The organism is Dysgonomonas sp. GY75, assembly GCF_015234155.1.
Lineage (GTDB): Bacteria > Bacteroidota > Bacteroidia > Bacteroidales > Dysgonomonadaceae > Dysgonomonas > Dysgonomonas gadei.
On the sequence record NZ_JADCLQ010000036.1, the window covers coordinates 173,014 to 230,684 of the forward strand.

A 57,671-nucleotide genomic window follows, 5' to 3' on the forward strand; every position below is an offset into this window, starting at 1 on the left:
TTACCTGGATTAGACCACTCATCTTCACCCGGCAAGAATGGATCTTCCCAAGAACTCGATTTGGCCAAAAAGCCCCGTGCCGGTGCTGCCAAAGCCGAAGTTTGAGTCTCACTGGCTATAGATCTCTTCTCTTTTTTTAGATATGAAGTTGAAGGTAAATCATTTGTTATAACCGGAGCATCAAGTATCTCCTCTGCCTGGATGGATACTGAAGTAATCGTTAAACAAAAGAATAACGTCAAAAACATTAATATTCGTAGTTTCGTTTTCATCTATCTTTATTTTACGTGCGTCGTGTCTGTGTAATTAACTTAGCTTACGTCGTTGTATATTTTAGTTCTGTAAATTCACAAATTTAACTGTATGATTTCTTTTACCTGTAATTTTTACAATGTATGTCCCAATATTCAGTGGTTTTACATATGACCACGGTTGCTGTAATTCTGTAATCTTTGTGCGTCCCATCAGACGTCCTTGCATATCGTAGATAACAACATCACTATTCACATCATCTTCAATTAAACCGGATATGTATAAAGTTGATGAATTATAATAGCAAGATATTGCCTTTTGTTCATTATCAATAACAGAGCCTCCGGCATCATAGAAGCGAAGAATAAAACGATTATCATTTACTTCACTTGTAGAATTCGATGCAGCCTCTGATACAAATGTATATTCAGTTTCAGGTGTAATCTTCACAGCCTTATTATCTAAATACCGATCAACAAGCCATACACCAGGAACAGATTCGATGTTTTCCAGCCCATAAAACTTTAGGGTCATCTCCTGGGTTGAAGACGGCGGCATAAAATACAGAGCTAATTCTTTCGTCTGCGTAGGAATAGCATTTCCTAAGAGATTTTCCTGATCACTGGATTTTGTGTAAACGATTGCTTTGCTTTGCTCAAATGAAGTCTTGGTCGGCTTACCGTTTACTTCATCCACATATGTTTCAAATGCTTCGGATATACCCTTCCTTGTATCATACGCATCCTCTTTATACTGAATCTTAGCATTATCGTTAAATATCACGGTTGCTCTGTCAGCTACACCATTATTACTCTTAGCCTCTACAATAAACCAGTCTTTCATCACAGAAGAATTGTCACTACTAACCGATGCCTTAGTCGCCTCCGCGCTCTTAGTAAAACGGGTCAACCCAAAAACCTGCAATTCCGGATCAAGTTTGATGGTTATAGGCTTGCTCGCCTGCAAACAAAACATTTGCATAGGAGAAATCACATGCTGCAATGGATTAATAATAGGTGCTGCTACTTCAGCTCTTCCATCCTGAACTCCATATACAGCCGATGTACCGTCACGGCTAACAAAATCATAGGTTGTCTTGTAATTGTAGATATTTTTGATAGGATCATATTTAACCAAAGCCTGATTTATCATCCAATATTTAGCCCTTACATCTGCTGTTGGAGAAACAGAAGATATTATCACCTTATTAGATTGGTCGGGGGAGAATAAGGTGGATCGAAATCCGTTCGCAATAGTTGAAGCCTCTGTAAGCTCAGCATAAGTAGTTCCATCACTTTCAGGATTGGCATTAAAGCCTAGCAGGGGGTTCAAACTTATCGGAGCCATAAAAGGATTACCCAAAAAGTTCAACCCTTGCTCCAAATCCACTTCTACAGCTCCGGTATTAAACTTTTCCTGTGTCATTAATTCGTATCTGGATCTGTCTTTACCACCTTCTATATATGTACCACCCAATCCAGCCACTGGATAAACTGTTCCAGTAGGATAAGCCTTACCCGTAGCAAACTGAACTGCATCATATAAAAAACGGCTAAAGCCTTCCATACTTTCACCAATAGCAGCATTATCATAGAAGATACGACGGTTAAAAGTATATCCGCCTCTGGCACGGTTGTCGCTTTTTACATTCCAATGACTCCACCTGTCATTAATATTATCCGGCCCCGCAGTATGGTTTGCATGTGAAACTTCCATACTAATAAAATACCCGCGTCCGGCTTTCATTCTAAAGAGTGGATCAACAATCGGCCCTTCCCAAGAAGTAATACTACTCCCGCTCGGCTTAGTCAATGTATGGTAGAACATATAATCGGCACCTAATTGTTCGAACGGAGGAGTAAATCCAGTCAGCCTATTCCAACCTGCTCCCCCATTGGGATTGGAAGTGCCTGTCCTGAGTGCCGTTCCATCGGGAGTAGTAGGAACAACAGGTCGTGGTCTATTTGGTATCCCGCTGTCTTCAAAAGCACCATCATCTTCACCACCGCCATATTTATACAATTTCAAATCCACCTCGCTATAGGTTGCTAAAGCTACCGGATCTGAAGCTGTCGTTGAGTAAACATTTTTAACTCTGGCAAAACCGGTATTTACTAATAACGGTTCAGTAACCCCATCCGCATTTACAGCCAAACGATTATTTCCGTTTGCACGGATGTAATCTACAGAAATTGCGGCCGAAACATTAACCAACAGGTTATTATTTGTTTTTTTCTCAATACTAATCGTAGGAAAATCGATCCATTTATTTTTTTTCTGATTCTTCGTATAACTGTCCGCACTCGATAACAATGATATAGCCGATCCGTCACTCTTAGTCCCATATATATGTTGCTGAGCAGTACCGATAAAAGCAATAACACCGTCTTTTTCATCATTATTCGCCTTGCCGACAAAAAGCTGTGGAGAATCTTCCGTATTATCATCAGGGTCTTTTGCGTTTATAAAATTTCCGGTTATTTCCGTACGTCCTTTCTGCATAATCGCCGCACCTGTGGCAAATTTAGCTGAACCGCTGATATATAATGTTGTTGACGGACCGTCACCTTTTTCCGCAGGATTTCCGATATCTTTATATTTGACATACGTTTTACCTTTGGAGTAAAATATCACATCAGATTGCCCTTTAAGGAATAAAGGCAGAAGAAGTAATACGACTAATACTAATCGAAGTTTCATTATTGTAGTTTTATTAAAGTCAGTCAAAATCAAAATGTTATCCTAAAAACACCATAAGGAAGACAAGTTTATAAAGTTTCATGTATCTTCAAAATTCCCTACAAAGATAATTTTTTTTTCTTATTAATGAACATTTTAGGTCATTTTTTAGTTAAAAATAACATGTTCTCTATTACATACAAGAATATACGCCAATCAACTGGTATACAATCACAAATGACGCCCCCTCAATAAATCATTTACAGTTTTTACTGGATTAAATGTCTCAATAGGAACTTCCACAAATATTGTATTCCAGTCAGACATAGCTCCATTCCATAATCCGGGCAGCTCCAAAGCCTTTAATTCCTTACCATTTTTTGATTTGACAGATATAAACCCTGTGTTGTAATCCACATAATCTTTCAGATTGAAATGATATCCTCTGTAATCTTTTACACTACATACAATATCTACAGGATTAAAGTGTGTACCACTTTTGAACATCTCTTTTTTTGCCTCATCAGACATATCTATCTGCGAACTTTCCAGAATCTGAGGAGAAACCGTTTTATCTGAATTCACCGCCAGAAACGGCCCTCCGCCGGGTTCCCCAACATTCCTTACCATACCGCAAACACGACATGGCCTGTCAAGTTTACGTTTTAGATAAAGAACAAGCTCTGCATCTTCCAAAAATTTCGTTTCCGGATTCTTCACATTCAGCACACTCTGCACAAAATACAAAATTTTCAACAATTCGTCATGAGTATATTTTCCACTATCTAAAAGCTTCAGATAATCGAAAACTTCCCCCTGAGTTTCCACCAGCACACCTGCCAGTATCTTTTTATATTTAGTTTCAATTTCTTTGTATTTATCGGGGACTGTATTATCTATATTTTTCACAAATATAATATCTGCATCCAAATCGTTCAGATTCTCAATCAATGCCCCATGTCCTCCGGGTCTGAATACAATTTTATCATTATCCCTGAATGGCTCATTATTAGCATCCACAGCAACAGTATCAGTACTGGATTTCTGCTCACTAAAACTTATACTGTAGTTCACGGATAATTCTTTTTCAGCTTTTTCTTTTTCCGGACCTATCAGCTTTTCAAATAAGCTTCGATGCTCAGGAGATACTGTAAAATGAAGATTTATCTCCCCTTTGTCATTCCGGGCGTACAGATAACCTTCCTGTAAATGTTCTTCGACCGGAGTCCGGGAAAAACCATCGTAGCGGTGAAACCGAAGTAATCCTTTAGGCAAACTTCCATAATTAAGGCCTTCTGTTTTCAGCAGATTCTTCACAATGGGTTTATAGTCGCCATCGGCCAACAAAGTATTGATATCTTTACCTTCATTTTTGATACAAGCCGCATCCAACTCTTCATAGAAAGCGAACTTTTCAAGTCCTTCAAAAAAAGCTTTTTCAAATGCAGATGTGGGTATGTTGTAAGGTGCATCCAGAAACTCAAACAAATCCTTAAACATTCTGCTGGCAGCACCTGAGGCCGGGACAAACTTCATTATTTTACGACCCGAAGATGCATATTTACTCCATGCATCCAAATATTTTTGTTCCTCGCCGGCAGTAACCACCATTATTCCTTTTTCTACCGAAGCAGGAGCTGATATTTCCAAGAATGGAAATCCTTTTTTGAAACTGTCGATTTGTTGTTGAAATCCTTCCGGGGAAATACCTTTTTCCTCAAGGTAAAGTTTATCTGATTCTGTGATCATAGCCTTACGTTATACATCTATATTATTAAAGTCCAACTGCAAAACTAACAAAAATATCGCAAAGTTACCCCAACTGTTTAAAAAATTCCCATATAACAATACCCGCTGCAACGGAAACATTCAATGAATGTTTTGTTCCATACTGAGGAATTTCGATACAGCAATCACATAAATCCACAACCTCCTGCCGGACGCCTTTCACTTCGTTCCCTAAAACGACAGCATATCCTTTTGCCTTATCCACCACCAGTTCATCGAGCATAATACTGCGCTCAGCCTGCTCTATAGCACAAATAGTAAAGCCTCTGTCTTTCAATCCCCTGAGAGCGTCTCTTGTATCTTCATAATACACCCAATCTACAGAATTTTCAGCTCCCAAAGCTGTTTTGTGTATCTCTGCATTCGGCGGACAAGCTGTTATCCCGCATAGATAAACAGATTCTATCAAAAATGCATCTGAAGTACGAAAAACCGATCCTATATTATTCAGACTCCTTACATTATCTAAAATAACAACCAGCGGAGTTTTTTCCGCGTCCTTAAATTCGTCTATCGAAATCCTGTTAAGTTCCGTTATTTTTTTAACCCTCATAGCTCCTAATCAATCAGAATAACACTTGCATAATCCAACTGCGCTCCAATAGGCGGATTGCGTTTTGATAGTTTAAGCTCGATACTTTCTATTTGAGTATATTTATTCTTTAGACGATCGATTATACGTTTCGCTGCATGCTCCAATAATTTTGACGGTATCATCATCTCTATTTTAACATCCTCATAAACATCTGCATAGCTTATAGTATCATTCAGATCGTCTGACACAGACGCTTCCCCGAGGTCTACTTCAATCTTCAGATTAATGACATAAACATTCCCGACCACCCTCTCCTGATCAAAAACGCCATGATTGGCATAAAAGGTCAGGTTTTCTAATAATATAAAACTTTTCACAATTATGTTGTATTTTGATTATTCGACAAGCAAAGATAGGTAAAAAGATGCATTTCTAATGATTTACCGGTCATACAGGAAACATGTTATAAACTATTAAAACCATTGCTATTTTTGATGAAGATACTTATAGTTCTGATGATTTTTAACTAAGTTTGTTTTCTAATAAACCCGAACAAATTAGTAGCATGGCAAAAATCAAAGAGGTTATAACAACAGCCAACACTCACAACATCCTCGCCTCAGGTACGCAAATAACAGGCGACATCAGTGCTGAAGAAGATTTTCGGATAGATGGCACAATAGAAGGAAATGTAAATTGTAAAGGAAAAATTATAGTAGGAAACAACAGTAAAATTACGGGCGACATAAACTGTTCCAACATAGAAGTATGGGGAACCGTAAACGGAGATATCTCATGTGTCGAAAATGTTATACTCAGAGCGTCCTCGTTCCTGAAAGGGAATATAAAAATGGCAACAATAGAAATCGAACCCGGTGCTAAATTTGATGGCAGCTGTTCGATGTATAAAGGATAATAATATTTATACAAATATAAATTATACAATATATGAGTAATACAATTCATAAAAGACTGAATTCTTTACGCAAATTCATGGAAGAGAAAGGATTACATGCCTTTATTATTCCCAGTACAGACTCTCACCTGAGCGAATACCCTGCGTCACACTGGGCTTCAAGGGAATGGATAAGCGGCTTTACCGGATCGGCCGGAACAGTAGTTGTAACCCGCGAAAAAGCCGGACTATGGACAGATTCACGCTACTTCCTTCAGGCGGCAAGCGAACTGAATGGTACGGGGATAGACCTCTTCAAAGATGGTTTGCCTCAGACTCCCGCCATTGATGAATGGCTGGCCTCTGAATTAGGAAAAGGTGACTATATAGGTATAGATGGTAACGTATATGCCGCTAAAGAAGCATTCAGCCTGACACATAAACTGAATATGAAAGGATTGCATCTGATTAGCGACTATGATCCGTTCGATACCATTTGGCACTACAGGCCTGAAATCCCAAAGAATCCGTTCTTCGTACTACCTGAAAAATATACGGGAGAACCGGCACGCAAAAAAATAGCACGCATATGCGACTCTGTTGAAAAAAACGGGGCCGAATCGTTACTTGTAGCTTCATTGGATACCATTGCATGGATATTCAACATCAGAGGAAATGATGTAAAATGCAATCCGGTGACCGTAAGTTATGCCTATATTTCACGCAATGAAACAGTACTGTTTATCGATCCGAAAAAACTTTCCGATGAAACGACAAGTTATCTGAAAACAGAGGGAGTAACAATTGCCGAATACTCCAAAGTATATGATTATGTATCAAAAATAAAAACATCCGTTTGCCTCGACAGCAGCAAAATAACTTTCAGCTTATATAATACAATCCCAACAGAGAACAGGGTTGTAGATATTCCATCTCCGGCCGATTTGATGAAAAGCATAAAAAACGAAGCCGAAATACAAGGGTTCAACAACGCGATGGAACGCGATGGAGTAGCCTTGGTACGTTTCTTTATGTGGCTCGAAAAAGCTGTACCGGAAGGTGGCGTTACAGAAATTATGATCCCTGAAAAACTGGTAGAATACAGAAGTCAGCAAGATAACTTTGTAGGGGAAAGTTTTGACACCATCTCAGGTTACGGCCCTAATGGAGCCATCGTGCATTACCATGTATCACCTGAAAGTTCGGTTGAAATCAAACCTGAAGGTTTCCTGCTGGTAGATTCCGGCGCGCAATACTTTGACGGCACTACCGACATCACCCGTACTGTAGCTGTAGGTCCGCTTACTGAGCAAATGAAAAAAGATTATACAATGGTTTTAAAGGGACATATCAGCCTTGCCACTGCCATTTATCCGCAGGGAACACGTGGCAGCCAACTGGACATCCTTGCACGTAAATCCATGTGGGACAACGGCATAAATTATTTGCACGGAACAGGGCATGGCATCGGGCATTTCCTCAATGTACATGAAGGCCCGCAAAGCATCCGTATGAATGAGAATCCTACAACACTACAGATCGGCATGGTTACATCCAATGAACCGGGACTATACAGAGCCGGGAAATATGGTATCCGCACAGAAAACCTTATACTTACACAGCATGAGACAACTACAGAATTCGGAGATTTTTATTCATTCAAAACCCTTACTCTTTGCCCGATAGATACAACACCGGTAGTGAAAGAAATGCTGACTAAAGAAGAAATTATATGGCTCAACGAATACCACAAATTTGTATATGATCGCCTCTCCCCTCTGCTAACTGAGGAAGAAAAAGGCTGGTTAAAAGAAAAAACGGATGAAATATAGTATACTAATTCTTATAAGCCTCCTCTTTGTATTTAAAGCGGAGGCTCAAAACAACACAGACAAAGACGAAGCAAGCTTTCACCTTGATGCAAACATTCCATCTCAAAAAAATAATATGCTATACCTGGGCTACTATTGGAAAGGTACCACCTACGCACGTGATTCGGTACAACTCTCCGGCGAAGGAAAAGTCAGAATCAGCATTCCGGAAGGATTAACTCCGGGACAATATTTCATTTTCATAAAACCTGACTTTCGCATAGACCTCCTTCTCGATAAAGGCGAAGATGATATACATCTATATATAAATGAAGAGGATTTTGCAAAAAGTACTATAACGGGCAGCCATAGCACCAAACTATTGTGGGCATATCTGGATAACATCCAAAAAAGGGATACAGAACGACGTAAATTGGAAAAACAACTTGAAGACTCATCCATTACCACTCAAAAAAGAAAGAATCTGGGTGAGGAAATTCAAAAACTAGATGAAAATACTCAGGCTTATATACAGAAGACAATAGAAGATAATAAAGATAACTGGTTCGGAGTTTTCCTGAAAGGGATGGAGTCTGTTACATTACCTTATAAACAGCCAAAAGACGGGAAAGAATTCCAAGAAAACAGAGAATATGGCAAACGGCATTTCTTTGATAATATAGACCTCACCGATCCCCGCCTATGGTCGACCAACTATATGAACAGCTACATAGATACTTATCTGCAACATTGGGTAGATCAGGTACCCGATTCGGTAGCCAGTGCTGCGAGCAGGCTTGTAGCCAAAACAAAAGGAAATGAATTTTGTTTTAAAGAGATGCTGTCGAAACTAACAAACGAATCACTAAAGAGCCTGAGAATGGGTGATGAAAATATCTGGGCACGTCTGGCTGAAGATTATATTTTCGACAAAGATATAGCATGGATCGATAGCACCCAGAATTCGGAATTACGGAGACAATACGAGTTGATTAAAAACAACCGTATCGGGATGAAAGCTCATAATCTGACCTTGCAAACCCTTGAAGGCGATACTATCAATACAAACGATATTGATACGGAATATTTGCTCTTATATTTTTATAGTCCAAGTTGTGGGCATTGCCAAACGGCCACACCCGAGCTTCACGACAAACTGTATGCAAAGTATAAAGATAGAGGGCTTAAGGTAGTAACGATCAATTTGAGCAACGAGAAACAAGAGTGGGAAAGATTTGTAAAAAGCAAAAACATAGGCGATTGGATAAATTGCGCCGATCCTGAATATAAATCCCAATATTGGATGTATTATGATACATCAGGTATTCCTGCTATCTTCGTTCTGAATAAAAACAAAACAATTATAGCAAAAAAAGTAGACGAACAAAATCTGGAAAAACTTTTCGATTATTATATAAATAACAATGGCATTAATTAAAGAAGTTAGAGGGTTTACACCCGAAATAGGAAAAAACACATATCTGGCCGAGAATGCAACAATCATCGGCGATGTGGTTATAGGAAATGATTGCAGTATCTGGTTCAGCACCGTACTGCGTGGCGATGTGAATTCTATCCGCATAGGAAACCGTGTAAATATCCAGGATGGCAGTGTACTGCATACATTATATCAAAAGTCGGTAGTAGAGATTGGCGATGATGTTTCTGTAGGACACAATGTAGTCATACATGGGGCTAAAATAGAAAATGGGGCATTAATTGGTATGGGAGCCATCGTTCTCGACCATGCTGTTATCGGCGAGGGAGCCATTATAGCGGCAGGCTCTGTTGTACTTAGCGGTACACAGGTAGAACCGGGTAGTATTTATGCCGGCGTACCTGCCAAATTTGTAAAAAAAGTAGATCCCGAGCAAGCTAAGGAGATGAATCAGAAGATTGCAAAGAATTACCTGATGTATTCGGGCTGGTTCAAAGAAGAAGAGTAACTTGGAAAGAATATCGGTAAGGGAAATAAAAAAAGAGGAGCTCTTTGTTCTTGAAAGTATGCTGTATGAAGCAATTTATCAGGACGAAGGCTCTGCGCCTCTACCATACGATATAATCAAGAGTCCGGAAATAGACGCTTATATACACGATTTTGGTAAACTGAAAGATGATTACTGTCTGGTAGCAGTACTCAACGACAAGATAATAGGTGCAGTATGGATACGCATTCTGGCAGGAGAAGTAAAAGGCTTTGGAAATATAGATAATGAAACTCCTGAATTTGCAATCTCATTACTCAAAGAATACCGGAATCAGGGCTACGGCACATTATTAATGTCAAGGATGATAGAACACCTCCGCAAAGAAGGCTATAAACAAACATCCCTGAGTGTAGATAAGAATAATTATGCTGTGAGAATGTATCAGAAACTGGGATTTGGAATTATACAGGACAGGGAACATGATTATTTGATGGTATTGGATATCAAGAAAAAACACCAAATAATAAGTCCTGCCAAATACAATAAACAGTTGGGCATATTAATGATTGTATTCAATTCCTGTTGGCTGTATCTTGCTGTAAGCAGATTATACTCCCAACACTTCGGTGGAATACTATACTTCTTTATGTATCCCGATTGGTTTCTTGTCCTTGAAAGTATTTGTAATATAATTGGTATTTTATTAGGAGTAGCTATTATATACAAAAGACTGAAATTCAGACATGGGTTACTGATAAATGCAACAATATTCTCCATTTGTATGTTTATTGGAATATATATTACATTGTAAAAAGCGCCATTATGAAAAAAGATGTTCTGAAAAAAATAATCGCTAAGCCCGGAGAAAAACATAAAGTCTCCGATTACCAAACAGGCTACACTGCCGGATTAAATAAAGACGAAGCAGAAAGACTACTGACTGAAAACACGGAAAAACTGGCAAAGCTCCAGGATAAACTCTATGCTCAGGATCGCTATTCCGTCCTTGTTATTTTTCAGGCAATGGATGCCGCCGGAAAAGACGGTACGGTAAAACACGTCATGTCGGGTATTAATCCGCAGGGATGCCAGGTATATTCTTTCAAACAACCATCGGCCGAAGAACTCGACCACGATTATCTGTGGAGAATCTATAAATGTTTGCCTGAGCGTGGAAGGATAGGTATATTCAATCGTTCACACTATGAAGACGTCTTGGTTGCCAAAGTGCACCCGTCAATAGTACTGAACGGGAAACTACCTAAAATCAACAAAATAGAAGATATTGACGATAAGTTCTGGAAAAAGCGTTACAGGCAAATCAATGACCTTGAACGCCACCTGACCGAAAACGGAACCATAATACTAAAATTCTTCCTCAACGTATCACACGAAGAGCAAGAAAAGCGTTTTCTGGCAAGGCTTGACGATGAATCAAAAAACTGGAAATTCTCTGCATCGGATCTCAAAGAACGCGAACACTGGGACGATTATATGAAAGCATATTCCGATATGCTTACCCATACATCTACCGAAGATGCCCCATGGTATGTAATCCCGGCCGATAACAAATGGTTTATGCGATATGCGGTAGGAGAAATTATCTGTGACAGGATCAACGATCTCAAATTACATTATCCTGTATTAACAGAGACTGCTAAACAAGAATTAGAAGCTGCAAAAAGAATTCTGGCACCCCAAAACACTGACGTGGAAAAGTCCAAAACTTCGCCGAGAACCCCAAAGGCTGCGAAAATAAAAACAATAAAAGATAAGCAAGCCGCCAAATCTGACAGAAAAATAAGAAAGTCGTAAAGGAACAGAATATAGAATTCAGAAAATAAGAAAAACGCATTAAAGACCATCTTTTATGCGTTTTTATATTATAAAATCATGGGTGTATAATCACAGCCATTTCTTCTTCTTAAAATAAATCAGAATAACAGCCACAGCGAATATCATCAGCCCGATTGAGAATGCATACCCGAATTCCCAGCTCAGTTCCGGCATATCGCCAAAGTTCATCCCGTATATACTGGCAATAAGCGTAGGCGGCATAAATATAACGGAAATCACGGTAAACATCTTGATAATCTTGTTCTGCTCGATGTTAACAAACCCGAGGAAAGTATCCTGTAAATAATCCAGACGGTCGAAACTGAAACGGATATGTTCGAGCAGGGAATTTATATCTTTAATAAGAATGGTAATCCTGCCATGCAGTTCCTTTGGCATCAGTTCACTTTTCAACATACTGGATACAGCACGCTGTTTGTCTATAATATTCTCACGCAGCATCATTGTCTTTTCCTGAAGGTTCTTGATCTCCATCAAAAGCTCTTCATCGGCTTCCTGAATACTGATACTATTACTGAGGGTTGTGATCTCCTGTGTCATATCCTCCACCATATCTGCGTCTATCTCTACCCGTGTCTCCAGTATGGCCACAAATACATGATAACCTGTCGGATAAGTCTTCGGATTGGCCGATATTTTCTTTATTGTTTCATGGAAAGAAGTCAGGTCTTCGCCACGTACCGTTATCAGTATATTATTTTTTAGAATAAACGAAACAGGTTCCCGTTCAAAATTGCTCAACAGGAAGTTAGAATTGACTACCAAGGAGTCTGCTGTCTCCATATAACGGGACGACATCTCGATTTCGACCATTTCTTCCTCTTCCTGTATATAGATTTTCAGGTAGTCTTCCAGTTCGTTCTCTATTTCTTCATCTACATTGTTCAGGTCGATCCAAAGGAAGTTTTTAATGGGTGTAGTCTTCAGGAATTCAATGCTACGGCTCATTCTTATAGCATTGTCTTTATGGTAAAATAATTTTACTTCCGACATGAGCGCTTTCTTTTAAAGGGTGTGTACTCTATTTCCTCTCGTCTTGTCTCCCGGGCAGAAAAGCGGCAACAATATTTGTCAGCTTTTCGAAATCTGCAACCGAGAGCCTTTCGGGTCGCTCATTGAAAATCGGATCTGTATAAGCATCACAATCTTTTCCGAGCAATGGCTTCATTGAGTTCCTCAATGTTTTACGACGTTGATTAAATCCTGTTTTCACAACTGTTTTGAATAATTTTTCATCACAGTCCAAACTCTGGCGTTTATTCCTGACAAGTTTTACCACCGCCGACTTCACCTTCGGAGGAGGGTCGAACACCTTCTCACTGACCGTGAAAAGATATTCAATATCGTACCATGCCTGAAGCAGTACACTTAATATACCGTATGTCTTCCCGCCGGGTTTGGCGGCAATACGTTCGGCGACTTCTTTCTGAAGCATTCCCGAACAACATGGTATATGGTTTTTATAATCGAGTACTTTAAAAAATATCTGGGAAGAAATGTTATATGGATAGTTACCAATTACACAAAACTGGTTATCGTATATTTTTAACAAGTCCAGTTTAAGAAAATCATCTTCAATAATATGTCCTCGTAAGGCCGGATAGTGCTCGTTAAGGTATGGGACCGAATCGCGATCCAGTTCCACTACAGTAAGCTCCCTTTTCTTTTCTATCAGAAATTGGGTAAGCACTCCCATTCCCGGACCCACTTCGATAACAGGCACATCAGGAAAATCGTCCAATGTATCTGCAATACGACGGGCGATATCCAAATCCTTCAAAAAGTGCTGTCCTAAGAATTTCTTTGCTTTAACTACTGCCATGCTTAACAATTATGATTATCTTTGCAGGCGCAAAGGTAGTGTTTTATTACTAAAAATTTGCTTATAAGTAAAAGAAGGTGTCTTATGCAACATTATTTTAATTATAACTTACTATTGTTGTTTTAGATATGAAAGTAATAGATAGGTCTGCGACCTTATTTCTACTATTGTATAAAGATAATACAATTTTACAATACGAATGGAAGAATCGACAGAAGTAACGACCCCTAAGAAAAAATCATTACTCAATACTTTCGTAAAGATAGTACTGCCTTTACTGCTGGGCATTGCCATCGTTTATTACCTTATCAGTAAAATAGACCCTGCCGAATTGTGGATTGTCCTCAAAAATGCCAATTGGCTAATTCTTCTGTCCTCTCTTATATTTGGTTTATCAGGTAATATAATAAGAGGCTACCGCTGGGAATTATTTATTCAGCCACTTGGATATACACCCAAATTATCAACCCTTATATACGCTATTCTCGGAGGATATGCCGTAAACTTCGCTATACCCAGAGCCGGGGAAATCTGGAAATGCGGTATGGTGGCTAAAGAAGAAAAGATTCCGTTCACTAAGCTATTCGGAACCATGATACTCGACCGTATATTCGATATGATAACAGTTATTGTCATTTGCCTTGCTGCATTCCTGATAAACATGCAGTTTTTTATCACTCAACTGGAACAAAGCAAATCGACTCTCGACATCATTCTGATGATTATAAAATCACCTGTTCTATATATAGCACTTGTTGCGGCGGTTATAACAACATATATAGTATTCAAGTTCTTCAAAGAAAATATAATTGTTAAGAAGGTTAAAAGTTTTCTTTCCAACATGGCCAATGATATGAAAACGATCTGGCAGATGAAGACCAAAGGACGTCTGCTGATATGCTCTATTGCCATCTGGACCTCTTATTTCTTCTACTTTTATATTACGTTTTACGCCTTTGACTTTACTGCAAACCTGGGTGTCACAGCCGGACTGATAACATTTGCTTTGAGCAGCCTCAGCATGGTCATACCGTCTAATGGAGGATTGGGTCCATGGCAGATAGCGGTTGTTGCAGGTCTGATGCTATATGGAGTCAGCGAATTAAATGCCACCGCCTTCGCCACCGGCGTCTTTGCCCTGCAATCCATTATATGGGTAATCCTATGCGGATTATTCGGAATAGCCGCTTTGGCTTTGAAGAAACAGAAATAGAATATAATTAAAAAACAGAAAACCTATGCTTGCCATTCTTCTTTGCTGGTTGTGTATTTCAGTAACATTTCTTTCTTTAGGTGATTTTTTTATTCTCGTCTACAACAAAATCTGCAATAAAAACGAAAAATATTCGATTACCGATACACTCTTTTTAGGAATGGCTTTTATAACCATCCCCCTATCCGTATCTTCTTTCTGGCTTCCTGCAAACCATTACATCCTGCTTTCTTTATTCATCTTCAGTATTTTGTATTGGGGGATAAGACATAAACATTTTATGTATTGTATAAGAAGAATAAGGAAGCACATCAGCAGTCTTTTCATATACCAATCAGTGGTTATAGTATTAGCAATGCTCTCCATAGCATTTTTTGCTGTTTGGCTGGGCGAACAGTGGATGTCTTATGATACATTCTACTATCATCAGGCGGCAATCAGGTGGAATGAAGAATACGCCATAGTTCCGGGTTTGGGAAATGTGGAAGAACGTTTCGGCTTTAATTCCAACTATATGCTGATCTCTGCAGTCTATACCCTTCGTTTTATTTTCGGAGAACCTATATACGGCTTTCAATCATTTATGTGCGCGGCGGTTATGGCATGGATACTGATAGAGACATTCAAATCCGGCTTTGAAATAAAAAGGGTTATTATTTTACTTTTATATACAGCATTTATCCTTATCGACAGGCACACTCTAAGTGTTACTTCTACAGACATAATACCCAACCTGACCATTATCTATCTGGCTATAAAGACGGTACTATATCCTCATTTAGTAAAAAGAAAACTGTTATTTTATGCAGCAGTCCCTGTCGCACTAATTACATTCAAACTATCGGGCGCACTGATCGCATTATCCACCATCATTATATTTTTCGCCCTTTTAAAGCATAAAAATTACAGGACTGCGACCTTTGTATTTTCAATTGCCTTTATTATTATGGGGTTATGGCTTACCAGAAATGTTATCATCTCAGGCTACCTTGTCCATCCGTTATATCAGATAGATCTGTTCTCTTTTGACTGGAAAGTTCCGGCCGATATACTTATAAAGGAAACGAATCATATTTCAGGCCATGCCCGAAACGATTATATGAATCAGATTGTTGAAGATTTTTCAGCTTTCAGAACGTGGAAAGAATACTCCTGGCATATACCCTTATTTGCACTCAGCCTGGCATCCATAATATTTATCTCTTCTAAAATTATAAAAAAACGCAAGGAATTAAATCCTGTCTATATTTACATGTCATGCATATTAGCTGTCAATATCATTTATTGGCTCTTAACAGCACCTTCGATCCGCTTTGGATACGGATATGTATTCTCCCTGTTTTTTCTGGCTGTAATACTTTTATTCTTCCAAAAGAAACAGGACAATACAAAATTAAATACTTTGCTGTTGGCTGTTGAATCTAAAAGCGGAAAAAGATACACGTCTTTCAATCTATGCAAATATGTATCCATCTTTTTGTTCGGGTTCATATTTATACATTCCTATAAACATGTATCCGATTACAGACCATTCTTGCGCAAATATTGCGATTATAGTAAATCTCAATCCAACATGAGAGTATTTTATGCCCCATATTCGACTAATCATCAAATCACAGAAACAAGTAAGAGGATGAATATAAGCGACATACCATTCGAGCCATACAAAATAAACAATAATATAACTATATATATTGCGACTGAAGAAAGAGGATTTATATACGATATAGTACCTGCAACAAGTAATGTGGAACGAGGCGCCCAAAACTATCACAACCTTGAAGCCCGAGGTACTTCCATACAAGACGGATTCAGATCGAAAGCAAGAAAAACAGAATAACTGTTATTACGTCAATCAATCTTTAATAGCCAGGTGTTACTTTATTTGTACAATTTTATCTATATAACTAGAGCCGGGAGCCTTTGGTTGTCAGCTTGTAGTTCTTTGAAGTATTGATTGTCGAATTTGAGAATTAGCATATTAGCAAATGAATGAAAAGGTGTTACCTTTGTTACCTTTTCAAAGTAGTAAGTTTTAAGTAATGAGTAATAAGTACTAAGTTGAAAGTTATATGAGATACGAGTAGACAAGGTACAAGTAGAAGTGTTGTTCACTGATGACTGTTCTCTGACGAGATGCTTCACTCTGTTCAGCATGACAAGCTAATTATTAATTTTTCATTATTCATTCTTAATTGCTTTCCCTGTTACCTTTGTTACCTTTTTTATAATGACGGACAATATTATAATCCCAGCAGATCGCATTATATATAATAAGAGGAACGACAAAACAGATTGTAAGTAATGCATCCGGAAATAATCTAAAAATATCTGTTATGCTGATTATCCGCACTGATATTTTCCTATCTTTGTTACTATTCGTAAATTTTAAAACATAATCGTATGTCGAAAGAAATACTTAAACTAAAACCGCAACAATTGTGGAAGCACTTCTACGATTTGACTCAAATCCCCCGCCCTACAGGGCAGATGAAAGAGGTTACTAAATTTGTCATCGACTTTGGTAAATCGCTCGGGCTGGACGTTAAGCAAGACAAGACAGGTAATATATTGATTACCAAACCTGCAACAAAAGGTATGGAAAAAGCCCCTGTGGTAATCCTCCAATCCCATCTGGACATGGTTCCTCAGAAAAATTCTGATGTAAAACATGATTTCACTAAAGACCCTATAGAAACTGTAATAGACGGAAACAAAGTAAAAGCCAAGTCAACCACTTTAGGTTCTGACAACGGTATAGGGGCGGCTGCTATGATGGCTGTACTGGAAGACAAAAAACTAAAGCATGGAAAAATCGAGGCTTTATTTACTGTCGACGAAGAAGTAGGCATGGTAGGTGCTATAGGTTTGAAGAAAGGGTTTCTTTCAGGTAGCATCTTACTAAACCTAGACACAGAAGAAATAGGAGAACTGTGTGTTGGTTGTGCCGGAGGTGCAGATGTGAATGCAGACTGGGAATTCAAAGATGCAAAAGTACCGAAAGGTGATATAGCCTATAGAATCACATTAAAAGGACTCAGAGGAGGTCACTCCGGAACGGAAATACATCTGGGCAGAGCCAACGCCAACAAACTTATGTTCTACTTCCTGAAAGAAGCCGTGAGCAGTTATGAAGTACGTCTTTCGGCAATTGATGGAGGTTCGTTGCGTAATGCGATCCCTCGCGAAGCCGTTGCCATAGTGACACTTCCCGAAGAGGACGAAAAAGACTTCCTGAAGCTTGTGAAATCGTATGAAAAGATATTCAAGGAAGAGTACAAGGCCGTAGAGCAAAACTTATCCTTCAAAGCAGCCAAAGCAGACTTACCCAAGACGCTCATACCTGAAGAAATACAGGATAGCTTGATTAATGCTGTAGTTGGTTGTCAAAATGGTGTAATCAGTATGCTTACCGATTTTGAAGGCATCGTGGAAACGTCTACCAATCTTGCATCCATCAAATCCGGACCGGGACATATTGCAGCAAAGATGCTAGCCCGCAGTTCTTCGGAAACCCGCAAAGATGAGATTTGCTCAAGCCTGGAAAGCGTATTTGCTCTTGCAGGTGCGAAAGTTTCCATCGAAAACGGTTATCCGGGATGGCAGCCTAATGCTCAATCGGATACACTGAATATGATGGCTAAACTATACGAAACCATGTATAAGGACAAAGCGCATGTAGTGGTTGTACACGCCGGACTGGAATGTGGTATCATCCTGGGTAGCACTCCGGGACTGGACATCGTATCCTTTGGGCCTACAATTCTGAACGCCCACTCTCCTGACGAGTTTGTAGAAATAGATACAGTGTCTAAATTCTACGATTATCTGGTAAAAACACTGGAGAATATTAAATAGAATAATCATATATAAAAAAAGGCGAATATCTACAGATTTCGCCTTTTTATACTCTTGCCGACCCGGGCTTTATTCCGGCTTCGTCCTGTACTTGGCCAATATAGCAAGAACATCATCGTTTAATTCTCCAAAAATAGAAACGCCGCATGCTCCATTTTCCAGTGCATATTTTATCCCTTCTTCCAGTTCGCTGTTATTTTTGAAATCCGGTAAAAACAAGCCTGCATACAGAGGGAAACGCCCGTCGATACCGCGTATGCCCTGTTTCGTAGCATCCCCTATCCATGGCACTTCTTCTTTATAAAACCCATGATAGATCATCGGATAAACCGCATCCAGAGGCCAATTCGTCCAGTCCTGACGGACAAGGCGCTTTGCGACATCAGGAGTAGGAAAAACAGCTGCGGTAAGCGGTTTGTTATATGCTTTAGCGACGTCTCCTATCTTATTAACAATGCCTGTGACCGCGTCATACCTGAAAGTACGCCACGAAAGGCTTTCCTGCGGGTATTGAATGCTATCCAGGTCTTTGTGGTACTCTTCTTTAAACTTCGCCTTACATAAACTGCAATAACAGTAATCGTATTCCGGCAGTTCCTCCGTTTGCACAATTCCATAGACCTGCCATAAATTAACAGCCAGTACCACATCACTGAATCGGACATAATCCATATGGATGCCATCCACATAATCCTTCGCTAATGCATTTTTCACATCAGCCACCAGAAAATCAGCCACCTCGGGGCGAGAAGGACACATCCACCGGTAATAATCCACATATGGCGGATGGTCGGCACAGGATTCTCCCTTTCTGTTTACAGCCGCCCATTCAGGATGTGATTTCAGGGCATCGCTCCTATTCATTATCCACATCCACCGGTGCGCTTCGAGACCTTGTTTTTTTGCCACACGGTAATGCTTCTCGCTATCGGCTTCAAAGAATATGCCTGCGATTCCGGCGTCATGGTATTTCTTATACTTCACCGCTAATTCTTCCTCTGTATCTTTCTCCTGAGGATTGATCCACACCCAGTGTTTATAGGTAGAATCACATTTTACCCTTTCCTTTTTCGATGAGTCGCAACTTAAGAAAAAAGACAAGAGGCACAGGAGCGCGAACAAATATGCTACAGGTTGGCTTCTCATTTATACTTCTGTTTTAGTTTATACATTAAAAAGGCTTATATCATAGAAAGCATTATTTAAGCAACTTACGTAATTCCTCAACTCCCTCCGATGCTCCTTTCTTTATAAAATGAATATCTTGCTGATATACCTTTACTTCATTCGGGTCTATCAGATAAACGGGAGTGTCGCGGCGAATATAATTCAACAATCCGGCAGCAGGATACACATTCAGAGAAGTACCTATTACCACGAGGACATCGGCAGTTTGGACTACTTCTATGGCTTTTTCTATCATTGGTACAGCCTCTCCGAACCAGACAATATGTGGCCGGAGCTGTGAACCTTTCTCACATTTATCGCCCACTTTAATCTCTGCGTTTTCGGGAGTAAGGGTATAGATAATAGAAGGATCGGCCGTAGAGCGTACCTTATCCAGTTCGCCATGCAGATGTATCACATTGGTACTGCCCGCCCGTTCATGAAGACTATCCACATTTTGAGTGATTATCGACACTTTATACTCTTTTTCCATTTCGGCCAGACCTATATGCCCCTTATTGGGCTTAGCTTCAAAAGCCGCTTTCCGCCTTGCATTATAGAAATCAAGAACAAGTTGCGGGTTACGCCTGAATCCTTCCGGAGTAGCTACATCTTCTATCGAATGCTGCTCCCACAATCCTCCGGAATCCCTGAATGTGGAAATACCACTCTCTGCACTCATTCCGGCACCTGATAAAACAACAATATGCTTCATAAATATTAAAAAAATGTAAGTATAACATACAAATATAGTTTTTTCGCCTATAAACTTTATCAATGTATCGTGAAAAGAATTACTTTTGTTGGCAAATAAAAAATAAACAATTAATATTTGTTATCAGATATCTATCATTCTGATTTACAATATTAATTAAAAATAAAAATACATATGGATAAAATCAGTTACGCTCTGGGATTAAGTATTGGTAATAACTTCTTAAGTTCCGGTATCAAAAAAGTAGATTTTGAAGCTTTCTTGAAAGGAATGCAGGATGTAATAAACGAAGCTCCGCTTGCCATGTCATATGATGAAGCAAAGGAAGTAATGAACGATTATTTCACCAAACTGCAGGGAGAAAGACTTGAAGTAAACCTAAAAGCCGGAGAAGAGTTTTTAGCAATCAACAAAAACAGACCGGGTGTTGTAACTCTGCCAAGTGGTCTTCAATACGAAATACTGAACGAAGGAAACGGCCCTAAACCAAAAGCAACAGACCAGGTAAAGTGCCACTATCACGGGACACTTATCGATGGTACTGTATTCGATAGTTCGGTAGAACGCGGACAACCTGCCACATTCGGTGTGAATCAGGTGATTCCAGGTTGGGTAGAAGCCCTTCAATTAATGCCCGTAGGTTCAAAATGGAAACTATTCATTCCATCTAACCTTGCTTATGGAAAAGCAGGAGCAGGACAATCTATCGAACCTAACTCTACCCTGATATTTGAAGTAGAAATTTTAGATATTGTTTAATAATAATTATTTAGTTAAAACATGAAAAAAATTCAAGTTGTTGCCCTTGGTGCTTTCGTAGCCGTAGGAGCGTTGTTTACATCTTGTGGAGGAAGCGTTTCGTCAGATGCTTCATTGAAAACCGAAAACGATACTATTTCTTATGCTTTTGGAGCAAGCCTTTATGACCAAGGTCTTTCTATGCACTTACAACAGTTAGGTGTGGTTAGCGATACTACTGGTCTGAGTGCTTTTTACAAAAGACAAATTGAAGCAGAGCAAGATTCTTTCAAAAAAGATTCATTACAAAAAGTAATGAAACACAAGCTTGACTCTACTCTAAAAGTAAACGAAAGAAATATAGCAGAATTCCTGAAAGGGCTGAAAGAAAGCATCGATGCTCCTGATTCTAAATCTGCATATTATGCCGGTATTTCTGTAGGAGGACAAATCTCGAAACAAATGTTCCCTAATTTGATCAATCAAATGTACGGACCGGACTCGAAAGAAAAAATCAATTCCAGCGCTTTCATAGCTGCGATGGCTACTGCAATGAAAAAAGGTAAATTTGCCGTAAACGATCCGGCTTCTCTTTTTCAGGTAAAAATGCAGGAAGTACAGGCCAAAGCTCAGGCTAGACAAGAAGAAGAGTTGAAGAAACAATATACTCCTCAGATAGAAGCAGGTCAAAAGTTCCTTGACGAAAACAAAGCTAAAGAAGGTGTTGTTACTCTTCCTGACGGACTTCAATACAAAATAGTAAAAGAAGGTACAGGCGCAAAACCAACAGCTACTGATGTAGTAAAAGTACACTATCACGGTACTCTTCTCGATGGCACTGTATTTGACAGTTCTGTAGACAGAAAAGAACCGGCTACATTTAATGTAAGCGCTGTTATCAAAGGATGGACCGAAGTACTTCAATTGATGCCTGTAGGATCTAAATGGACTGTTTATGTCCCTTATGACCTGGCTTATGGCGCACAGGACAGAGGAACTATCAAACCTTTCTCTACTTTGATCTTCGATATCGAATTATTGGATATTGAAAAGAAATAAGTCAAAAAGTAAGATTTAGATACTATTTTGGTACATCCAATGTAAATTTTCGAGCAAAAAGCCTTGTTTTTATAAAAAATATCCTATATTTGGATTAAAATAACGATAAAACGCTCATATTATGCAGAAAATTGACAAACTTGATAAGAAGATACTGGAGATTATATCTCAGAATGCGAGGATTCCATTCAAAGATGTTGCTCTTGAGTGTGGTGTCTCCCGTGCTGCCATTCATCAGCGTGTACAACGCATGATCGAGATGGATGTGATAGTAGGTTCCGGTTATTTTGTAAATCCAAAAGTATTGGGATATAATACATGTACATATATCGGGGTAAAACTGGAAAGAGGCTCCATGTACAAGACTGTGATCCCTGAACTGGACAAGATTCCTGAAATCGTCGAATCCCATTTCACGACAGGACCATACACTATCCTTATCAAATTGTATGCCCGCGATAACGAGCATCTGATGGATTTGTTGAATAATAAGATACAGGACATACCTGGTGTTGTAGCTACCGAGACTATGATTTCTCTTAGTCAGGGAGTTAAGCGTCAGATACCAATATCTAAATCGGAATAAGATATAACTCATTCTTAATATAAAAGGATAGTCATTTTTGGCTATCCTTTTTCTTTACGGATATCTTTACTTATAATAACATAAATATGTAATGTAAAAGGAGCAAAACCCGTAATTTTTTAATATTTTTGCATCACGTTCAATATGGAATAGGTCTATGACCTTACTTAATTTGTTTACATGGAGAAAAAAAGCTTTGTTTCGAAACTTCTGACCAACATTTACGTTAAGAATATATTGTTGATGATTGCCGCCGGATTCGTACTGGTAATTATCGTATTATTCTTTTTGAGCATATATACCAAACACGACGAATCCGTTGTTGTGCCTGCAGTAAAAGGCTTACAAGTAGAAGATGCGGAAGGAATACTCAAAGCTGCAAACCTTCAATATGAAGTTGTGGATTCTATTTTTACAACAGGAGGTGTTCCCGGAGCCATTACAGAACAAACACCCAAAGAGCAATCGAAAGTAAAAGAAGGACGTACTATCTTCCTTACCATTCAGGCCAAAGGAATTCAGATGGTGGCTATACCCGAACTAAAAGATTATTCGCGTCGTCAGGCTGAAGCCCAACTAAATTCGCTCGGATTTGACAAGATTATCATAGATGAAGTCCCGTCGGCATATGCCGGCATCGTCATCTCAGTTTCATATAAAGGACAAACACTGTCTCCAAATCAAAAGATACCGAAAGGCTCTACACTGAGAATGACTGTGGGCGCCGGAGGAGAGGTTTTCGAAGACAGCATTCCCGATGCGGATACTAATATAGATGAATCTTTCTTTCAATAATGATGAACGATTCTTTTGACAACATAGAAGACCTTCCGGAAGATGAATTAACCGAAGGACAGGAAGATTCGGGCCTATACGAACATTACCGGTTTGTAGCCGACAAGGGACAGGGTATGATACGCATCGACAAATATCTGGCAATGCATATCGTGGGTGTATCCCGCAACAGAATACAGCAAGCTGCAGAAGCAAATTGTATTCTGGTAAACGATAATCCTGTAAAATCAAACTATAAGATAAAACCGCTCGACGTTATATCCGTAGTGATGAACCGTCCGCCACGCGAACTGGAAATTATCCCGGAAGATATACCACTGGATGTAGTTTATGAAGATGATGACCTGATGGTTATAAATAAACCGCCGGGACTGGTCGTACACCCGGGATTCGGGAATTATCAGGGAACCCTTGTAAATGCTGTAGCTTACCTACTGAAAGACACTCCCGAATATGACGCCAATGACCCACGTTTGGGGATTGTCCACCGCATCGACAAAGACACCTCAGGACTGATTGTAGTGGCAAAAAATGCTTATGCGAAAGCACATCTATCCGCTCAGTTTTTCAACAAAACCACAAAGCGCCAATATGTAGCGCTCGTTTGGGGTGCGATCGAAGAGGATGAAGGACGTATAGAAGGCAATATTGGCCGCGATCTGAAAGACCGTATGTTAATGACCGTTTTCAAAGACGGGGAACACGGTAAATCCGCTGTTACACACTACAAGGTACTTGAACGCCTTGGTTATGTAACATTGGTACAATGCCGTCTAGAAACAGGACGCACTCATCAGATACGTGTGCATATGAAATACATAGGCCATACTTTGTTCAACGACGAACGGTACGGAGGCAACGAGGTACTGAAAGGAACTCATTTTGCAAAATACAAGCAGTTCGTTCAGAATTGCTTCAATATATGTCCGCGCCAAGCGCTACATGCGCAAACACTGGGTTTCATACAACCACGTACAGGAAAAGAACTTATGTTCGAAGCACCTATACCGGATGATATGAGCCAACTGCTCGAAAAATGGCGGGGATACATAGCCAACAGGGAAATATAAGAAGGAACTGAAAAGGATTTATAAACATAACTATCAGTTATTGTTTTACATATAAAAGTAATAAATAGGTCTGTGACCTTAATCATCAAGTTTAATTGACCAATGAAACGAAACATCGCCATAGTATGGGGAGGATATTCTTCCGAAATAGTAGTATCGGAAAAAAGTATGTCCGGCGTTTATTCCTTTTTGGATAAAGAAAAATACAATATTCACAAAGTTAGAATCGTTAGAGAAAGCTGGACTGTCGATGCAGATGGTGTGACATATCCTGTCGATAAAAATGATTTCAGCTTTACATATCCGGAAAAGGGCGTGAATATAAAATTTGACTTCGCTTTCATTATTATACATGGTACACCGGGCGAAGATGGCCGCTTGCAAGGCTACTTCGATATGCTCAATATCCCCTATTCTACGTGCGGCATGATGGCTTCTTCTCTGACCATGAACAAATTTGTCTGCAATAATTTTCTTAAAAACTTTGGGATAAGAGTAGCAGATTCGTTATATTTGAATAAAGATACGAGATGCAGCATAGATGACATCGCTGCAAAACTGGGATTTCCTATGTTTGTAAAGCCAAACACAGGAGGTTCGAGTTTTGCTACAACGAAAGTGAAATCGATAGAACAACTGCAAAAAGCTATAGACATTGCATTCGGCGAAACACCCGAAGTAATTATCGAGAGCTTTATCAGTGGACAGGAAGTCACCTGCGGCTGTTATAAAATAAAGGGTAAAGAAGTGGTCTTTCCTATTACTGAGGTAGTCACTCCTAATGAGTTTTTTAACTATGAAGCTAAATATGAGGGTCAGGTAGAGGAAATTACTCCTGCCCGTATACCGGACGAAATGACAAACGAGATACAGCGATTAACTCGCAGAATATATGATATGGTAGGAGCCAAAGGTATTATCAGGGTAGATTTTATCATCTCCGACAATATGCCGTACTTACTGGAAGTAAATACCGTTCCCGGCATGACACAGACCAGTTTTATTCCTCAGCAGGTAGCTGCAGCAGGATTAAATATAACTGATGTGCTGACGGAAATTATAGAAAACGAATTTAACGCGAATTGAATTTTAGGTCACAGACCTTTTTATCGCTTTGTTAAGTATAAATACAATGAGCAGTTATAACTATAGAATATATCATTAATACTTACGATTACCTACGGTTATGAGTAATAAATTTGACGACATAGCACCTCTATACGACCATGAGGTGGAACAAGCCATTCAGGATATACTGGTAGATCCCGGGTTTCAGCATGCTGTAAAATATATAATACCTAATATAGACTGGGATGAATTTTCGGCCGAAATGCTGAGATATAAATCCAAAGAACAGTTTCAGGCAGAGATGATATATCCGGTGGTAACGATGCTGGGTATGAAAGTAGCAACCAGTATCAAAGGCGATAAATGGGAAACCATCGACAAATCGGTACAACACCTCTTTTTATCCAACCATAGGGATATTGTACTGGATGCCGGATTGTTGAATATACTCCGCCATAAGGAAGGATTCAAAACGACAGAAATCGCCATTGGCGACAATCTGCTTATCCATCCCTGGATAGATAAGTTGGTGAGACTCAATAAGAGCTTTATAGTAAGACGAGGCCTTTCTATAAAAGAGAGACTAATCGCATCTAAGCACCTGTCTGAATATATACATCATGTAATATCATCGAAAGGTGAATCGGTATGGATCGCGCAGCGTGAAGGCCGGGCTAAAAATTCAGATGACAGAACGCAGGACAGCCTGCTGAAAATGTTGGCATTGTATCCGGAAGATAAACCGTTCATCGAAAGCCTGAAAGAACTGAATCTTATACCACTTTCCATCTCATATGAATATGACCCGTGTGATTATCTGAAAGCCAAAGAATTTCAACAAAAACGCGATGATCCTGATTTTAAGAAATCTCAACGCGACGATCTTCTGAACATGGAAATCGGCATACTGGGACAGAAAGGAAATGTGATATTCCGCTTCGGAAATTGTATCAATCCCGAACTGGATAAGATTACAGAGCCGGACAAACGTTTACAGCCTGAACTGGCTGCCAAAATCATAGATAAGGAAATACACTCCAACTATGAAATATTCCCATGTAATTATATGGCCTATGACATGTTTTACAAAGTAAGCAAGTTCAATGACAAGTATACATCCGAGCAACTGGAAAGCTTTAAATCTTATCTGGATAAGCAAATACAGAAAATAGATCTCGATTATATCGACTATGACTTTGTGTGGGATAAGATGCTGGAAATGTACTCTAATACATTAAAAAATCATCTGGAAGCCATACAATCGTAAAACGAAATAGAGTCTTCTCGTTCTTTGAGTTTTCAAATATATTCCTATATTTGCAGCATACGAATGACTCAAACTATGAAAAAACTAATACTCTATACTATTTGTTTCATGCTCTCTGCCGTATGTTTCTCTCAAGTTGTCAAATCGGGTGAGAGCTTCATTAACGTTCCCGTTATTGAAGGAAAAGTCACATTTTTAAAAGAGATTCCATCCAATAAAGATATTTCCACAGAAGCCAACTATAAGATACTGAAAGAGTGGGCTATCATTAATTATGGTAAAGACCCTTTTATCTCAAGTGTACGCCACGATACGAAGAATAATGAGTTCATTGCCAAATCGAGGATAGAACTACTTCTGCCTGCCAACTCGAAAGGTGTCCGCGAAAAAATGGTTATGAGGTACCGTATAAACGGATTCCTGTTTCAGGACAAATGCGTACTGGAAGTGACTGACATATCTTATTTATATGAAAACCAGGCGAATGACAAACTACTGCCCCGTGTAATACGGGCGGAAGACTTTATTACTGACAACGCCCTCGAACTTAATGATAATATACAGGAATTCAGAGTAAATACACGCAAGAGTACACTTTATTTCCTGAATGAAATTTCAAAAGATTTCGAAGGGAAATTCGGTCACTAAGGTCTCGGCGCTAAGCAGGATTTTTTTAACTGCTAAAATTCAAGTTTCAGCTGTTTTTCCGTAAGATTAAATGTAAGCCGGTGATAAGGAGTTACCCCATACGTCTTTATAGCAAGGCGGTGTTTCTTTGTAGGGTAGCCCTTATTATGATCCCAGTCATACAGAGGATACTCCCCATGCAGTTTCTCCATATAATCGTCCCTGTACGTCTTGGCAAGAACAGATGCTGCTGCGATAGGCAATAACTTACCATCACCCTTCACCACACATGTGTGGGGTATATCTTCATATTTCTTAAACCTGTTGCCGTCGATCAATAAATGCTGTGGCCTGATCTTCAATGAAGCTACAGCCCGCTGCATAGCCAGAAAAGACGCGTTGAGTATATTTATCTTATCTATCTCTTTATGATCCACAATTCCTACAGCCCAGGCTAAAGCCCTCTCCTCGATAAGAGGACGCAGGTTATATCGTTCTTTTTCGGTCAGTTGTTTAGAATCATTTAGTTTCTCACATTCAAAATCTTTCGGCAGTATCACAGCAGCAGCAAATACAGGCCCTGCCAGACAGCCTCGCCCGGCTTCGTCGCATCCGGCTTCGATCTGATCCGGATATAGTGATAATTGTAGCATAGTTTTATATTTTTAGATTCCTTTCATTAAAAAGTAATCTGCACATTATTATCGTCAGGAGGAAAGTCTATCTGCAAATCTTCCATATCCATAGGGGTTTCCATTGCTTTGGATAAACTGAGCATCGATTGTTTCAATTTCTCATCCGGCTTTTCATCTCCGTACAGATGTAATATAAATATCCGGGACAACACGTCTGCGAATTGCTTCGACACATCATCAGGTAAATTAAAACCCATCCCTTTCAGCTTTTGGACAGCTAATTTGTTAGATAAAGACTGCATACGTTGCTCATCCTCCTCTGCCAATGCCGGATTATCCGGTAACGAAGTTACATTTTTTGTTTTTATATCCATCCCTTTTTCACTCAATTCTATAAAGCGATAAGAAAAGGGATAGCCTGATAATGTCCCAGTCTCAATATCATATATCGTATTTCCTTTATCAGAGGTAAAAGCCGATATATCATTGGAATGAAAATGCCCCGTAAAAACAGCCTTCATTCCCTTATCTGCAAAAAGATTTGCAAAACGTGTCCACTCATCTACCAGATAATCTTTGAAGAACATAGACTGGTATACGATATGTTCTGTCAGTCCCCAGTGCATCATACCTATTACAGTTACATTCTGCAACCTGGCTTCATCCAAAACTTCAATAAGCCACTTTTCGGTATCAGAAGAGATCTTTCCGCCCGAAATACTCCGGGTCGTATATTCTTTATACCTTGCCGCATCTATAGCCACAAGCCAGGTATGAGCATCAAGTAGAGCCACATAGCTCAACGACGCCGTATCTCTCAGTAAAGCGTTATTGTATCCGCATGAAGCATAAATATCCGTGAATTCTTTGGGAGTTACATTCGGTACAGGCAGAGTCTTATTCCCTTTATACTCTACTGCATTAGGCATATTTATATCGTGGTTGCCGGGAATAACGAATACTTTTACCCCCTTATCCTGTAAGGGTTTCAATTTATTTACAAAATCGAGATGGCTCTGCTTTTCGCCGTCTTTTGTCATATCACCACTTACCAGCAATACTTGTATATCGCTATGCAGATAATCATCCAATACTTTATCCAGTACTGCAGGAACATCTTTTATATTTTTCCCGCTCACCTGTATATAATCCTGTAATGCATAACCATCATCCATCAGTTTCTCCGAAAGGTAGTGCGTATCAGTTATCACACCTATCCTTATCGGTTCGCCGGCGAATATTGAAGTTATAAAAAAGAGAAATAATATATATGGTAAAATCTGTTTCATCGGTATTTTTTTAACTATAACAAAAGTAAAGTATTTATGCAAACAGGGCAAACATGTAATAAGTTTTAGGAAAGTTTATCTATATAATTAGAGCCGGTAGCTAAAGACTATTAGCTATAGTTCTTTGAAAGAATGAACAGCCCCCTAAATCCCCCAAGGGGGACTTACAGAGAGGGTAGAAGTAATAAGTGAAAAAGTGTAACCTTTGTTACCTTTTCAACAAGTAATGAGTCTTAAACAATAAGCAATAAGTTGAAAAACTGTATTTCTGTTAACTGCTAACCGTTGACTGTTAACTGAAACATGTGTTACCTTTGTTACTTTTTTAATAAATAGCTGATTTGAACTCAAATTTTATATAATCATGCGTTTACTTTACTTTATATAAAAGACATCTTAGTTATTATTCCTACTTTTGTAAGTACATATTAACGATTATTACTTCTGATATATTTTTCCTTATGAAAAAAACTATTTCTTTATCGGTTTTTGTATTCCTATGTGTGAGTTTTATCTACGCGCAGGATTTAGTAGTGGGTAGCTATAATATCCGTTACAACAATCAGGGCGATGCGGAGAAAGGCAACGGATGGCAACGCCGCTGTCCTGTAATCACAAAACTGATCTCGTTCAACGATTTCGACATTCTGGGCACGCAAGAAGTGCTTCATAATCAGCTGGAGGATCTACAACGTGAATTACCTCAGTACGGATATGTAGGAGTTGGCCGTGACGATGGGAAAACCGCAGGAGAATATGCTCCTATATTTTACAAAAAAGACAGGTTTGAACTGCTGAAATCAGGGCATTTCTGGATGGCCGAACAAACAGACTTTCCGAATAAAGGCTGGGATGCAGCTCTGCCGCGTATCTGTACATGGGCTCAATTTAAAGACAGGAAAAAGAAGAAAAAAATATGGTTCTTCAATCTGCACATGGATCATGTAGGCGTAGAAGCCCGCAGGCACAGCGCCCAACTGGTACTGAAAAAGATAGAGGAAATGTGCGGTAAAGATGCTGTTATACTGACAGGCGACTTCAATGTGGATCAAACCCACGAAAGTTATAAACTATTGGCGAATTCGAATATCCTGTTCGATTCGTATGAGAAAGCCGGAGTTCGTTACGCGCTGAATGGAACATTTAATGCATTCAAGCCTAATCTGATGACTAACAGCCGTATCGACCATATATTCGTAAGCGGCAAATTTGAAGTTGATCGCTATGGTGTACTCACTGATACATACCGTGTTCCGGTTGAAAACAGCAAAGAGCTGCATGTCGGGGATTTTCCGAAAGAAGTATTCTCTACTGAAGCCGAAACCCGTTTGCCATCAGACCATTATCCGGTGAAAGTTTATTTACACTATAAAAAATAAATACATATTTTAAACAAACTCCATGAATAAAAATAAAGCCCTCCATCTGCTCCTTATAGTTGCAGTTCTATCTATACTGTCCTCCTGTAAAACCCAGCAACAACGTGTTACATTTACCGACATAGCCCATCCTAAGAGAGAATTCCGTGGCGCATGGCTAAGTACAGCCTGGCAGACAAGGTACAGGACAATGACAGTATCACAGTTGAAAACATACTTCATAAAAACACTGGATGAACTTCATGCCGAAGGTATCAATGCCGTTATTTTCCAGGCACGTCCTTATGCTGATGCATTCTATAAATCGGAACTGGAACCTTGGAGCGCTTTTCTTACCGGAACACAAGGAGTAGCTCCCGAAGGAGGATTCGACCCTCTGGCATTCCTTGTGGAAGAATGCCACAAACGCAATATGGAACTGCATGCCTGGCTCAATCCTTACCGTGTATCGGCCAGCGAAAATGATATCTTCGCAAAAAGCCATATATATCATAAACATCCTGAACGATTTCTAAAATACGGGGGTAAAATCTATTTCGACCCGGGCATCCCCGCCAACCGTAAATTTATCTGCGATGTGGTAAAAGATATTGTAATGCGTTACGAAGTAGATGCTATACATATGGACGATTACTTCTATCCTTACCCTATTGCCGGAGAAGGATTCCCTGATAACAACAGCTTTAATACATATGCAAAACAACAGGGCTTCTCTCAGAATCAACTGACCGACTGGCGGCGCAACAATGTGAATTTGCTGATACAGGAGATAAAACATACCCTAATGACTTCAAAACCGTGGGTAAGGTTCGGAATCAGCCCGTTTGGTATTTACCGCAATAAGAAAAGTACCACTGACGGTTCTGGAAGCGATACTAATGGGCTACAAAATTATGATGACCTGTATGCCGATGTTAAGCTATGGGTAAAAAATGGCTGGATAGATTACAATATGCCTCAGGTATATTGGGAGATAGGGCACAAAGCCGCCGATTATAAAACCCTGATCAAATGGTGGGCGTTCAATAATTACGACCAGCATCTTTATATCGGTCAGGATGTAAAACGGACAATGGATGCTAATACACAGCCATCGGGTGATAATCAGCTGAATGAAAAGATGGTGTTATCGCGTAGTTTTACAACTGTACATGGCAACTGTTTCTGGCCGGCATACGAATTATTGGATAACTATAAGGGTATTGCTACCCAATTGAAAAATAATTATCACAAATACCCTGCCCTTATTCCGGCATATAAGCATATGCACAACAAAAGCCCTAAGAAGGTGAATAAGGTGGAGGAATCCTATACAGCGACCTCCCATACATTGAGTTGGAAAAGCAATTCGGACAAATACGATCCCGAGACAGCGCAATACTATGTGGTTTACCGTTTTGCAAAAGGAGAGAAAGAGAACCTGGATAATCCTCAGTATATTGTGGCCATAACACGGGATAGCAGCCTTGTGTTGCCCTACGAAGGTGGTAAGAAGGAATATAAATATGTAGTCACCGCAGTAGATGCTTTCCACAACGAATCGAAAGGGAAGTCGAAAAAGATAAAACTATAAGCCGATAAGCAAACGATGATAAAGAAAGAGTTTACAATGATAGCCAAAACGATGGCAGGCCTTGAAGATGTTCTGGCCGAAGAGCTTACCGGACTTGGCGCAAACAATCTGGAAATAGGTAAACGTATGGTTTCCTTCGAAGGAGATCTGGCAATGCTCTATAAAGCAAATATACACTGCCGGACAGCCTTACGCATACTTCGTCCCGTATTTGAGTTCAAAGCCAAGAACACGGATGAAATATACAAGAGGGTAAAGGCAATGAACTGGTATGAACACCTGACGGAAGACAGCACTTTTGCCATCGACGCCATCACTTTTTCCGACTATTTCACCCACTCTAAGTTTGTTGCCTATCGTGTAAAGGATGCTATTGCCGACTACTTTATGCAAAAAACAGGTAAACGCCCGTCTGTGGACACAAAGAATCCCGACCTGCTGATCAATTTTCACGTCGCGCATGACAAATGTACTTTGTCATTCGACAGTTCGGGCGAATCATTGCATAAAAGAGGATACCGTGTAGCCCAGACAGAAGCACCTCTGAACGAAGTGCTGGCAGCAGGAATGATACTTAAAACAGGATGGCGGGGCGAATCCGACTTTGTGGATCCGATGTGCGGTTCAGGGACACTGCTTATCGAAGCTGCTATGATAGCCATGAATGTACCTCCGGGTATATACCGGAAGAATTTTGCTTTCGAAAAGTGGAAGAATTTCAATGCAGACCTTTTCGAGACCATATACAACGATGATAGCGGAGAACGTGAATTTAATTATAAAATTTATGGGTCGGATATTTCTGCGGAAGCTATCGACATAGCCGCAAAAAATGTTAAGGGCGCAGGCTTGGAACGTCATATCAATCTCGAGATGAAGCCTTTCGAAAAATACACACAGGCACCTGCCGAAAAAGGAATATTGGTTACTAATCCACCCTATGGAGAGCGTATAAAACCGGAAGACCTGAGTGGTTTGTATGAAATGATAGGGGAGCGCCTCAAACATGTATTTATGGGATATTCGGCATGGGTACTCAGTTATAAGAAAGAATGCTTCGATAAAATAGGACTTAAACCATCTAAGAAAATACAGCTTGTTAATGGTTCATTGCAATGCGAGTTCCGCAGATATGATATTTTTGCAGGAAAGAAGTACGATCCGAAGAGAAAAGACGATGAGTAGGACAGGAAGTCTAACGAAATAAAGAATACGGATATGAAAGCACTCTTTACATCATTATTAGCCGGCACATTAATTGCGGGCTTGTCATCATGCAGCCCTTCACTGCCTATTGAACGTAGAAATTCTGACAATAATCAGACATACAAGGTCGATTATCTTTTCGAACATGAAGGTTGTAAAGTATATCGCTTCAATGATAATGGCAACTATGTGTACTTTACTAACTGTACGGGAGATGTCACAGCTATTTCGACTGATTCGACCAAAACCAGAGTAGAGACTATTGTAAAAAGTAACTTATTGAAATAGGCTCTATATAAGATCGGATGTATCAAGACTTACATTATCTTCAAGGTCTATCATGGCATTGATTATGTATAGCCTTGAATACTCTTTTATATCCTCTGCTTTGATCTCTTTCTCTTGTATAACGCCCTGCTCTAGCAATAGCCGGCGTTTAGTTCCCGCCAGCAGATAAGAAGCAGGTGTGTATAGGCCCGAATCATTTCTGAACACGACATTACTGAATGATGTGTCGGTTATGCAACCATTCTTTACAATTAAAATATCATCACAATCGTATTTTTGGGAGAGAAGATTATCTATATTGTGCCTGTCCGCATATTTAAAAGAGTAGTCGATACTATCATCAACAACCAATTTAAGTTTTCGGATTATTCTGAACTTATAATATTGATATTCAAGGCCCATCACATGGTCTGAATATATTATACGGCATTTTACTATTCCGTTCCTGTATTCGGGTGGAATATCGCCTTCCGATAAGTCAACTGAAGTCGGTTTTGCGAAAAAGGTCTTTGACGTACGAAAAATACGTTCCTGATGAAAAGGCAGGTTGTAGAACTTACCGTCCAGTATTTTTAATGCTTCGGTAAAAACAGGTTGTCTCATATTATTGGTAAATAGATCTTACTTAGTACCTCTTTATATTCGCTCTCACAATCACTATAGGCAGTTATACCTCCCCCACTCCGGAAATAGTACCGGCCATCGAACTCTTCTATGAAACGTATCATTACCGCCGTATCGAGTTCTTTACCGTCATAGTAGCCGAATATTCCGGTATAGTATCCACGGGGGTCGCTCTCAGCCTCTCTGATAATATCCAAGGTTGCCGGTTTTGGTGCGCCTGATATAGACCCGGCGGGAAGCATCCCGAAAATGATATCACCTAAGTTATCAGCATTATTATCCTGCAACCGTCCTGTGATTTCGGAGCTAACCTGTAAGATGTCAGTCTTGTTAGTCTTTATCCGGTCTATATACCTGAATCTGCTGACTTTTACATTATCGGCTACAATACTCAGGTCGTTGCGCAACAGGTCTACTATCGTATTGTGTTCCGCCGTTTCTTTATAGTCGTTCAGGATTATCCGCGCGGCGTCGGGAATAGAGGCATCTATCGTCCCTTTCATCGGGTTGGTAGATATAATCCTACCCGATATTTTCACAAACCGTTCAGGTGAAAAACAGACGAAACGTCCGGGCAATAGCAGTTTATAAAGAGCATCACTATATGCAAAAATATCTGGGAATGATAGATTGGTAGATATTGGTGTCTTTATAGTCAGATTAGTCAGATAAGAATAACCTTTTAATAAACCTTGGTGGACAATATCGAATTTCGCTTTATAGACACCATAAGTAAGAGGGTTCATACTAAATTGTATATCGTTTTCAATTGCTTTTTTTACAGGAGAATTACCCTGCCCTCTTACATCGAATAATATCTCTGTCTGCGCGAGAGGATTCTGTAAAATAAAGCCTTCGGTCAGGTCAAAGTTAACAGCAAAGAGAAATGGCCGTTTCTCTTTACCATACACATTCATTTTGTGCTGTATATCATTGATTTTTTTTGTAAACATTTATCTATGAACAAAAAACAAGAAAACGGCTCTTCGCCACTCCCTTGTCTCCTGTTATTTCTTTTTCGATTGAATTAATCATCGTCTTCGTCACAGTCTCTCCGCCTTTTCTTTTTCTTTCCCGAGAAAATAGACTTTATCTTTTTGACAACAAAACGCAGCAGCATCGGTTGCACGATTTCCCATACAATAGGATAATATGCCATCAGACTACCCAGCAAGCCACTGTGTGCTACACCTCCAGCATCTTCGGTATCTTTAGATTTCTCTTTGGGCCCGAATCCGAATTGGCGAAGTATCGTATTCATCGCGCTCTGAAAAAGGAGAGGGCCTGCGTTATCGGAAAGGTACGTCCAGTGTTCACCCAGACGCTCTTCACTCTCAGCGCACTCACGCCTTGCTATTGCTTTTTCCTGACGGAGTTCTTCTAATGGTGTTAATTTATTTCTCATCATTATCCTCCATTCCTCTGAAAAAGTTTATAGTAGCATTCAGGATAGATTCTTTTATCTTTCTCCTGAACAGAAAAACTACGAATAAGACGAATAAAGAAAACAGGGCCATAATACCGAATCCGGCTGCCAGGCTACTTAGAAGTTCTCCTATAAAAAATGCCAGCCCGATGAGCAGGAAGAACATGAGTACAGCGATAATAGACAGAACTATTAAGCCATATCCTACTGCAGAAGCCGAGATACTCAACTTCTCAAAAGCATCCAGCTTAAACAGCCGAATTCTTTTGTTGATATAGCTTAATAGTTCTAATTTGATTTCTTCAACCAGAGTATTTAAGCTTTTGTCTGTTTTCTGGTCATTCAACATCGTTTCTCAACTCATCTATTTTTTCCCGGCCTCTGCCTGCTGCATGTTTTACATTGCCTTTTACTTTATCTACAAGGCTGTTTATATCTTTTAACCATTCTTCTTTCTTATCAGAAGCTGCAACATAGCCTACAGCAGCACCTAATGCCGCACCTATGGCTAAAAATAATAAATTAGAGCCAGTTTTATTCATAATTCTTTAAATTTTTAAATTAATCCTTTTTTCTATAACAAATATTTCCTTTCTATGTTTTCCAAAACGGACATCTAATATAGTTACTTTTTGAAAAAGCAGGAAAAATCTTTAATAAAAATAACTAAACTATGTACATATTTCAGGGTTACAGAGCTATTTAGCCTCCTCATAAGTAAAACAACGAAAATAAGTTAGAAATTAAAAATGTATTATTAGTTATATCTATAACTTATATGGCTTCGCCAAATAATGTAGCCGAAGTATTCCCTGTAATTCTGACAGTAACAAAATCTCCGATACGATGGCTGCCCTTATCAAAGATAACGACTTTATTTTGAGAAGTACGTCCAAACAGTTGTTCTTTCGAACGTTTGGAGAATCCTTCGACCAATACTTCAAATACTTTGCCGATATCTCTTTTATTACTTTCGAGGGAACATTCGTTCTGTAATTCTATAATTTCCTGCAAACGCTTTATTTTAACATCTTCGGGCACATCATCTTCCAGCTTCTTAGCAGCAAATGTTCCCGGACGTTCCGAGTATTTAAACATAAAGGCCGAATCGAAGCATACTTCTCGCATCAAGGACAGGGTTTCCTGTTGGTCCTCTTCAGTTTCGGAATGGAATCCACACATTATATCCGTAGAGAGCCCGCATCCCGGAATGATCCGTTTGATAGCCTCGATACGGTTCAGGTACCATTCTCTGTCGTACTTACGCTTCATTACATTTAGCATACGGCTGCTTCCCGACTGTACAGGAAGGTGGATAAATTTGCAAAGATTGTCATACTTCGCTATCACTTCCAGCGTTTCATCAGTCATATCGGTAGGATATGAGGTGGTAAACCTGATGCGCATTTTTGGGGCTTCAAGAGCTACAATTTCGAGTAAACGGGAAAAGTCTACCACCGTACCATCTTCGTTCTCATAGCGGTACGAATTTACATTCTGCCCCAGCAAAGTTACTTCCTTAAAGCCTTTGTCGCGTAAATCGGCAACTTCGTTCAATATACTTTGAGGCAAACGGCTGCGCTCGCGTCCTCTGGTATAAGGCACAATGCAGTACGAACAAACCTTATCACATCCGCGCATAATGGATATAAAGCCCGAAATATGATTTCCTCCGATTCGCAAAGGTATTACATCCTTATACGTTTCGGTTTTTGATAAAACAACATTGATTGCTTTTTCACCACTTTCGGCGGCACCCACCAGATTAGGCAGGTCGAGGTAAGCATCAGGGCCCACTACCACGTCTACATGATGCTTGTCGTGCAGTTCTTCTTTCACCCGCTCTGCCATACATCCGAGAACCCCGATGATCATATTAGGCTTCTTCTTTCTCTTAAGGGCATTGAAATAGTCGAGTCGCTGGATAACCCGTTGTTCGGCATTATCACGAATCGAACATGTGTTTACAAATACAGCATCGGCGTCTTCGAGCTTATCTGTCATGGTATAACCATCCATCTGCATTACAGACGCAACAACCTCGCTGTCTGCCACATTCATCTGGCAGCCATAGGTTTCGATGAACAGTTTTTTATCTCCGGTTTCGGTCGTGGATTTAAAGTCCAGTCCTTTTTCGTTGTTCATAGAAATAAAATTTTAATAAATAATAAAATAAAAACGATTTATCTCAAATCGTTTCAGTCTGGCAAAAGTACAAAAAAAACGGAACACCGCATAAGTATCCCGTCCAAGCTATGTTAAATCTCTACTTCTCCTCTTCTATGATAAACCAACGGATGCTGTCTTTCTCGCGGGTGGCTGCTTGTCCCGGCTGTAAATCGGGCAATTTGCGGAGGGCTGGTTCCATTTCCAGTATTTCGTCTACAGATACGAGATAGGCGTCTTCATCATCAGTCACATCCTCTTCACCGAAGAGCTGCCAGTCTCCGTCTTCATCATATAAGACGAAGATTACGGGCGAACCGTTAGTCAGTACATAGCTGGTCGTTAATACCGATTTATTTTTTTGTTCTTCTTTTAATTTCATTTCTTATTATTTTAGAATAAAGATAGGAATTATAATCCGATAATACTTCGTTCCCATAATCCTTTATAAGAAATATGACCGATGCCCGGATTTCCTTGTTTATGCTGTCCTTGTTAAGATAATATATCTTCAACCATTTGATATGTTAACAAAATTGATATTTTAGTTAAAATAAGTCTAAAAAAGTGCTTATAGAAGCATGTTTTCTACTTACCGGACACTAAAACCTATTTTTACACGTAACCTTGCACCTGCTTTACCATTATTAAATTTTTATGAAGAAAATATATATCTTCTTATTTACCCTTCTTACTTTCACTGCATGTGAGATGATAGAATATCATCCCTATGACGGGCGTATAAAAGGGGAAACAGGAATTAATGCAAAAAATATTGCACGTATAGAAGAAGCGTGTAAAGGTAAGAAATCGATCCGCTTTGTAATGACAGGAGATACGCAACGGGCCTATGATGAAACAGAAGATTTTGTGAAAACTATAAATAAACGAAACGATGTCGATTTCGTTATTCACGGCGGAGATATTTCTGACTTTGGCCTCACTAAAGAGTTTCTGTGGCAGAGGGACATTATGAATAAACTGAAAGTGCCTTATGTGGTGCTTCTGGGAAACCATGACTGTCTCGCTAACGGTATAGATATCTTCCATGAAGTATTCGGTGAGGTGAACTTTTCGTTTCTGGCAGGCAACACTAAATTTATCTGTCTGAATACAAATGCCCTTGAATTCGACTACTCGCATCCTGTTCCCGATTTCCAGTTCATAGAACAGGAATATAAGGACGAAAGGGAAGAATATGAAAAGACGATATTTGCAATGCATGTACGCCCTTATTCGGAACAGTTCAATAATAATGTAGCCAATGTTTTTCAACGATATATAAAGGAATTCCGAAAATTGCAGTTTTGTCTGAATGCGCATGACCATTGGGCGCAGGTAGACGACCTGTTCAACGACGGGGTGATGTATTATGGCACACCAAGTGTGGCCAAACGCGAATATTTACTGCTGACAATTAAGCCTGACGATACATACGATTATGAAGTTATTGAATTTTAAATATAAATTACATTTGAGCATTCTTGTAATGCTTCTTATTATAACAAACGCACTTCCTGCCCAAAACGGCTATGACAGACGCATTGAGAAATATAAATCGCAATGGGAAAACCTTATTCCGAATTATACCAAAGTGCAGTATGCCGGTGGAATGGGACTGATATCATTAGGTCTGGGATGGGATTACGGAAAAAACAATCAGTGGGAAACAGATATGTTCTTTGGATATCTGCCTAAATATTCGACCAAGCGTTCCAAGATAACATTTACTCTGAAGCAGAACTTTATCCCGTGGAAAAAAGATTTGAACAGACATTTCTCAATAGATCCCCTGGCTACCGGACTCTATGTAAATACTATCTTCGACGGGGATTTCTGGGTAAGTGAACCTGACAAATATCCAAACAGCTATTACTCGTTCTCTACAAAGATGCGTTTCAATATCTATCTGGGACAACGGATCACGTATAATATCCCGCCGGACAAACGCTTCTTTGCCAAGTCCCTCACCTTGTTCTATGAGATAAGCAGTAATGACCTGTATATAGCCAGTGCTTTTACCAACAGTTATCTGGGCCCGAAAGAATATTTAAGATTATCATTCGGCCTGAAAATGCTGATGTTCTGATACAAAAAGTCCTGACAGATAAACTTGTCAGGACTTTTTTATATTTATTTTCTTAATTCCGGATTCCGATTCAATCGTTATAGGTAGGCAATGTCGAAAACTCTTTCGAGTAGCGTACCATCTGTTCGGCATATCCTTCGGTATAAGAGATTTTGACATCGGTAATCTTACCATCTTTGTCCTGTACCAATTGGAATACCGGATTGACAAAACCTTTATATGGTTTCATATTCAAAGTCTTGTAACGCTCCAGCACTTCTTTATGCAATTTCTGATCAACTTCTACCGCGTAATTCGCTACAATAGCTTTTGCACCATTAAAATCGCCTTCCGATTTGATTCGCTGGATTTCGGCAAGTAAATCGCCGAATAATGTACGCAATTTGGTGTAATCGTTTACTACAACATATGTTTTGCCGTCTCTCACCTTATATTCGACAACATTATCCGCTTTTCCTTTTTCATAAACCCACTTGGCTATCAACTGACGGTTGCGCATATGCGCCTCCTCTATGTCTTTACCCGGTTCGATACGTACAAGCTGCGTCATCAGTCCATTCATCATAAACTTGTAGTATTCGGCTTTGTAAGCGTCCGCATTTGGGATAATGCCCAGTTCTACAAGTTTGGCATCGGCAAGGAAGTACAACCCGAACAGGTCGGCACGGGCTTCTTCGATGGTGGAACTAAATTCGCCCAATGCATTCGGATCGACTTCAGGCAGTAATTTTCCCGAACCATGTCCCAGACATTCGTGCAGGTCGGTATGCAAGACATCAGTAATAAAGCCATATTCCTTTATTATATTTACTTCGGCGTCAGACCACATAAACTCTTCACCAAATCCGGTATGCGCGCCAGCTGCGTCGTATGCTTCCATGATATTTTCTATTGTCACCGACTTGGAGCCATGATCTTTGCGTATCCAATCCGCATTCGGCAAATTGATGCCGATAGGCGTTGCAGGATAGCAATCTCCGCCAAGTTGAGCTACGGTGATTACTTTGGCAGATACGCCTTTTACTTTTTCCTTTTTGAAGCTCTTATCCACAGGCGAATGGTCCTCGAACCATTGCGCGTTTGAACTGATGATCTCAGTACGTTTTGTCGCCTCTACATTTTTGAAATTTACAATAGATTCCCAACTGGCCTTGATACCAAGAGCATCTCCATAAACTTCCGTGAAACCATTTACAAAATCGACCTGTGAATTTAAATCTTCAACCCATGCCACAGCATATTGATCGAACGTTTTCAAATCACCGGACTTATAGTATGAAATAAGCTTTGAGATCACATTCTTTTGCGCGTCATTTTCGGCTACAGTCTGTGCTTTTTCGAGCCAGAAAACTATTTTTTCGATTGCAGGCGAATACAAGCCACCGACTTTCCAAACCTTTTCTATCAGTTTCCCGTCTTCTTTTTCCAAACGGCTATTTAGCCCGTAAGATATAGGCGTAAGGTCGGTCGTATCTTTCATTGCCCCGTAAAAATCCTGAACCTCTTTCTGGGTAACTCCTTCTCCATAATAATTATTGGCAGAAGTAAGGATAAGGTCTCCTCCCGACTGGTTCACTTTCTTTGCCATTACCTTAGCATCGAACATGACAGGGGTAAGCATCTTTATAAAATCATCTACGGACTGGCCTTCCTTTACCGGAACAAGTTCCGCCGATAAGTTTTTTACCTGCTCTGCAAAAAATTCTTTAGAAAAGCCCGGCAGGAATTTTTCTTCTCCGTAGTGATGGTGTATCCCATTGGAGAACCACACACGCTTGAGATATACTTCAAATTCTTTGTAATCAGCCGAGTTCTTATCTCCTTTATAATTTCCATAGATAGCCTCCAGCGTGCGGCGGATGGCGAGGTTAAACCGATTGTTCTGGTCGAAAAGAATATCGCGTCCTTCGACAGCAGCCATAGAGAGGTAATAAACCAGTTCTTTTTGCTCCAAAGTCAGATTGTTGAATCCGGGAACGTAATAACGCAGGATTTCGAGGTCGGCAAAAGCATCTACCTCATATTTGAAATCAGCTGGGACAGTGTCCGCTTCAGCCTGCTTCTCCGGAGCTTTTTGCCCCCCTCCGCAGCCGGCAAACATCATTGATAATCCGGTCATAGTTATTAATATTGTTTTCTTCATTCAATTATATAATTTAAGTTCTTATCTATTGCCTGCCGGCTAACTCTTCTATCTCACCCATATGCAGGTGTAAATGACCGAGGTAACCATTCACCATATTTTCCAGAGAGACTATATTCCCCTCAAAATCGGTCCATGTATTCCCTAATTTAGATGTATCTATATTCTTTATCACCTGAATGATATGAAGATTATAATACTTCCATAAACCGACAAGGCTTATCCAATCCGATTTCTGGTAGTTCTGTATGGCTATCCAGAGGTCGTTATCCTGTGTATAATCAGGGAATACAAGATTAGAGCTGTATTGTAAACGCACCATTCTCTGCTGATTGTTAGATGCTGAATCTATCAGGTGTCCGATCAGTTGCTTTATTGTTCTGTTTTGGGCATTTCGTCTCTCTGATATCGCTTCAAGAGGAAGATTCAGCAACTTTTTCTCCCACTCTCGTATTACCTGACTGATACCATCAATGATAATTGAGAAATCTGCATTTGGTGATGTTTCCATTACAATCAATGATTTTTTTTAAGTAACTGTAAAATTACTGTTTTTTTGGAGTTTGATGTAATGATTTACTTTTAATTAAGATAAAGACTTTTCTCAAACTTTATCTATAAGAAGTAAGCTGATGATTGTTAGTTATTGGCTGAGAGTTCTTTGATGTATTGATTAGCAGATTTGAGAATTAGCAGATTAGCAAATGAATGAAAAAGTGTAACCTTTGTTACCTTTTAACAAGTAGTAAGTTTTTAAGTAATGAGTAATAAGTACTAAGTTGAAAGTAATATGAGATACGAGTAGACAAGATACGAGATACAAGTTGTTAACTGCTAACTGTTGACTGTTGACTGAAAAAACTGTTACCTTCGTTACCTTTTATATATTATCAGATTGACCATCAATCGGAAGCTGAAGGTTTAAGGTATAGGTTATTTTTTCGGAAGTCGAATATCACTGAAAAGTATCTGAAGAACTGGTTCCCCAAAAGGCCTATATACATATCGTTCTCTTTGAAGACAAACCATTCGGAATCGGTAAAAATCACATCTTTGCCTGTAAGCATACTATTACCTACGTTGATGGTATCTGCACTCATTATATTTACTTTAGTCCGATTGCTATCCAGGTTTTTAGCACGTCCTTCATTGGTTTTACCTGTATCCAAACCGTATTTGGAAAGTACATTGTGAGCAAAGAATAACGTTCCGTTCAGGCCTGTATCTATCCAGCAATTCCCTTCTATGATCTTTCCGCCAATGGTTACTGTAGTAGGGATGAGCAGCCTGCGCCCTCTGTTCTGAAATTTTATACAGTCATACCCCTTCAGACTATCCAGTTCAATAGGTTTCAGTTCCCTTATATATTGGTCTTTATAGGATATCTCGAGTATGCGCCTGTTGAAAAAATCCCAGCCCAGCAATACACAATCCTCACCGTACCAATGCAGGAACTGGCTTCCCGGACTCATAAATGTAGCATCCATTGTCTTTGTCCAGTCACCCACATTGAAACGAATGCGCTCAGATTTTTTTCCGGCTTCTTTATCTGCTCTTAAATATTCGGGCACAGCCAATCCCCATGCCCCTATATCGAGAAGAGCTTTCATCGGTACTGAGTCGTTAATAAAACCGTCCAGAATAACATTATTCTTGAAACTATGGAAAGGGATTGCACCTTTAGGTATTACATCCGGAACAGAATCGGCACTATATACAGAAGCTTTTACCGAACACAAAGATAGAATGCAGACTAAGAAAGCCGATAGTCTCATAAAGGAGGTTTATTTACTGAGAAAAAAATCCGTGTGAAACGTAATCATAGGGGATAAGTAGATGTATCGTTTTATAGGGCTAGGTATTAAGTGTAAAATCTATTCGTTAACTTCAAAGATAACGAATAGATTTATACGATATTATATGATATGTCTAGCATTTTATCCTCTTAGTACCAACAAAGGTGTATCGGAGTGAAACAGCATCTTACGCGAGATACTCGGACTAAACATACGGGCAAAGATATTCCGCTTACTGGTGGTCAGGGATAATATCTGTATTTTGTCATTCTTTATATATTCGTCGAGGCTTTTGAGCATATCATTGGTATCGATCAACTTATAGTCTAGATTTAGCCCCGGATATTGCTTACTGAAGTAGTCTTTGATTCCGGCAAGTTTTATTTCGTCCCATCGGTCACCCTTCTTAACGGCTATATGGGTGAGTACGATCTGTACATCGCTATATGGCTGCAAGAGTTTTGCCAGCAAATCGAATGAAATCAAATCCCTCTGGCTGAAGTTTGTAAGGAATGCCATTTTCTTCACTTCCCTCAAATCCGAAAATGGTGTATTTTCCGGAATTGCAACTAATGGAACGTGAGTCATTTCTATTACCTCAGCCGTTACGCTGCCAATAAGATCGGCATCTTTCTGATCCTTGCCTCTGGTTCCCATAAGTATCAGTGTCGGCTTATACTCTTTGGCAAAGGTCACTATCTCTTCTTCGGGCAAGCCCTCTCGCAATACATAGGAATAGTTTACCGAAGGGAACTCTCCTGCCGAAACCTTCTGGTCTATTGTATTACATAGTTTCTGGATATTTTCCTTTACTTTCTCTATAATATTCTGGAATTCCTTCTCTTCCTTTCCCTGATAGGCAAATGCTTCGGCCATGGGCAAGGCTGTGGGATAGTATGGATTGAAATACACATGAAGTATCTTTACTTTCGCGTTGAGATCACGAGCCAGGTTAAAGGCTATTTTACATGCTTTAAGCGAATAATCGGAAAAATCGACCGGTATAAGGATGCGCTTACGCCCGTCATCAGTCCTGTATGTTTCTTCCTCATCGTAGCTAAATAAGTGGCGACTCTCCACTACGCTCAGGGCTTTGGGCAGATCGGATTCTTTGATACGGATACGAACGCCGGGCGATACTCCCGGATTATCCAAATCCACATCATTGATATGGACTTCAATATTCTCACTTTCCAATACGCCTTTTAATATCTGGGCTTTTTCGTTTGTGTGAATCGCAAGTGTTACCAGTTTATCTCCCATTGCTGTATATATTTATTGTTGTTGTACTGATTTTAAAAGAGATGAACACTTGTGGCATTCATCTCTGTATTTTTTCTTAAGCTTCCTTCGCTTCCATCATTTCTAAAGCCATATCCAAAATAGTAGTATCATCGAGTGAAACATAACCTCCGTCCGGCCCGGGTTCTATATGTACACCACAACTTTGCCCTTTTTCGTAACTATATCCTCCGAAGTAGTTCCAAACTGTTTCTACAGGGATTTGTAAAGTATCAGCTATCTGATGTATGCTTCCATCCGGTAAACTGTCCTTGATTTTGCGAAGCTCTGAAAATGTAATAACTCTAGTCATACTCTCTAAGTTTTAAATGGTAAATGATTAGGAATATGTTCTAAAGTTATAAAATTCTTTTTTGAAAAACAATGGATTTTACGAAGGAATATCAAATATTGCGCTATATATAGCAATTGATACTACCGTAAGTAATATTGCACCGACTAATATCTTTGCTCTTTCTTTGCTATAGACAGGCGTTCTAACATCCTCTTTAGGAACTTTCAGAATATGCCGGCGAGAGGTTAAATATATATAATACACTAAAAAGCCTATCAAAGTGCCCCAAACAGCCCCTCCAACAACATCGGAGATAAAATGGACTCCCAGATAAACGCGGGAATACGCTGTTATGGTCGCCCATATTATCATTGTAATAGTGAGATACCTATAGCGGAACAACAAGGAAGTGAAAGCCACTACACCGAAACCATTGGCAGCATGATTGGAGATAAACCCGTAACGTCCTCCGCGATATCCTTTTACTACTTCCACAAAGGCCTCAAAATCGGGGTGATGTGTGGGGCGCAATCGCTCAAAATAGGGCTTGATAAGATTTGCCGAAACAAAGTCACAAAGAAGTCCGACTAATGTAGCACAGAGCAATAACAAAAGAGCCTCTTTCCATTTTATCTTATATACAAATACGGCCAGACCGGTTATAGCTAATGGCAACCATATTAGTTTACCGCTATATATCCACATAAATGTGTCCCAATAATCTGTATGATGCTCGTTGAGCCATAGAAATAAATTCCGTTCGTATGGCAATATCTTTTCTACAAGGCTCATCTGGTGTTTTTCATTTTAAGACAAATTTATATTATTTCCAGCTTGTCACGCTGAATCCAGCCTACACTGCCGTTATCTATTTCTATTTCGAGCCAGTTGCGGTCTTCTTTTGTTATATATACTTTTGTTCCTGAGTGTAATATGAAGAGCTCTTTGCTGTTAATATCGGGAGAGCTGACCACAGATGCCGAACCGGCCATGATAACGGCTGTATCCCTATGCTCGATCTTATTCTTCTGACCGAAAGAGAATACGTTTGCAAGTATAACAATAACCAATGCAACGATTCCTATATAAAAGGCTGTTTTCTTCATTGAAACATAACGACTAAAGAAGAAGACCGATAAGCATCCCATCAGCAGAAGAAACGAAACCACTGCTATGACGGCCCAGGTATTCGAACTGAACAAATTCTGAACAGCCCTGAACCATATGCTGAGAAAGAATGTATCGGCTACCAATATCTTATCCTCTATTTTGGTAGACAGATATTCAATATTATGACGTGTATCCCGGTCTCCCGGATCAAGTAACAAGGCCTTTTCATAGTTCAGACGGGCATGAGCAAAATCATTCACTCTGAAATAAGCATTACCTAAGTTATAATATAATTGAGCAGACTCCAACCCCTTTTCCAATTGCTCAGTCTTTTGAGCTTCCAGTATTTCAATAGCCTTACGGAAATCGCCTTCATTGTAAGCTATTGTAGCCGGATCGGAAGACGTTTCGGATTGCTGCTGGCTTACTTTAGCGATTGCCAGCGAATCACTCACAACCGGGATTGAATCCTGTGCATAAGCAACAGAATATATAGCGAATATGAACAGGCAAGATAATATGATTCGTTTCATCAGACCTTATTTTATTTTCTTAATTGTACTTTCCATTTTACCGATAGCATCTACTGTATTATTGTAGAGATCATCCATTGCGTGCCCCGATTCGGACGGAGCATAACGGGCAAATTCTCCTGTATCCAATATATCTATAAACTGGCTTATAAGATCATCACCCACACCGTATTTCAACAATTCAATTTCAATATTCTCCCTGTTCAGGTCTGCAACCGGGATCGTCAATTTATCACTCAGATAACCCCATACTGCACGCAGGATTTCTTCATAGAAACTATCTTTCTGCTGCATCTGCAAATATTTCTTAGCCAGCTTAAGGCGCTTAGTCGCCACCTTATTCGCTTTCTTGGTACGCATCATCGCGATATCGGCATTCGCCTTTATCTGTTTTCTGTATGCTATAGTAAACGCAATAAACAACACTAACGGAATAAGATACCACAGAAGATATGAAAGGGAACCTACAAAGAAACTCTGAGGATCTGTAAATGAATAGCTTCCTGTTTTAAGATAACGGATATCCTGCTCCATTTCAAGTTCTTTCTGACTCGAATAACTGGTAGACACATTCTTTCCCGCATTCGGATCCTTATCTACATCCAGCGTATATGACGGGGACGAAACGGTCTTATAAGCACCGGTTCTGGTATCGAAGTAGGAAAATTCGATGGCAGGTATTGTAAATTTACCCGGATAACGGGGTATAAACATATACTCTATTGATTTTGTACCCGACAGCCCGTTCTCGGTTAACTTAAAATCATTCTTTACATTCGGATCATAAGTTTCAAAATCTTTTGGGAACTTTACTTCAGGATTCTTTATAAGCTTCAGATTCCCTGTCCCTGTTATATCCAGCTTGATAGTAACAGCGTCGTTTGCCTTAATCTTTTCTGCAGATATGGACGGTTTGAAAGAAAAGTCTCCCACTCCTCCCGAAAAATTAGCAGGCTTGTTTTGTATCGGAAGTGCGGATACATCGACTGTAACAGGTGTTGTCTTCAGTGTTTTTTTAGACTCGGTCATTACTTCCTGAGGTCCGAAAAACGTCTGTACCTTTTTACCCGAAGCCACTTCGAATACGATTTCCATTGTACCCGACGGTATCGTCATTTTACCCGACCGCTGAGGGAATAAGAGCGTTTTCTTTACATCTACGGTATAATAGTTTCGTCCGTTATAATGCTCCAGAGCCATCTGTCGATTTGCAGGTAGTTCGAAATCCTCTGTCATGAAGCCTTCGAATTCAGGAAATTGAATTTTCCCTACATCCCTTATATTCAGCACTGTGTAGAAGCGGAATGTTACAGTCACCGCTTCCTGTTCTTTCACCTTAGTTTTAGAGAATATCGCCCTTACGAAAGCATCATTCGGATTGACATTTCCGGCGGTAGAAGAAGATGTTGTCGGTTTCACCTGTTGCCCGGGCTGTTGCGGCTGAGCGTTCTTATCGGGAGGTAAGACTTTTATCTGGGCAGTATTCGATTTATAATTACTACCGCCTACTTTTACTGATGCTGAAGGTAAGGTAAAGGTACCTTCTTCTTTAGCCAACAGTAGATATGTATAGGTTATATTACTCTCCGAGGTCACTTTCCCGTTGATATTCGAAGAACTGTACATTTGTGAAACAGATGGCCCATAAAGCACATCAAAGCCCTTTATCTCATCCGGCACATGGATTTCCCGGCCTTCGCCACCTTTCAACACATACTGCAACTGTATTTGCGCACCCTTCACTGTAGAAGCAGGGGCACTAATAACAAAGGTGATGTTATCAGCACATATCTTTGAAATGCTTATGAGTAATAATGTCAATAAAATCAGATACTTTTTCATTACTCTATTTACTCTTTTTCGTTAGGTCTATTTTTATTCAGAATACAAAAATAATAACTTTAAGGTCTCAGACCTACTTATTGGCTACACTTTGTGCCATCAAATATAGTTCGTTCATTACAGTATAACATCGGTCGAAAAGCATAATTTTAAAGTAAAAAATTAAAAATCAACGTTTATTTATATTGCTTTCAGGTCTTGTACCCGTATTATTACGGGCTCTATCATTAAAGACTTTTCACTTCTGATCGTCTCATCATACACGTCTCCCCACATATCTCGTACTCTTCTGCCTGTCGGGGTAGAATATTCTACCGATATCTGCCCTTCGGGAATAGTCATCTGTCCCTGATTACGTGGCTGAAGTATTAAGCGCCTAAGTTCGACTACCTTATAGGTCTTACCATTCACAACTTCATCTGTAAAAGTTTGACGCGAACGTGTTATATTGGTTGTATAAAAATCTTTCACAACAGGAAAATCCGCACTTATTATACGCTTAATTTCTTTAGTTGTATATAACCTGTATGTAAGCGTCAATGTATCTGACAGGCTTACATTTGTTCGGGATACTGTTGTCTTTACAAAAGCATCGACTTCGTCCGCTACATCTTTTGGCGATTTCACTTCTACTTTAACGGACTCCGCTTTATATTTCTTGCTGTTTACCGTTATTTCAGCTCTGGGTAAAGTGTATTTACCTTCTCTGGAGGCTTCCAGATAATAGGAAGATGTAGTCGTGTAGATTGTTATTCGTTTACCGTTATTAAAACGGACCGCCCTCGTCGATGATACAGACGGGCCGTATAATATGGTGAAACCCTCCATATTCTTTATTATTACCGGCTCTCTTATATCATTATCACTTTCAACTACATAGTCGACTCTGAACTGTTCCCCGATAAATACTGTTTCGGGAGCTTTGACATTTACCTTAACACTTTGGCCGACAGCCACCGACAGAAAAGGGAATAGTAATACAACTGACAAGCAGAACCGACAAATTGAATAGCTATATCCTTTTCTCTTCATTACCAGTCTTTATTTTGCTTTCTGTTATTTTCGTTCTTTTGTTTTCGCTCCTGAGCTTTGGCCTGTTTTACACGTTCCTGTGTTTCTTTCTCGTCTTGTTCCAAAGCCTGAAGTATCTGTTGCATATTTTGCTGCGACATTTGGTTCTGATCCTGCTTAGGGTCTTGCTTAGGGTCCTGTTTCGGATCTTGCTTAGGGTCTTGTTTCGGATCTTGTTTTTGATCCTTATTCTGGTCTTGCTTATTATCTTTATTCTGGTCTTTGTCCTGATCTTCTTTATCTTTTATCATTTTCTGAACCACTGCCAGGTTGTACCGGGTTTCTTCATCTTTAGGATTCAGGCGTAAGGCATTTTTATAGGCTTCCATCGACTGCTTCAGATTATCCGCTTGCTGTCCTCCACCCTGCTGAGGTTGTCCTCCCTGAGCCATCTGCATTTGCTGTCCTTTTTCATTTCCTTTCTTTTTCAGGAATGTATTACCCATATTGCTCCAGGCTGAACTCATCTTTGTTTGATCTTCATTCTCCAAGGTCAGATAATGCTGGTATTCTTTTAGTGCATCATCCCATCTCTGCTGCTTATAATATGTGTTTGCCAGATTGAAAGAAGCTTCTTTCGAACTTGCATTTTCTTTCAGCGCATTGCTATATTCGTTCTCAGCCGCGCCATATCGTTGTTCATTATATGCCTTGTTCCCTGTCCGCACAGCTTTTCTAACCCCCTTCTGGGCAGATAGGCTGATAGTTACAAATGCTAATAATGTTATGAATATAATCTTTTTCATCATCTCGTTTACATTCTCAATTAAGAATACTTTTTTACTTATTTATGCCAATTAGTAGTTGAAAAGGTAACAAAGGTAACAGTTTTTTCAGTCAACAGTCAACAGTTAGCAGTTAACAACTTGTATCTCGTATCTTGTCTACTTGTATCTCGTATCTTGTCTACTCGTATCTCATATTACTTTCAACTTAGTACTTATTACTCATTACTTAAAAACTTACTACTTGTTAAAAGGTAACAAAGGTTACACATTTTTATATTTTTATACATTGTTACTTTTTATCGATAACACGCTTGTTATCTGTATATATAGATAAAATTATATAAATAAAGTAACATCCGGCTTTTAAATACTGATTCACATTATCTAAACAATCTGATATTCCGGAATATCCTGTTCTTCTTATCAAACACACATATCTCAAGTAGAAGCAGAGCCAGCATAACCCAAGCGAAAATCTGATATTTTTCGTCATATTCGGAATATGCTATTCCATCTATTTCTTTTTTCTGCAATTTCTCCAACTCCGCTTGCAGACTTTTCAGCGCACTATTGGAATTATCGGCATGTGCATAAAGCCCTTTTCCTGCTTTTGCTATCTGGCGGCACATCTCTTCATTCAGCTTTGTCACAACCGGCTGCCCCTGAGTATCACGCTTCATATTGTTAGAACCCGGTGAAACCGGAATCATCGCACCTTCCGTCGTACCTATACCCACAACATTCACATGCACACCCTTGTCAGCTGCGCGCGCGGCTGCTCCCTCAGCATCGCCCTCATGCCCTTCTCCATCGGTAATCAGGACAATAGCTTTGTCTATATCCGTATCGTTAGAAAAACAACTCATACTGATATCTATTGCACTGCCGATCGCTGTTCCCTGAACAGGCACAAGACTGGGGTCGATAGTTTCCAGAAACAATTTCGCAGACTGGTTATCAGGAGTAAGCGGCAATTGAATAAATGCCTCTCCGGCAAATACCACTATAGCCACTTTATCATCCCTGCGTTCATCGATAATACGGGTCAGCATTTGCTTTGCTTTAGCCAATCTGCTCGGCTTTATATCTTCAGCCATCATCGAATTAGATACGTCGATGGCAATAACCAGTTCTATCCCTTTCTTGTCTACCTTCTCCACTTTTGTTCCAAACTGCGGGCGTGCAAGGACAACTATGCCGAAACCTATGGCAACAAGTATAAGCCAGAATTTCAGATACGATCGTTTCAATGAAAGTTCAGGCATCATTCTTTTTACCAAGGCAAGTGTTCCCAATTTCTCCACACTTTTTCTCTTTCTTATATTCAGAAAGATAAAACCTATTACAAAAACAGGTATGGCAAAGAATAAATACAAATATTCAGGATTCGCAAACTTAAACATATTTCTTATACAAGTTATGAGTTATAAATTATAAGTTATGAGCTTTGTTGCCTTGCGCCATTCTTAACTCTTAATTCTTAATTATTTTAAGGTATATTCCTCAACCAAGTCCGACGAAGAACCAATTCCAGTCCTACCAGAGCCAAAGCAAAAATGGCAAATGGCATATAAAGTTCTTTACGCTTGGTTACAGTGTTTACACTTATATGGGTTTTTTCCATCTGGTCTATTTCGTCGTATATTGCACTCAGGCTGGTATTGTCCGTCGCACGGAAGTATTGCCCTTTGGTAATGGCTGCTATCTCCGTCAGTGTACGCTCGTCGAAGTCGCCCGACACCTGCATGGTCTGCAAGCCGTAAGGCGTCATTATCCTTGCTGTAGACGTTCCTCTGGAACCAATTCCTATGGTATAAACACGTATATCATAAGACGCCGCCAGTTCGGCTGCCGTTAAAGGTGCAATTTGTCCGGCATTATTGGAACCGTCAGTTAAAAGTATTACAACCCGCGATTTTGATTTACTGTCTTTCAACCGGTTCACAGAGTTGGCCAACCCCAGACCGATGGCAGTACCATCTTCTATCATTCCGAATTTAACCTCAGTAAGTAAGTTCAACAACACCTTATGATCCGTTGTCAGCGGGCATTGTGTAAAGCTCTCCCCTCCAAATATGACCAGGCCGATCCTGTCGTTAGGCCTGTCGTTTATAAACTCTGCGGCAACCTTTTTAGCCGCTTCGAGGCGTGTAGGCGAGAAATCCTGGGCCATCATCGTTCCCGAGATATCGAGAGCCATCACAATATCAATTCCCTCAGAGTTTGAAACATCCGAAGAATTGACGCTCTGCGGACGGGCCAGAACAATTATAACTAACGCGATTGCGACTACCCGTAGCAAAAACGGAAAGTGACGCAGGTAAACCCTTATTGTAGAAGGTGCTTTTTCAAAGGCAAAGCCTGAAGACATCTTAAATGTAGCCTGCATCTTCCTCAGCTTAATGATGTACCACACAATCAGCGGTATCAGCAATAAGAGTAAGTATAAATATTTCGGATTGGCATATACTATATCCATATATCTTTAGCTTTGTTTTTTATCTTCTTTGTTTTCTTTTTCTTTCGGTGCCTGATTCTCTGCCAAGCTATCCTTTTGCTCTTCCAGTGTCTGACGCTCTTCTATTTTTGTCTGATTGACAAACAGGTAGGCATTCACAAGGCTCAGATCGTTCTCGTCGGCAAACGGAGTGTATTTGGCAAACTTAACCAGATCGGCTAGTTTCAGTATCTGAGACAAGCCATCTGTAGCCGATTTTGTATCTGTAGCTAAATGCACCGAAGCAATGATATCATCCGAGATCATTTCCGGCGCATCTATGCTGAAGCGTTTGTCTATGTATTCACGAAGAATATCTGTAAGCTCGGTATAATATTCCTTCTCCTGCCCTTTCTGCCAAAGTTTAGACGTTTTCAGCTTATCCAGTCCCTGTAATGCGACCACATGAGGAGGCAAAACAATTTTCGGGGTAAAGAAATACCCTTTGTTCCTCTTCCGTATATAGAAGTAAACAGCAAGCCCTATAAGAGCAAGAATCAATAGTATAATCAGAGGGATATACAAATATTCAAGATAGTCCTGCCATACAAACGGTGGGTCTTGCACTGTTTTTATATCCGATATCTGAAGCTTTTCGAAGTCTATGGAATCAGTCTGATGATTCTTCAATTGCTCGAGATATGCCAAAGACTGCTCCGATAATTGCGGCGCAGAAACTTTCAGCCCAAAATCGTTTGTACGAAGCGTATCCACACCATCTATCACCTGCATGTAAGGTACATGGTATAGAGTAGAATCGAAAGAAGTCACGACATATTTCTGACTGATAGTCATCACCTCCGTCATTACCGTATCCGGTTTCAACATTTTCAACACCTCGATACCTGTTATAAGGGTATCCGGATAAAGAGGGAAGATAATATCCCGTCCTTTTGGAGCAATAACCTCTACATTAATGATTGCCTGCTCGCCGATCAGGATATCCGACGGCTGTATTGTTGCCCTTACTGTCGACTTCTGCGCCGATAGAGAAAAACTCAGGCAGCAAAGCAAGCCAAGCAATAGTATATTTTTTAGTTTCAACATATTTTCAATGAGTAAATTAGCATATATGCCAATTAGCAAATTTATAAGTATATATCATTTTCATATTTCCGAATTGGCACATTTTCACATTTACATTTAGCTTCTCTTCTTAAACAAGGCCATCAATGCCTTTACATAATCCTCATCGGTACGGACAGAAACACTATCGACCTTACTCCGGTTGAATGATGTCTGCATATTCTCCTGCTGCTTTTTCCACCAGTCCTGATATACCTGACGTACCCTTCTGGACGAAGTATCTACCCAACGTTCTGTCCCGCTCTCTGCATCCATTACTTTCATAAGCCCCACACTCGGAAGCTGGGTTTCAAGACTGTCATAAACCTGCAAAGCAACTATATCGTGTTTACGATTGGCTATTGTCAAGGCATTATTATAATCCTGTATATCTATAAAGTCGGATATCATAAATGTTGTGCAGCGTTTTTTGATAACATTCGTCAGATATTTAAGAGCCATTCCCACATCGGTTTTGGCACTGTCTGCCTGAAAGTTTATCAGTTCCCGGATAATATATAGTATATGCTTCTTCCCTTTCTTGGGAGGTATGAATTTTTCTATCTTGTCGGAAAAGAAGATCACCCCGATTTTATCATTGTTCTGTATGGCAGAAAAAGCGAGCGTTGCCGCAATTTCCGTAACCATATCGCGCTTTAGTGAATTCCTTGTTCCGAAATCCTGACTGGCAGACACATCCACAAGAAGCATAACTGTCAACTCACGCTCCTCTTCAAACACCTTAATAAAGGGTTTATTGTATCGGGCAGTCACATTCCAGTCTATGTCGCGGATATCGTCCCCGTACTGGTATTCACGCACCTCTGAGAAGGCCATCCCCCTGCCTTTAAAAGCTGAATGGTATTGTCCTGCAAATATATTGCGGGACAAGCCACGGGTCTTTATTTCAATCTGACGTACTTTTTTTAATAATTCGCTTGTTTCCATTTTGGTCAGTTAACAGTTATCAGTTAACAGTCAACATTTTTATTAATACGGGTTACTTTCAATATCGAATATATCATTTTAGCTATTTCATCTGCATCAGTAAAGATGTCTTCAAAATTTTCCGGAGTGATGTATCCTGTATCTTTAAGTAAAGATAACCAGTATTTAGTTTCCAATATTTCTTTATATGCTATGCTCATTTTGGCAGAAAAATCCAAATCGGAGATAGCACCATTAGCTTCTGCTATATTAGCCCCAACAGATGTACCACATCTCAGCAGTTGTTTCGATAATATATATTCCTGTCTATCACTCAGATATTTATAAGCTTTCACAATTCTTATGGCAAAAGAATATGCCTTTTCATAAACAAGACTATTACTTATCATATATACTTAACCTTGTTAACTGATGACTGTTAACTATTACCTGATTTACGGTACTTCAATCTTATTCAAAATTTCGCTAATAATCTCATCGGAGTTCGTATTATTAGCTTCCGCTTCATATGTCAGTCCGATACGGTGGCGCAATACGTCGTGGCATACTGCACGGATATCCTCAGGGATAACGTAGCCTCTGCGTTTGATAAATGCATATGCACGTGATGCCAAAGCCAGACTGATAGATGCACGCGGTGATGCTCCGAAACCGATCATTCCTTTTAGTGATGTCAGCCCGTTTTCTTCAGGGAAACGTGTAGCAAATACGATATCGACAATATATTTCTCTATCTTTTCATCCAGATAAACATCTTTCACCACTTCCCGAGCACCAATGATTTCATCCGCTTTCATTACCGGAGTTAATTTTCCATAGTCTCCTGTCAGGTTGTTTCTCAGGATTAATTTTTCCTCTTCTTTCTTCGGGTAATTTATCACTACTTTCAGCATGAAACGGTCTACCTGTGCTTCCGGAAGCGGATAAGTACCTTCCTGCTCAATAGGGTTCTGAGTTGCCATTACCAGAAATGGGGATGGCAATTTATATGTCTTTTCCCCGATTGTTACCTGACGTTCCTGCATAGCTTCAAGTAATGCACTCTGTACTTTAGCTGGAGCACGGTTTATTTCATCTGCCAATACAAAATTTGAAAATACAGGTCCGTGCTTCACAAAGAACTCTTCGTTTTTCTGGCTGTAAATCATTGTACCGATCACATCGGCGGGTAATAGGTCGGGGGTAAACTGTATACGACTATACTTAGCATCGATGAGCGAAGCCAAAGATTTTATCGCCAGAGTCTTAGCCAAACCCGGCACCCCTTCAAGCAGGATATGCCCATCAGCTAAAAGACCTATCAAAAGTGATTCTACGAGATGTTTTTGTCCCACAATCACCTTATCCATACCCATTGTGAGAGATTCTACAAATGAGCTTTTACTTTGTATCCTTTCGGTAAGTTCTCGAATGTCAACTTGCGCCATACTATTATACTATTTTGCGTTTATATTTATTGTTTGATTTTCCTCAATTATAATTAGTAAACTCAGATTAGCCTTCGATATTTTACGGGCATATCACTCCTATTTTACTAAGCACGACAAAAATAGAAATGTTAAATCTGAAAACCGATAATTCGGAGTTAAAAAAAATTAAGCGGAACGAAGTATTTAAGCCGATAAATTAAATAGGGTATAGTATGTACATCATATCACTTATTTTTATAGTTTTATGTCATAATCGAATCTAATATAAGAAATACACATATGGATGAATTAAGGCCTAACTCCCAAAGAGCAAAAAACGCCATCGCTTTGATATGGGTTGTGATGATAACATGCGTAATAACACTTATTTTGGAGATTATCCAATTATTGGTTAGCTATGAAATTATACCCGAAGAATACATTTCTGAAAACACTTCTTTTATAATAGCATCGATTGCGGGTTATACAGCGATATTGACATTCCTGGCGCTAATAGCATCGGCTATAACATTCATTCAGTGGTTCAG

Annotated in this window: 57 protein-coding genes and 1 pseudogene (2 of these 58 only partly in view); 25 read left to right on the forward strand and 33 right to left on the reverse strand. The window is 39.6% G+C overall.

Going from position 1 to position 57,671, the window contains the following annotated elements; all coding sequences use genetic code 11:
* On the forward strand, positions 1 to 105 hold the 3' portion of the coding sequence (locus tag IR083_RS13190; RefSeq protein ID WP_044215992.1) for a hypothetical protein. The gene continues 102 nt to the left of window position 1, outside the view; only the last 105 of its 207 coding nucleotides appear in the window; the start codon falls outside the window, past its left edge; the stop codon is at positions 103 to 105.
* A 228-nt stretch (positions 106 to 333) separates the two neighbouring features.
* Here the strand turns inward: IR083_RS13190 and IR083_RS13195 are convergent, their stop codons facing one another.
* The 4 genes from IR083_RS13195 to folB form a co-directional block, all read right to left on the reverse strand.
* On the reverse strand, positions 334 to 2,952 hold the full coding sequence (locus IR083_RS13195; protein ID WP_194224665.1) for a T9SS type A sorting domain-containing protein: 2,619 nt from the start codon (positions 2,950 to 2,952) through the stop codon (positions 334 to 336).
* Between the two features lie 210 nt (positions 2,953 to 3,162).
* Positions 3,163 to 4,680: a DUF4301 family protein gene (locus IR083_RS13200; protein ID WP_194224666.1), complete on the reverse strand. Its 1,518-nt coding sequence runs from the start codon at positions 4,678 to 4,680 to the stop codon at positions 3,163 to 3,165.
* A gap of 64 nt (positions 4,681 to 4,744) precedes the next feature.
* A complete protein-coding gene (locus IR083_RS13205) occupies positions 4,745 to 5,272 on the reverse strand; it encodes an RNA methyltransferase (protein WP_006799722.1) in 528 nt (175 codons plus the stop codon).
* A gap of 5 nt (positions 5,273 to 5,277) precedes the next feature.
* Positions 5,278 to 5,631 carry a dihydroneopterin aldolase gene (folB, locus tag IR083_RS13210; RefSeq protein ID WP_194224667.1) on the reverse strand — a complete coding sequence of 118 codons (354 nt, stop codon included), beginning with the start codon at positions 5,629 to 5,631 and terminating at the stop codon, positions 5,278 to 5,280.
* 188 nt (positions 5,632 to 5,819) lie between these two features.
* Between folB and IR083_RS13215 the strand changes: the two genes are divergently transcribed.
* Genes IR083_RS13215 through IR083_RS13240 form a run of 6 tightly spaced genes read left to right on the forward strand, consistent with a single transcriptional unit; the run spans position 5,820 to position 11,703 of the window.
* Complete coding sequence (locus IR083_RS13215; RefSeq protein ID WP_242052411.1) at positions 5,820 to 6,170, forward strand: polymer-forming cytoskeletal protein; 351 nt, start codon at positions 5,820 to 5,822, stop codon at positions 6,168 to 6,170.
* Between the two features lie 32 nt (positions 6,171 to 6,202).
* Positions 6,203 to 7,981, forward strand: coding sequence for an aminopeptidase P family protein (locus tag IR083_RS13220; protein ID WP_194224669.1), 1,779 nt, complete (start codon positions 6,203 to 6,205; stop codon positions 7,979 to 7,981).
* Positions 7,971 to 9,398, forward strand: a complete 1,428-nt coding sequence (locus IR083_RS13225; protein ID WP_194224670.1) for a thioredoxin-like domain-containing protein — start codon at positions 7,971 to 7,973, stop codon at positions 9,396 to 9,398. The genes IR083_RS13220 and IR083_RS13225 overlap by 11 nt, the downstream gene beginning before the upstream one ends.
* The gene (locus IR083_RS13230) at positions 9,385 to 9,906 is read left to right on the forward strand and encodes a gamma carbonic anhydrase family protein (protein ID WP_194224671.1); all 522 of its coding nucleotides are present in this window, start codon (positions 9,385 to 9,387) and stop codon (positions 9,904 to 9,906) included. Before IR083_RS13225 ends, IR083_RS13230 begins: the two co-directional genes overlap by 14 nt.
* A gap of 1 nt (position 9,907) precedes the next feature.
* Complete coding sequence (locus IR083_RS13235) at positions 9,908 to 10,699, forward strand: GNAT family N-acetyltransferase (protein WP_242052412.1); 792 nt, start codon at positions 9,908 to 9,910, stop codon at positions 10,697 to 10,699.
* Between the two features lie 11 nt (positions 10,700 to 10,710).
* Positions 10,711 to 11,703: a polyphosphate kinase 2 family protein gene (locus IR083_RS13240; protein WP_194224672.1), complete on the forward strand. Its 993-nt coding sequence runs from the start codon at positions 10,711 to 10,713 to the stop codon at positions 11,701 to 11,703.
* A 90-nt stretch (positions 11,704 to 11,793) separates the two neighbouring features.
* Here IR083_RS13240 and corA read toward each other — a convergent pair whose 3' ends face one another.
* On the reverse strand, positions 11,794 to 12,738 hold the full coding sequence (gene corA, locus IR083_RS13245; RefSeq protein ID WP_006799731.1) for a magnesium/cobalt transporter CorA: 945 nt from the start codon (positions 12,736 to 12,738) through the stop codon (positions 11,794 to 11,796).
* A 28-nt stretch (positions 12,739 to 12,766) separates the two neighbouring features.
* Positions 12,767 to 13,567, reverse strand: coding sequence for a 16S rRNA (adenine(1518)-N(6)/adenine(1519)-N(6))-dimethyltransferase RsmA (gene rsmA, locus IR083_RS13250; protein WP_194224673.1), 801 nt, complete (start codon positions 13,565 to 13,567; stop codon positions 12,767 to 12,769).
* A gap of 199 nt (positions 13,568 to 13,766) precedes the next feature.
* Between rsmA and IR083_RS13255 the strand changes: the two genes are divergently transcribed.
* The 3 genes from IR083_RS13255 to IR083_RS13265 all read left to right on the forward strand — a co-directional run bounded on the left by IR083_RS13255 (position 13,767) and on the right by IR083_RS13265 (position 18,638).
* Positions 13,767 to 14,780: a lysylphosphatidylglycerol synthase transmembrane domain-containing protein gene (locus tag IR083_RS13255; RefSeq protein WP_194224674.1), complete on the forward strand. Its 1,014-nt coding sequence runs from the start codon at positions 13,767 to 13,769 to the stop codon at positions 14,778 to 14,780.
* A 25-nt stretch (positions 14,781 to 14,805) separates the two neighbouring features.
* Positions 14,806 to 16,620, forward strand: coding sequence for an LIC_10190 family membrane protein (locus tag IR083_RS13260; RefSeq protein ID WP_194224675.1), 1,815 nt, complete (start codon positions 14,806 to 14,808; stop codon positions 16,618 to 16,620).
* Positions 16,621 to 17,183: 563 nt separating this feature from the next.
* Positions 17,184 to 18,638, forward strand: a complete 1,455-nt coding sequence (locus tag IR083_RS13265) for an aminoacyl-histidine dipeptidase (protein ID WP_194224676.1) — start codon at positions 17,184 to 17,186, stop codon at positions 18,636 to 18,638.
* 69 nt (positions 18,639 to 18,707) lie between these two features.
* Here IR083_RS13265 and IR083_RS13270 read toward each other — a convergent pair whose 3' ends face one another.
* Together IR083_RS13270 and IR083_RS13275 are read right to left on the reverse strand one after the other, a co-directional pair.
* Positions 18,708 to 19,784, reverse strand: coding sequence for a family 10 glycosylhydrolase (locus tag IR083_RS13270; protein WP_194224677.1), 1,077 nt, complete (start codon positions 19,782 to 19,784; stop codon positions 18,708 to 18,710).
* A 52-nt stretch (positions 19,785 to 19,836) separates the two neighbouring features.
* Positions 19,837 to 20,520, reverse strand: a complete 684-nt coding sequence (locus tag IR083_RS13275) for an SIR2 family NAD-dependent protein deacylase (RefSeq protein WP_006799737.1) — start codon at positions 20,518 to 20,520, stop codon at positions 19,837 to 19,839.
* 174 nt (positions 20,521 to 20,694) lie between these two features.
* On the opposite strand from IR083_RS13275, the gene IR083_RS13280 reads away from it, so the two are divergent.
* The 8 genes from IR083_RS13280 (at position 20,695) to IR083_RS13315 (ending at position 27,751) form a co-directional block, all read left to right on the forward strand.
* Positions 20,695 to 21,279, forward strand: coding sequence for an FKBP-type peptidyl-prolyl cis-trans isomerase (locus IR083_RS13280; protein ID WP_006799738.1), 585 nt, complete (start codon positions 20,695 to 20,697; stop codon positions 21,277 to 21,279).
* 21 nt (positions 21,280 to 21,300) lie between these two features.
* Positions 21,301 to 22,317 carry an FKBP-type peptidyl-prolyl cis-trans isomerase gene (locus tag IR083_RS13285; protein WP_194224678.1) on the forward strand — a complete coding sequence of 339 codons (1,017 nt, stop codon included), beginning with the start codon at positions 21,301 to 21,303 and terminating at the stop codon, positions 22,315 to 22,317.
* 121 nt (positions 22,318 to 22,438) lie between these two features.
* Positions 22,439 to 22,903, forward strand: coding sequence for an Lrp/AsnC family transcriptional regulator (locus tag IR083_RS13290; RefSeq protein ID WP_006799740.1), 465 nt, complete (start codon positions 22,439 to 22,441; stop codon positions 22,901 to 22,903).
* Positions 22,904 to 23,083: 180 nt separating this feature from the next.
* Positions 23,084 to 23,698, forward strand: coding sequence for a PASTA domain-containing protein (locus tag IR083_RS13295; protein ID WP_194224679.1), 615 nt, complete (start codon positions 23,084 to 23,086; stop codon positions 23,696 to 23,698).
* Positions 23,699 to 23,700: 2 nt separating this feature from the next.
* Positions 23,701 to 24,768 carry an RluA family pseudouridine synthase gene (locus tag IR083_RS13300; RefSeq protein ID WP_194225020.1) on the forward strand — a complete coding sequence of 356 codons (1,068 nt, stop codon included), beginning with the start codon at positions 23,701 to 23,703 and terminating at the stop codon, positions 24,766 to 24,768.
* A gap of 102 nt (positions 24,769 to 24,870) precedes the next feature.
* A complete protein-coding gene (locus IR083_RS13305) occupies positions 24,871 to 25,854 on the forward strand; it encodes a D-alanine--D-alanine ligase (protein WP_194224680.1) in 984 nt (327 codons plus the stop codon).
* A 100-nt stretch (positions 25,855 to 25,954) separates the two neighbouring features.
* The gene (locus tag IR083_RS13310; RefSeq protein WP_006799745.1) at positions 25,955 to 27,103 is read left to right on the forward strand and encodes a hypothetical protein; all 1,149 of its coding nucleotides are present in this window, start codon (positions 25,955 to 25,957) and stop codon (positions 27,101 to 27,103) included.
* A 75-nt stretch (positions 27,104 to 27,178) separates the two neighbouring features.
* Entirely contained in the window at positions 27,179 to 27,751 is a 573-nt protein-coding gene (locus tag IR083_RS13315) for a hypothetical protein (protein ID WP_242052413.1), read from the forward strand.
* Between the two features lie 32 nt (positions 27,752 to 27,783).
* Here IR083_RS13315 and IR083_RS13320 read toward each other — a convergent pair whose 3' ends face one another.
* Positions 27,784 to 28,383: a ribonuclease HII gene (locus IR083_RS13320; RefSeq protein WP_194224682.1), complete on the reverse strand. Its 600-nt coding sequence runs from the start codon at positions 28,381 to 28,383 to the stop codon at positions 27,784 to 27,786.
* 26 nt (positions 28,384 to 28,409) lie between these two features.
* Positions 28,410 to 29,654, reverse strand: coding sequence for a metallophosphoesterase family protein (locus IR083_RS13325; RefSeq protein WP_006799748.1), 1,245 nt, complete (start codon positions 29,652 to 29,654; stop codon positions 28,410 to 28,412).
* A gap of 461 nt (positions 29,655 to 30,115) precedes the next feature.
* Between IR083_RS13325 and IR083_RS13330 the strand changes: the two genes are divergently transcribed.
* From IR083_RS13330 to IR083_RS13345, 4 genes and pseudogenes are all read left to right on the forward strand, one after another.
* Positions 30,116 to 31,033: an endonuclease/exonuclease/phosphatase family protein gene (locus tag IR083_RS13330; protein ID WP_006799749.1), complete on the forward strand. Its 918-nt coding sequence runs from the start codon at positions 30,116 to 30,118 to the stop codon at positions 31,031 to 31,033.
* 22 nt (positions 31,034 to 31,055) lie between these two features.
* A complete protein-coding gene (locus IR083_RS13335) occupies positions 31,056 to 32,606 on the forward strand; it encodes a glycoside hydrolase family 10 protein (protein WP_006799750.1) in 1,551 nt (516 codons plus the stop codon).
* Positions 32,607 to 32,642: 36 nt separating this feature from the next.
* A pseudogene (locus IR083_RS13340) lies at positions 32,643 to 33,788 on the forward strand (class I SAM-dependent RNA methyltransferase); the annotation flags it as partial.
* 36 nt (positions 33,789 to 33,824) lie between these two features.
* Entirely contained in the window at positions 33,825 to 34,100 is a 276-nt protein-coding gene (locus IR083_RS13345; RefSeq protein ID WP_006799752.1) for a DUF4884 domain-containing protein, read from the forward strand.
* 3 nt (positions 34,101 to 34,103) lie between these two features.
* Here the strand turns inward: IR083_RS13345 and IR083_RS13350 are convergent, their stop codons facing one another.
* The 7 genes from IR083_RS13350 to IR083_RS13380 form a co-directional block, all read right to left on the reverse strand.
* The gene (locus tag IR083_RS13350; protein ID WP_006799753.1) at positions 34,104 to 34,703 is read right to left on the reverse strand and encodes an aminotransferase class IV; all 600 of its coding nucleotides are present in this window, start codon (positions 34,701 to 34,703) and stop codon (positions 34,104 to 34,106) included.
* Positions 34,700 to 35,677, reverse strand: coding sequence for an aminodeoxychorismate synthase component I (locus IR083_RS13355; RefSeq protein ID WP_044215998.1), 978 nt, complete (start codon positions 35,675 to 35,677; stop codon positions 34,700 to 34,702). Before IR083_RS13355 ends, IR083_RS13350 begins: the two co-directional genes overlap by 4 nt.
* A gap of 74 nt (positions 35,678 to 35,751) precedes the next feature.
* The gene (locus IR083_RS13360) at positions 35,752 to 36,132 is read right to left on the reverse strand and encodes a hypothetical protein (protein ID WP_006799755.1); all 381 of its coding nucleotides are present in this window, start codon (positions 36,130 to 36,132) and stop codon (positions 35,752 to 35,754) included.
* Complete coding sequence (locus tag IR083_RS13365) at positions 36,119 to 36,499, reverse strand: phage holin family protein (protein ID WP_006799756.1); 381 nt, start codon at positions 36,497 to 36,499, stop codon at positions 36,119 to 36,121. The genes IR083_RS13360 and IR083_RS13365 overlap by 14 nt, the downstream gene beginning before the upstream one ends.
* On the reverse strand, positions 36,489 to 36,692 hold the full coding sequence (locus IR083_RS13370) for a YtxH domain-containing protein (protein ID WP_006799757.1): 204 nt from the start codon (positions 36,690 to 36,692) through the stop codon (positions 36,489 to 36,491). Before IR083_RS13370 ends, IR083_RS13365 begins: the two co-directional genes overlap by 11 nt.
* Positions 36,693 to 36,924: 232 nt before the next feature.
* A complete protein-coding gene (miaB, locus tag IR083_RS13375; RefSeq protein ID WP_006799758.1) occupies positions 36,925 to 38,295 on the reverse strand; it encodes a tRNA (N6-isopentenyl adenosine(37)-C2)-methylthiotransferase MiaB in 1,371 nt (456 codons plus the stop codon).
* A 121-nt stretch (positions 38,296 to 38,416) separates the two neighbouring features.
* Positions 38,417 to 38,698 carry a hypothetical protein gene (locus IR083_RS13380; protein WP_194224683.1) on the reverse strand — a complete coding sequence of 94 codons (282 nt, stop codon included), beginning with the start codon at positions 38,696 to 38,698 and terminating at the stop codon, positions 38,417 to 38,419.
* 275 nt (positions 38,699 to 38,973) lie between these two features.
* Here IR083_RS13380 and IR083_RS13385 point away from each other — a divergent pair, with 275 nt between their 5' ends.
* Positions 38,974 to 39,777 carry a metallophosphoesterase family protein gene (locus IR083_RS13385; RefSeq protein ID WP_194224684.1) on the forward strand — a complete coding sequence of 268 codons (804 nt, stop codon included), beginning with the start codon at positions 38,974 to 38,976 and terminating at the stop codon, positions 39,775 to 39,777.
* 28 nt (positions 39,778 to 39,805) lie between these two features.
* The gene (locus IR083_RS13390) at positions 39,806 to 40,405 is read left to right on the forward strand and encodes a hypothetical protein (RefSeq protein ID WP_006799761.1); all 600 of its coding nucleotides are present in this window, start codon (positions 39,806 to 39,808) and stop codon (positions 40,403 to 40,405) included.
* Between the two features lie 70 nt (positions 40,406 to 40,475).
* Here the strand turns inward: IR083_RS13390 and IR083_RS13395 are convergent, their stop codons facing one another.
* The 16 genes from IR083_RS13395 to IR083_RS13470 all read right to left on the reverse strand — a co-directional run bounded on the left by IR083_RS13395 (position 40,476) and on the right by IR083_RS13470 (position 57,141).
* Positions 40,476 to 42,548 (reverse strand): dipeptidyl-peptidase 3 family protein, encoded by a 2,073-nt coding sequence (locus tag IR083_RS13395; protein ID WP_194224685.1) that lies wholly within the window; start codon positions 42,546 to 42,548, stop codon positions 40,476 to 40,478.
* Between the two features lie 25 nt (positions 42,549 to 42,573).
* Positions 42,574 to 43,059 (reverse strand): DinB family protein, encoded by a 486-nt coding sequence (locus IR083_RS13400; RefSeq protein WP_006799763.1) that lies wholly within the window; start codon positions 43,057 to 43,059, stop codon positions 42,574 to 42,576.
* 391 nt (positions 43,060 to 43,450) lie between these two features.
* Positions 43,451 to 44,323: an aspartyl protease family protein gene (locus tag IR083_RS13405; protein ID WP_194224686.1), complete on the reverse strand. Its 873-nt coding sequence runs from the start codon at positions 44,321 to 44,323 to the stop codon at positions 43,451 to 43,453.
* A gap of 162 nt (positions 44,324 to 44,485) precedes the next feature.
* On the reverse strand, positions 44,486 to 45,607 hold the full coding sequence (locus IR083_RS13410; RefSeq protein ID WP_194224687.1) for a universal stress protein: 1,122 nt from the start codon (positions 45,605 to 45,607) through the stop codon (positions 44,486 to 44,488).
* Between the two features lie 76 nt (positions 45,608 to 45,683).
* Complete coding sequence (locus tag IR083_RS13415; protein ID WP_194224688.1) at positions 45,684 to 45,938, reverse strand: DNA-binding protein; 255 nt, start codon at positions 45,936 to 45,938, stop codon at positions 45,684 to 45,686.
* Positions 45,939 to 46,016: 78 nt separating this feature from the next.
* Positions 46,017 to 46,712 carry a phosphatase PAP2 family protein gene (locus tag IR083_RS13420; protein WP_194224689.1) on the reverse strand — a complete coding sequence of 232 codons (696 nt, stop codon included), beginning with the start codon at positions 46,710 to 46,712 and terminating at the stop codon, positions 46,017 to 46,019.
* 26 nt (positions 46,713 to 46,738) lie between these two features.
* Positions 46,739 to 47,563 carry a tetratricopeptide repeat protein gene (locus tag IR083_RS13425; protein ID WP_194224690.1) on the reverse strand — a complete coding sequence of 275 codons (825 nt, stop codon included), beginning with the start codon at positions 47,561 to 47,563 and terminating at the stop codon, positions 46,739 to 46,741.
* A 6-nt stretch (positions 47,564 to 47,569) separates the two neighbouring features.
* On the reverse strand, positions 47,570 to 49,405 hold the full coding sequence (locus tag IR083_RS13430) for a BatD family protein (RefSeq protein ID WP_194224691.1): 1,836 nt from the start codon (positions 49,403 to 49,405) through the stop codon (positions 47,570 to 47,572).
* A gap of 180 nt (positions 49,406 to 49,585) precedes the next feature.
* Positions 49,586 to 50,437 (reverse strand): BatD family protein, encoded by an 852-nt coding sequence (locus IR083_RS13435; RefSeq protein ID WP_194224692.1) that lies wholly within the window; start codon positions 50,435 to 50,437, stop codon positions 49,586 to 49,588.
* Entirely contained in the window at positions 50,437 to 51,225 is a 789-nt protein-coding gene (locus IR083_RS13440; protein WP_242052414.1) for a tetratricopeptide repeat protein, read from the reverse strand. The genes IR083_RS13435 and IR083_RS13440 overlap by 1 nt, the downstream gene beginning before the upstream one ends.
* A gap of 359 nt (positions 51,226 to 51,584) precedes the next feature.
* Entirely contained in the window at positions 51,585 to 52,607 is a 1,023-nt protein-coding gene (locus IR083_RS13445) for a vWA domain-containing protein (protein WP_194224693.1), read from the reverse strand.
* 86 nt (positions 52,608 to 52,693) lie between these two features.
* Entirely contained in the window at positions 52,694 to 53,677 is a 984-nt protein-coding gene (locus tag IR083_RS13450) for a vWA domain-containing protein (RefSeq protein ID WP_194225022.1), read from the reverse strand.
* Positions 53,678 to 53,689: 12 nt separating this feature from the next.
* Positions 53,690 to 54,748 (reverse strand): hypothetical protein, encoded by a 1,059-nt coding sequence (locus tag IR083_RS13455; RefSeq protein ID WP_194224694.1) that lies wholly within the window; start codon positions 54,746 to 54,748, stop codon positions 53,690 to 53,692.
* 96 nt (positions 54,749 to 54,844) lie between these two features.
* Positions 54,845 to 55,714, reverse strand: coding sequence for a DUF58 domain-containing protein (locus IR083_RS13460; protein ID WP_194224695.1), 870 nt, complete (start codon positions 55,712 to 55,714; stop codon positions 54,845 to 54,847).
* Between the two features lie 23 nt (positions 55,715 to 55,737).
* The gene (locus tag IR083_RS13465; RefSeq protein ID WP_194224696.1) at positions 55,738 to 56,103 is read right to left on the reverse strand and encodes a four helix bundle protein; all 366 of its coding nucleotides are present in this window, start codon (positions 56,101 to 56,103) and stop codon (positions 55,738 to 55,740) included.
* A 45-nt stretch (positions 56,104 to 56,148) separates the two neighbouring features.
* Entirely contained in the window at positions 56,149 to 57,141 is a 993-nt protein-coding gene (locus tag IR083_RS13470) for an AAA family ATPase (RefSeq protein ID WP_006799777.1), read from the reverse strand.
* A gap of 282 nt (positions 57,142 to 57,423) precedes the next feature.
* Between IR083_RS13470 and IR083_RS13475 the strand changes: the two genes are divergently transcribed.
* Positions 57,424 to 57,671, forward strand: the beginning of a protein-coding gene (locus tag IR083_RS13475; RefSeq protein WP_194224697.1) for a DUF4328 domain-containing protein. 439 nt of this gene lie beyond the right edge of the window; only the first 248 of its 687 coding nucleotides appear in the window; it begins with the start codon at positions 57,424 to 57,426; its stop codon lies off the right edge, out of view.

Bases quoted from the DNA above. Each gene is read 5' to 3' on its own strand.
- IR083_RS13195 (WP_194224665.1), bottom strand. From the start codon at position 2,952: ATGAAACTTCGATTAGTATTAGTCGTATTACTTCTTCTGCCTTTATTC.
- IR083_RS13200 (WP_194224666.1), bottom strand. From the start codon at position 4,680: ATGATCACAGAATCAGATAAACTTTACCTTGAGGAAAAAGGTATTTCC.
- IR083_RS13205 (WP_006799722.1), bottom strand. From the start codon at position 5,272: ATGAGGGTTAAAAAAATAACGGAACTTAACAGGATTTCGATAGACGAA.
- IR083_RS13215 (WP_242052411.1), top strand. From the start codon at position 5,820: ATGGCAAAAATCAAAGAGGTTATAACAACAGCCAACACTCACAACATC.
- IR083_RS13220 (WP_194224669.1), top strand. From the start codon at position 6,203: ATGAGTAATACAATTCATAAAAGACTGAATTCTTTACGCAAATTCATG.
- IR083_RS13225 (WP_194224670.1), top strand. From the start codon at position 7,971: ATGAAATATAGTATACTAATTCTTATAAGCCTCCTCTTTGTATTTAAA.
- IR083_RS13230 (WP_194224671.1), top strand. From the start codon at position 9,385: ATGGCATTAATTAAAGAAGTTAGAGGGTTTACACCCGAAATAGGAAAA.
- IR083_RS13240 (WP_194224672.1), top strand. From the start codon at position 10,711: ATGAAAAAAGATGTTCTGAAAAAAATAATCGCTAAGCCCGGAGAAAAA.
- corA (WP_006799731.1), bottom strand. From the start codon at position 12,738: ATGTCGGAAGTAAAATTATTTTACCATAAAGACAATGCTATAAGAATG.
- rsmA (WP_194224673.1), bottom strand. From the start codon at position 13,567: ATGGCAGTAGTTAAAGCAAAGAAATTCTTAGGACAGCACTTTTTGAAG.
- IR083_RS13255 (WP_194224674.1), top strand. From the start codon at position 13,767: ATGGAAGAATCGACAGAAGTAACGACCCCTAAGAAAAAATCATTACTC.
- IR083_RS13260 (WP_194224675.1), top strand. From the start codon at position 14,806: ATGCTTGCCATTCTTCTTTGCTGGTTGTGTATTTCAGTAACATTTCTT.
- IR083_RS13265 (WP_194224676.1), top strand. From the start codon at position 17,184: ATGTCGAAAGAAATACTTAAACTAAAACCGCAACAATTGTGGAAGCAC.
- IR083_RS13270 (WP_194224677.1), bottom strand. From the start codon at position 19,784: ATGAGAAGCCAACCTGTAGCATATTTGTTCGCGCTCCTGTGCCTCTTG.
- IR083_RS13275 (WP_006799737.1), bottom strand. From the start codon at position 20,520: ATGAAGCATATTGTTGTTTTATCAGGTGCCGGAATGAGTGCAGAGAGT.
- IR083_RS13280 (WP_006799738.1), top strand. From the start codon at position 20,695: ATGGATAAAATCAGTTACGCTCTGGGATTAAGTATTGGTAATAACTTC.
- IR083_RS13285 (WP_194224678.1), top strand. From the start codon at position 21,301: ATGAAAAAAATTCAAGTTGTTGCCCTTGGTGCTTTCGTAGCCGTAGGA.
- IR083_RS13290 (WP_006799740.1), top strand. From the start codon at position 22,439: ATGCAGAAAATTGACAAACTTGATAAGAAGATACTGGAGATTATATCT.
- IR083_RS13295 (WP_194224679.1), top strand. From the start codon at position 23,084: ATGGAGAAAAAAAGCTTTGTTTCGAAACTTCTGACCAACATTTACGTT.
- IR083_RS13300 (WP_194225020.1), top strand. From the start codon at position 23,701: ATGAACGATTCTTTTGACAACATAGAAGACCTTCCGGAAGATGAATTA.
- IR083_RS13305 (WP_194224680.1), top strand. From the start codon at position 24,871: ATGAAACGAAACATCGCCATAGTATGGGGAGGATATTCTTCCGAAATA.
- IR083_RS13310 (WP_006799745.1), top strand. From the start codon at position 25,955: ATGAGTAATAAATTTGACGACATAGCACCTCTATACGACCATGAGGTG.
- IR083_RS13315 (WP_242052413.1), top strand. From the start codon at position 27,179: ATGAAAAAACTAATACTCTATACTATTTGTTTCATGCTCTCTGCCGTA.
- IR083_RS13320 (WP_194224682.1), bottom strand. From the start codon at position 28,383: ATGCTACAATTATCACTATATCCGGATCAGATCGAAGCCGGATGCGAC.
- IR083_RS13325 (WP_006799748.1), bottom strand. From the start codon at position 29,654: ATGAAACAGATTTTACCATATATATTATTTCTCTTTTTTATAACTTCA.
- IR083_RS13330 (WP_006799749.1), top strand. From the start codon at position 30,116: ATGAAAAAAACTATTTCTTTATCGGTTTTTGTATTCCTATGTGTGAGT.
- IR083_RS13335 (WP_006799750.1), top strand. From the start codon at position 31,056: ATGAATAAAAATAAAGCCCTCCATCTGCTCCTTATAGTTGCAGTTCTA.
- IR083_RS13345 (WP_006799752.1), top strand. From the start codon at position 33,825: ATGAAAGCACTCTTTACATCATTATTAGCCGGCACATTAATTGCGGGC.
- IR083_RS13350 (WP_006799753.1), bottom strand. From the start codon at position 34,703: ATGAGACAACCTGTTTTTACCGAAGCATTAAAAATACTGGACGGTAAG.
- IR083_RS13355 (WP_044215998.1), bottom strand. From the start codon at position 35,677: ATGTTTACAAAAAAAATCAATGATATACAGCACAAAATGAATGTGTAT.
- IR083_RS13360 (WP_006799755.1), bottom strand. From the start codon at position 36,132: ATGATGAGAAATAAATTAACACCATTAGAAGAACTCCGTCAGGAAAAA.
- IR083_RS13365 (WP_006799756.1), bottom strand. From the start codon at position 36,499: ATGTTGAATGACCAGAAAACAGACAAAAGCTTAAATACTCTGGTTGAA.
- IR083_RS13370 (WP_006799757.1), bottom strand. From the start codon at position 36,692: ATGAATAAAACTGGCTCTAATTTATTATTTTTAGCCATAGGTGCGGCA.
- miaB (WP_006799758.1), bottom strand. From the start codon at position 38,295: ATGAACAACGAAAAAGGACTGGACTTTAAATCCACGACCGAAACCGGA.
- IR083_RS13380 (WP_194224683.1), bottom strand. From the start codon at position 38,698: ATGAAATTAAAAGAAGAACAAAAAAATAAATCGGTATTAACGACCAGC.
- IR083_RS13385 (WP_194224684.1), top strand. From the start codon at position 38,974: ATGAAGAAAATATATATCTTCTTATTTACCCTTCTTACTTTCACTGCA.
- IR083_RS13390 (WP_006799761.1), top strand. From the start codon at position 39,806: ATGCTTCTTATTATAACAAACGCACTTCCTGCCCAAAACGGCTATGAC.
- IR083_RS13395 (WP_194224685.1), bottom strand. From the start codon at position 42,548: ATGAAGAAAACAATATTAATAACTATGACCGGATTATCAATGATGTTT.
- IR083_RS13400 (WP_006799763.1), bottom strand. From the start codon at position 43,059: ATGGAAACATCACCAAATGCAGATTTCTCAATTATCATTGATGGTATC.
- IR083_RS13405 (WP_194224686.1), bottom strand. From the start codon at position 44,323: ATGAGACTATCGGCTTTCTTAGTCTGCATTCTATCTTTGTGTTCGGTA.
- IR083_RS13410 (WP_194224687.1), bottom strand. From the start codon at position 45,607: ATGGGAGATAAACTGGTAACACTTGCGATTCACACAAACGAAAAAGCC.
- IR083_RS13415 (WP_194224688.1), bottom strand. From the start codon at position 45,938: ATGACTAGAGTTATTACATTTTCAGAGCTTCGCAAAATCAAGGACAGT.
- IR083_RS13420 (WP_194224689.1), bottom strand. From the start codon at position 46,712: ATGAGCCTTGTAGAAAAGATATTGCCATACGAACGGAATTTATTTCTA.
- IR083_RS13425 (WP_194224690.1), bottom strand. From the start codon at position 47,563: ATGAAACGAATCATATTATCTTGCCTGTTCATATTCGCTATATATTCT.
- IR083_RS13430 (WP_194224691.1), bottom strand. From the start codon at position 49,405: ATGAAAAAGTATCTGATTTTATTGACATTATTACTCATAAGCATTTCA.
- IR083_RS13435 (WP_194224692.1), bottom strand. From the start codon at position 50,437: ATGAAGAGAAAAGGATATAGCTATTCAATTTGTCGGTTCTGCTTGTCA.
- IR083_RS13440 (WP_242052414.1), bottom strand. From the start codon at position 51,225: ATGATGAAAAAGATTATATTCATAACATTATTAGCATTTGTAACTATC.
- IR083_RS13445 (WP_194224693.1), bottom strand. From the start codon at position 52,607: ATGTTTAAGTTTGCGAATCCTGAATATTTGTATTTATTCTTTGCCATA.
- IR083_RS13455 (WP_194224694.1), bottom strand. From the start codon at position 54,748: ATGTTGAAACTAAAAAATATACTATTGCTTGGCTTGCTTTGCTGCCTG.
- IR083_RS13460 (WP_194224695.1), bottom strand. From the start codon at position 55,714: ATGGAAACAAGCGAATTATTAAAAAAAGTACGTCAGATTGAAATAAAG.
- IR083_RS13465 (WP_194224696.1), bottom strand. From the start codon at position 56,103: ATGATAAGTAATAGTCTTGTTTATGAAAAGGCATATTCTTTTGCCATA.
- IR083_RS13470 (WP_006799777.1), bottom strand. From the start codon at position 57,141: ATGGCGCAAGTTGACATTCGAGAACTTACCGAAAGGATACAAAGTAAA.